The 56,220-nt window shown below is 53.0% G+C and carries 61 protein-coding genes, 3 tRNA genes and 1 other RNA gene (1 of these 65 running past the window's edge); 44 read left to right on the top strand and 21 right to left on the bottom strand.

Annotated elements, in window-relative coordinates; translation table 11 throughout:
• Window positions 1-827: 827 nt before the first annotated feature.
• The 4 genes from NDQ72_06635 to NDQ72_06620 form a co-directional block, all read right to left on the bottom strand.
• The gene (locus tag NDQ72_06635) at window positions 828-2,066 is read right to left on the bottom strand and encodes an integrase arm-type DNA-binding domain-containing protein (protein ID WKD29613.1); all 1,239 of its coding nucleotides are present in this window, start codon (window positions 2,064-2,066) and stop codon (window positions 828-830) included.
• A gap of 132 nt (window positions 2,067-2,198) precedes the next feature.
• Window positions 2,199-2,274: transfer RNA gene (locus tag NDQ72_06630), tRNA-Asn, on the bottom strand.
• Between the two features lie 39 nt (window positions 2,275-2,313).
• A tRNA-Asn gene (locus NDQ72_06625) sits at window positions 2,314-2,389 on the bottom strand.
• 78 nt (window positions 2,390-2,467) lie between these two features.
• Window positions 2,468-2,543, bottom strand: a tRNA-Asn gene (locus NDQ72_06620).
• Window positions 2,544-2,741: 198 nt separating this feature from the next.
• Between NDQ72_06620 and miaB the strand changes: the two genes are divergently transcribed.
• The 5 genes from miaB (at window position 2,742) to lnt (ending at window position 8,406) form a co-directional block, all read left to right on the top strand.
• On the top strand, window positions 2,742-4,085 hold the full coding sequence (miaB, locus tag NDQ72_06615) for a tRNA (N6-isopentenyl adenosine(37)-C2)-methylthiotransferase MiaB (protein ID WKD29612.1): 1,344 nt from the start codon (window positions 2,742-2,744) through the stop codon (window positions 4,083-4,085).
• A gap of 86 nt (window positions 4,086-4,171) precedes the next feature.
• Window positions 4,172-5,251, top strand: coding sequence for a PhoH family protein (locus NDQ72_06610; protein ID WKD29611.1), 1,080 nt, complete (start codon window positions 4,172-4,174; stop codon window positions 5,249-5,251).
• Window positions 5,248-5,709 carry an rRNA maturation RNase YbeY gene (gene ybeY, locus NDQ72_06605; GenBank protein ID WKD29610.1) on the top strand — a complete coding sequence of 154 codons (462 nt, stop codon included), beginning with the start codon at window positions 5,248-5,250 and terminating at the stop codon, window positions 5,707-5,709. Before NDQ72_06610 ends, ybeY begins: the two co-directional genes overlap by 4 nt.
• Before the next feature lie 308 nt (window positions 5,710-6,017).
• The gene (locus tag NDQ72_06600) at window positions 6,018-6,911 is read left to right on the top strand and encodes a CBS domain-containing protein (protein ID WKD29609.1); all 894 of its coding nucleotides are present in this window, start codon (window positions 6,018-6,020) and stop codon (window positions 6,909-6,911) included.
• Between the two features lie 37 nt (window positions 6,912-6,948).
• Window positions 6,949-8,406, top strand: coding sequence for an apolipoprotein N-acyltransferase (lnt, locus tag NDQ72_06595; protein WKD29608.1), 1,458 nt, complete (start codon window positions 6,949-6,951; stop codon window positions 8,404-8,406).
• 278 nt (window positions 8,407-8,684) lie between these two features.
• Here the strand turns inward: lnt and NDQ72_06590 are convergent, their stop codons facing one another.
• Window positions 8,685-10,049 (bottom strand): amidohydrolase family protein, encoded by a 1,365-nt coding sequence (locus NDQ72_06590; GenBank protein WKD29607.1) that lies wholly within the window; start codon window positions 10,047-10,049, stop codon window positions 8,685-8,687.
• Window positions 10,050-10,473: 424 nt separating this feature from the next.
• Here NDQ72_06590 and NDQ72_06585 point away from each other — a divergent pair, with 424 nt between their 5' ends.
• The 4 genes from NDQ72_06585 to NDQ72_06570 are packed head-to-tail and all read left to right on the top strand — an operon-like array spanning window position 10,474 to window position 15,248.
• Window positions 10,474-11,916 carry a TolC family protein gene (locus tag NDQ72_06585; protein ID WKD29606.1) on the top strand — a complete coding sequence of 481 codons (1,443 nt, stop codon included), beginning with the start codon at window positions 10,474-10,476 and terminating at the stop codon, window positions 11,914-11,916.
• On the top strand, window positions 11,913-12,926 hold the full coding sequence (locus tag NDQ72_06580; protein WKD29605.1) for a biotin/lipoyl-binding protein: 1,014 nt from the start codon (window positions 11,913-11,915) through the stop codon (window positions 12,924-12,926). Before NDQ72_06585 ends, NDQ72_06580 begins: the two co-directional genes overlap by 4 nt.
• Entirely contained in the window at window positions 12,913-14,058 is a 1,146-nt protein-coding gene (locus NDQ72_06575; protein WKD29604.1) for an ABC transporter permease, read from the top strand. The genes NDQ72_06580 and NDQ72_06575 overlap by 14 nt, the downstream gene beginning before the upstream one ends.
• Window positions 14,058-15,248, top strand: coding sequence for an ABC transporter permease (locus tag NDQ72_06570; protein WKD29603.1), 1,191 nt, complete (start codon window positions 14,058-14,060; stop codon window positions 15,246-15,248). Before NDQ72_06575 ends, NDQ72_06570 begins: the two co-directional genes overlap by 1 nt.
• Before the next feature lie 168 nt (window positions 15,249-15,416).
• On the opposite strand, the gene phaC is transcribed toward NDQ72_06570, so the two are convergent.
• The 5 genes from phaC to prmB all read right to left on the bottom strand — a co-directional run bounded on the left by phaC (window position 15,417) and on the right by prmB (window position 20,465).
• On the bottom strand, window positions 15,417-17,270 hold the full coding sequence (gene phaC, locus NDQ72_06565; protein ID WKD29602.1) for a class I poly(R)-hydroxyalkanoic acid synthase: 1,854 nt from the start codon (window positions 17,268-17,270) through the stop codon (window positions 15,417-15,419).
• A 93-nt stretch (window positions 17,271-17,363) separates the two neighbouring features.
• Window positions 17,364-17,774: a phasin family protein gene (locus NDQ72_06560; GenBank protein ID WKD29601.1), complete on the bottom strand. Its 411-nt coding sequence runs from the start codon at window positions 17,772-17,774 to the stop codon at window positions 17,364-17,366.
• Between the two features lie 155 nt (window positions 17,775-17,929).
• Window positions 17,930-18,340 carry a hypothetical protein gene (locus tag NDQ72_06555; protein WKD29600.1) on the bottom strand — a complete coding sequence of 137 codons (411 nt, stop codon included), beginning with the start codon at window positions 18,338-18,340 and terminating at the stop codon, window positions 17,930-17,932.
• Window positions 18,341-18,400: 60 nt separating this feature from the next.
• Window positions 18,401-19,492 carry a chorismate synthase gene (gene aroC / locus NDQ72_06550; GenBank protein WKD29599.1) on the bottom strand — a complete coding sequence of 364 codons (1,092 nt, stop codon included), beginning with the start codon at window positions 19,490-19,492 and terminating at the stop codon, window positions 18,401-18,403.
• 13 nt (window positions 19,493-19,505) lie between these two features.
• A complete protein-coding gene (gene prmB / locus NDQ72_06545) occupies window positions 19,506-20,465 on the bottom strand; it encodes a 50S ribosomal protein L3 N(5)-glutamine methyltransferase (GenBank protein ID WKD29598.1) in 960 nt (319 codons plus the stop codon).
• Between the two features lie 170 nt (window positions 20,466-20,635).
• On the opposite strand from prmB, the gene NDQ72_06540 reads away from it, so the two are divergent.
• The gene (locus NDQ72_06540) at window positions 20,636-21,202 is read left to right on the top strand and encodes a Smr/MutS family protein (GenBank protein ID WKD29597.1); all 567 of its coding nucleotides are present in this window, start codon (window positions 20,636-20,638) and stop codon (window positions 21,200-21,202) included.
• Between the two features lie 9 nt (window positions 21,203-21,211).
• Here the strand turns inward: NDQ72_06540 and NDQ72_06535 are convergent, their stop codons facing one another.
• The gene (locus NDQ72_06535) at window positions 21,212-22,255 is read right to left on the bottom strand and encodes a patatin-like phospholipase family protein (GenBank protein WKD29596.1); all 1,044 of its coding nucleotides are present in this window, start codon (window positions 22,253-22,255) and stop codon (window positions 21,212-21,214) included.
• A 34-nt stretch (window positions 22,256-22,289) separates the two neighbouring features.
• Window positions 22,290-23,168: an alpha/beta hydrolase gene (locus NDQ72_06530; protein WKD29595.1), complete on the bottom strand. Its 879-nt coding sequence runs from the start codon at window positions 23,166-23,168 to the stop codon at window positions 22,290-22,292.
• Between the two features lie 482 nt (window positions 23,169-23,650).
• Between NDQ72_06530 and umuD the strand changes: the two genes are divergently transcribed.
• Both umuD and NDQ72_06520 read left to right on the top strand, forming a co-directional pair.
• Window positions 23,651-24,076: a translesion error-prone DNA polymerase V autoproteolytic subunit gene (gene umuD / locus NDQ72_06525; protein WKD30358.1), complete on the top strand. Its 426-nt coding sequence runs from the start codon at window positions 23,651-23,653 to the stop codon at window positions 24,074-24,076.
• Window positions 24,073-25,419: a Y-family DNA polymerase gene (locus NDQ72_06520; protein WKD29594.1), complete on the top strand. Its 1,347-nt coding sequence runs from the start codon at window positions 24,073-24,075 to the stop codon at window positions 25,417-25,419. Before umuD ends, NDQ72_06520 begins: the two co-directional genes overlap by 4 nt.
• Here the strand turns inward: NDQ72_06520 and NDQ72_06515 are convergent.
• Entirely contained in the window at window positions 25,381-26,844 is a 1,464-nt protein-coding gene (locus tag NDQ72_06515; protein ID WKD29593.1) for a sodium-dependent transporter, read from the bottom strand. The genes NDQ72_06520 and NDQ72_06515 overlap by 39 nt on opposite strands.
• 157 nt (window positions 26,845-27,001) lie before the next feature.
• Between NDQ72_06515 and NDQ72_06510 the strand changes: the two genes are divergently transcribed.
• The 3 genes from NDQ72_06510 to NDQ72_06500 all read left to right on the top strand — a co-directional run bounded on the left by NDQ72_06510 (window position 27,002) and on the right by NDQ72_06500 (window position 30,030).
• Entirely contained in the window at window positions 27,002-28,300 is a 1,299-nt protein-coding gene (locus NDQ72_06510) for a M20/M25/M40 family metallo-hydrolase (protein WKD29592.1), read from the top strand.
• 405 nt (window positions 28,301-28,705) lie between these two features.
• Window positions 28,706-28,909, top strand: a complete 204-nt coding sequence (locus NDQ72_06505; protein ID WKD29591.1) for a hypothetical protein — start codon at window positions 28,706-28,708, stop codon at window positions 28,907-28,909.
• 320 nt (window positions 28,910-29,229) lie between these two features.
• Window positions 29,230-30,030 carry a MipA/OmpV family protein gene (locus NDQ72_06500; protein ID WKD29590.1) on the top strand — a complete coding sequence of 267 codons (801 nt, stop codon included), beginning with the start codon at window positions 29,230-29,232 and terminating at the stop codon, window positions 30,028-30,030.
• Window positions 30,031-30,278: 248 nt separating this feature from the next.
• Here the strand turns inward: NDQ72_06500 and NDQ72_06495 are convergent, their stop codons facing one another.
• Complete coding sequence (locus NDQ72_06495) at window positions 30,279-31,745, bottom strand: PLP-dependent aminotransferase family protein (GenBank protein ID WKD29589.1); 1,467 nt, start codon at window positions 31,743-31,745, stop codon at window positions 30,279-30,281.
• 106 nt (window positions 31,746-31,851) lie between these two features.
• Between NDQ72_06495 and NDQ72_06490 the strand changes: the two genes are divergently transcribed.
• Entirely contained in the window at window positions 31,852-32,628 is a 777-nt protein-coding gene (locus tag NDQ72_06490) for an aldolase (GenBank protein WKD29588.1), read from the top strand.
• A gap of 124 nt (window positions 32,629-32,752) precedes the next feature.
• On the opposite strand, the gene NDQ72_06485 is transcribed toward NDQ72_06490, so the two are convergent.
• On the bottom strand, window positions 32,753-33,745 hold the full coding sequence (locus NDQ72_06485; GenBank protein WKD29587.1) for an IS30 family transposase: 993 nt from the start codon (window positions 33,743-33,745) through the stop codon (window positions 32,753-32,755).
• Between the two features lie 91 nt (window positions 33,746-33,836).
• Here NDQ72_06485 and NDQ72_06480 point away from each other — a divergent pair, with 91 nt between their 5' ends.
• From NDQ72_06480 to NDQ72_06470, 3 genes are all read left to right on the top strand, one after another.
• Complete coding sequence (locus NDQ72_06480; protein WKD29586.1) at window positions 33,837-34,625, top strand: dihydrodipicolinate synthase family protein; 789 nt, start codon at window positions 33,837-33,839, stop codon at window positions 34,623-34,625.
• 660 nt (window positions 34,626-35,285) lie between these two features.
• A complete protein-coding gene (locus NDQ72_06475; protein ID WKD29585.1) occupies window positions 35,286-35,684 on the top strand; it encodes a DUF4878 domain-containing protein in 399 nt (132 codons plus the stop codon).
• Window positions 35,663-36,253 (top strand): hypothetical protein, encoded by a 591-nt coding sequence (locus NDQ72_06470; GenBank protein ID WKD29584.1) that lies wholly within the window; start codon window positions 35,663-35,665, stop codon window positions 36,251-36,253. The genes NDQ72_06475 and NDQ72_06470 overlap by 22 nt, the downstream gene beginning before the upstream one ends.
• Window positions 36,254-37,411: 1,158 nt before the next feature.
• On the opposite strand, the gene NDQ72_06465 is transcribed toward NDQ72_06470, so the two are convergent.
• Window positions 37,412-38,098: a type 1 glutamine amidotransferase domain-containing protein gene (locus tag NDQ72_06465; protein WKD29583.1), complete on the bottom strand. Its 687-nt coding sequence runs from the start codon at window positions 38,096-38,098 to the stop codon at window positions 37,412-37,414.
• Between the two features lie 108 nt (window positions 38,099-38,206).
• Window positions 38,207-38,944: a glutaredoxin gene (locus NDQ72_06460; protein WKD29582.1), complete on the bottom strand. Its 738-nt coding sequence runs from the start codon at window positions 38,942-38,944 to the stop codon at window positions 38,207-38,209.
• A 159-nt stretch (window positions 38,945-39,103) separates the two neighbouring features.
• On the opposite strand from NDQ72_06460, the gene NDQ72_06455 reads away from it, so the two are divergent.
• Window positions 39,104-39,889, top strand: a complete 786-nt coding sequence (locus tag NDQ72_06455; GenBank protein WKD29581.1) for a hypothetical protein — start codon at window positions 39,104-39,106, stop codon at window positions 39,887-39,889.
• Between the two features lie 294 nt (window positions 39,890-40,183).
• Here NDQ72_06455 and NDQ72_06450 read toward each other — a convergent pair whose 3' ends face one another.
• The 4 genes from NDQ72_06450 to NDQ72_06435 form a co-directional block, all read right to left on the bottom strand.
• Complete coding sequence (locus NDQ72_06450; GenBank protein WKD29580.1) at window positions 40,184-41,071, bottom strand: DMT family transporter; 888 nt, start codon at window positions 41,069-41,071, stop codon at window positions 40,184-40,186.
• 90 nt (window positions 41,072-41,161) lie between these two features.
• On the bottom strand, window positions 41,162-41,893 hold the full coding sequence (locus NDQ72_06445) for an AraC family transcriptional regulator (protein WKD29579.1): 732 nt from the start codon (window positions 41,891-41,893) through the stop codon (window positions 41,162-41,164).
• 192 nt (window positions 41,894-42,085) lie between these two features.
• Window positions 42,086-42,850, bottom strand: coding sequence for an SDR family oxidoreductase (locus NDQ72_06440; protein WKD29578.1), 765 nt, complete (start codon window positions 42,848-42,850; stop codon window positions 42,086-42,088).
• Window positions 42,851-43,603: 753 nt separating this feature from the next.
• A complete protein-coding gene (locus tag NDQ72_06435; GenBank protein WKD29577.1) occupies window positions 43,604-44,308 on the bottom strand; it encodes an XRE family transcriptional regulator in 705 nt (234 codons plus the stop codon).
• Between the two features lie 152 nt (window positions 44,309-44,460).
• On the opposite strand from NDQ72_06435, the gene NDQ72_06430 reads away from it, so the two are divergent.
• The 24 genes from NDQ72_06430 to NDQ72_06315 all read left to right on the top strand — a co-directional run.
• Window positions 44,461-44,799 carry a helix-turn-helix domain-containing protein gene (locus NDQ72_06430; GenBank protein WKD29576.1) on the top strand — a complete coding sequence of 113 codons (339 nt, stop codon included), beginning with the start codon at window positions 44,461-44,463 and terminating at the stop codon, window positions 44,797-44,799.
• A 2-nt stretch (window positions 44,800-44,801) separates the two neighbouring features.
• Entirely contained in the window at window positions 44,802-45,239 is a 438-nt protein-coding gene (locus NDQ72_06425) for a hypothetical protein (protein WKD29575.1), read from the top strand.
• On the top strand, window positions 45,236-47,293 hold the full coding sequence (locus NDQ72_06420) for a Mu transposase C-terminal domain-containing protein (GenBank protein WKD29574.1): 2,058 nt from the start codon (window positions 45,236-45,238) through the stop codon (window positions 47,291-47,293). The genes NDQ72_06425 and NDQ72_06420 overlap by 4 nt, the downstream gene beginning before the upstream one ends.
• Window positions 47,294-47,332: 39 nt before the next feature.
• A complete protein-coding gene (locus NDQ72_06415; GenBank protein WKD29573.1) occupies window positions 47,333-48,052 on the top strand; it encodes an ATP-binding protein in 720 nt (239 codons plus the stop codon).
• 47 nt (window positions 48,053-48,099) lie between these two features.
• Window positions 48,100-48,672, top strand: coding sequence for a hypothetical protein (locus NDQ72_06410; GenBank protein WKD29572.1), 573 nt, complete (start codon window positions 48,100-48,102; stop codon window positions 48,670-48,672).
• Entirely contained in the window at window positions 48,669-49,049 is a 381-nt protein-coding gene (locus NDQ72_06405; protein WKD29571.1) for a hypothetical protein, read from the top strand. Before NDQ72_06410 ends, NDQ72_06405 begins: the two co-directional genes overlap by 4 nt.
• Window positions 49,046-49,684 (top strand): hypothetical protein, encoded by a 639-nt coding sequence (locus NDQ72_06400; protein WKD29570.1) that lies wholly within the window; start codon window positions 49,046-49,048, stop codon window positions 49,682-49,684. Before NDQ72_06405 ends, NDQ72_06400 begins: the two co-directional genes overlap by 4 nt.
• A complete protein-coding gene (locus tag NDQ72_06395; protein ID WKD29569.1) occupies window positions 49,681-50,085 on the top strand; it encodes a hypothetical protein in 405 nt (134 codons plus the stop codon). Before NDQ72_06400 ends, NDQ72_06395 begins: the two co-directional genes overlap by 4 nt.
• Complete coding sequence (locus NDQ72_06390; protein ID WKD29568.1) at window positions 50,082-50,714, top strand: DUF3164 family protein; 633 nt, start codon at window positions 50,082-50,084, stop codon at window positions 50,712-50,714. The genes NDQ72_06395 and NDQ72_06390 overlap by 4 nt, the downstream gene beginning before the upstream one ends.
• Before the next feature lie 2 nt (window positions 50,715-50,716).
• A complete protein-coding gene (locus NDQ72_06385; GenBank protein WKD29567.1) occupies window positions 50,717-50,875 on the top strand; it encodes a hypothetical protein in 159 nt (52 codons plus the stop codon).
• Window positions 50,872-51,114 carry a hypothetical protein gene (locus NDQ72_06380; GenBank protein WKD29566.1) on the top strand — a complete coding sequence of 81 codons (243 nt, stop codon included), beginning with the start codon at window positions 50,872-50,874 and terminating at the stop codon, window positions 51,112-51,114. Before NDQ72_06385 ends, NDQ72_06380 begins: the two co-directional genes overlap by 4 nt.
• Window positions 51,111-51,311 (top strand): hypothetical protein, encoded by a 201-nt coding sequence (locus NDQ72_06375; protein ID WKD29565.1) that lies wholly within the window; start codon window positions 51,111-51,113, stop codon window positions 51,309-51,311. Before NDQ72_06380 ends, NDQ72_06375 begins: the two co-directional genes overlap by 4 nt.
• Window positions 51,310-51,372: hammerhead ribozyme type II (locus NDQ72_06370), an RNA gene on the top strand. Before NDQ72_06375 ends, NDQ72_06370 begins: the two co-directional genes overlap by 2 nt.
• A gap of 8 nt (window positions 51,373-51,380) precedes the next feature.
• The gene (locus NDQ72_06365) at window positions 51,381-52,079 is read left to right on the top strand and encodes a DUF2786 domain-containing protein (GenBank protein WKD29564.1); all 699 of its coding nucleotides are present in this window, start codon (window positions 51,381-51,383) and stop codon (window positions 52,077-52,079) included.
• The gene (locus NDQ72_06360) at window positions 52,076-52,486 is read left to right on the top strand and encodes a hypothetical protein (GenBank protein ID WKD29563.1); all 411 of its coding nucleotides are present in this window, start codon (window positions 52,076-52,078) and stop codon (window positions 52,484-52,486) included. Before NDQ72_06365 ends, NDQ72_06360 begins: the two co-directional genes overlap by 4 nt.
• The gene (locus NDQ72_06355; GenBank protein WKD29562.1) at window positions 52,483-52,905 is read left to right on the top strand and encodes a regulatory protein GemA; all 423 of its coding nucleotides are present in this window, start codon (window positions 52,483-52,485) and stop codon (window positions 52,903-52,905) included. The genes NDQ72_06360 and NDQ72_06355 overlap by 4 nt, the downstream gene beginning before the upstream one ends.
• Window positions 52,892-53,326, top strand: a complete 435-nt coding sequence (locus NDQ72_06350; protein ID WKD29561.1) for a hypothetical protein — start codon at window positions 52,892-52,894, stop codon at window positions 53,324-53,326. The genes NDQ72_06355 and NDQ72_06350 overlap by 14 nt, the downstream gene beginning before the upstream one ends.
• Before the next feature lie 30 nt (window positions 53,327-53,356).
• Complete coding sequence (locus tag NDQ72_06345) at window positions 53,357-53,686, top strand: hypothetical protein (GenBank protein WKD29560.1); 330 nt, start codon at window positions 53,357-53,359, stop codon at window positions 53,684-53,686.
• 160 nt (window positions 53,687-53,846) lie between these two features.
• On the top strand, window positions 53,847-54,203 hold the full coding sequence (locus tag NDQ72_06340; protein ID WKD29559.1) for a D-Ala-D-Ala carboxypeptidase family metallohydrolase: 357 nt from the start codon (window positions 53,847-53,849) through the stop codon (window positions 54,201-54,203).
• Window positions 54,204-54,215: 12 nt separating this feature from the next.
• Complete coding sequence (locus tag NDQ72_06335) at window positions 54,216-54,416, top strand: hypothetical protein (GenBank protein WKD29558.1); 201 nt, start codon at window positions 54,216-54,218, stop codon at window positions 54,414-54,416.
• Between the two features lie 10 nt (window positions 54,417-54,426).
• Window positions 54,427-54,771: a DUF2730 domain-containing protein gene (locus tag NDQ72_06330; GenBank protein WKD29557.1), complete on the top strand. Its 345-nt coding sequence runs from the start codon at window positions 54,427-54,429 to the stop codon at window positions 54,769-54,771.
• On the top strand, window positions 54,771-55,076 hold the full coding sequence (locus tag NDQ72_06325) for an ArsR family transcriptional regulator (GenBank protein ID WKD29556.1): 306 nt from the start codon (window positions 54,771-54,773) through the stop codon (window positions 55,074-55,076). Before NDQ72_06330 ends, NDQ72_06325 begins: the two co-directional genes overlap by 1 nt.
• A 2-nt stretch (window positions 55,077-55,078) precedes the next feature.
• Window positions 55,079-55,627, top strand: a complete 549-nt coding sequence (locus NDQ72_06320) for a DUF3486 family protein (GenBank protein WKD29555.1) — start codon at window positions 55,079-55,081, stop codon at window positions 55,625-55,627.
• Window positions 55,628-55,724: 97 nt separating this feature from the next.
• Window positions 55,725-56,220, top strand: the beginning of a protein-coding gene (locus NDQ72_06315; protein ID WKD29554.1) for a hypothetical protein. It continues 1,019 nt past the right edge of the window; 496 of the gene's 1,515 nt are visible here — the first part of the coding sequence; the start codon lies at window positions 55,725-55,727; the stop codon falls past the right edge of the window.

The raw sequence follows: 56,220 nt of genomic DNA, 5'->3' as shown, positions 1-56,220 counted from the left end.
AACCTACCACCCCCCCTTTACATTCTAATAATGATCTATTCATTATTCACAAGCGGAAAAGATAGGCTCTCACTGCTATAAGCCTATGAGGCTGTTTCTATCTTGGCGTGCATTTTATGCAAACCTACCCTCTAGCTTCTCACTTCTAGAAACTTATGAGAGCGTAGCTATTTTGACGTGCATTTGTGCAAACCTACGCCCCTAGCTTCTCACTTCTAGAAACTTATGAGAGCGTAGCTGTTTTGACGTACATTTGTGCAAACCTACGCCCCTAGCTTCTCACTTCTAGAAATTTATGAGAGCGTAGCTATTTTGACGTGCATTTGTGCAAACCTACACCCCTAGCTTCTCACTTCTAGAAACTTATGAGAGCGTAGCTATTTTGACGTGCATTTGTGCAAACCTACGCCTCTAGCTTCTCACTTCTAGAAACTTATGAGAGTGTAGCTATTTTGACGTACATTTGTGCAAACCTACGCCTCTAGCTTCTCACTTCTAGAAACTTATGAGAGTGTAGCTATTTTGACGTACATTTGTGCAAACCTACGCCCCTAGCTTCTCACTTCTAGAAACTTATGAGAGCGTAGCTATTTTGAAGTACATTTGTGCAAGCCTACGCCCCTAGCCTCTCACTTCTAGAATCTTATGAGAGCGTAAGTGACTTATACCTACGAGCCGTGTTCTCTACCGCTTGTGCCAGCTTATTTGATTACCACCCAGACAGTAACGGCCGCGACTGCACCGAATAAGTAGCAAAGGCCGTAGCAAGCTATAATCGTGATGCAGAGGCACTTAGTGAAATTGATGGACTCCCCCGTAGCCCTCTCTCATGACGCTAAACCACCGCTCCGCCTCTTGCTAAAAAGATAATCCCCCCAAAACTGCATCATGGCAGGCCGCTGATCCGGTGCCATGTGTTCAGCGCGAGTATAAATGCCCTCGATCCCCGGCAGCTTGTGTGATAGCTGAGCCTCTATCCATTCTCTAGGGTAGCCCATCTCTTTAAGGTCAGTGGCCACTACATGGCGGGTGCCATGGGGTACGTGCCGCCCCTCATAGCCCATACGTTTTAGGGCCATGTTAAAGGCCGCATCGGATAGCGGCTTACGGGGGTTATTACGACCAGGGAACAGTAGTTTGAATGGGCCGGTTAGCTTATGCAGGTAACGCAACTCTTCAACTGCCTGAGTAGGTAGAGGTACTTGGTGCACCCTGCCCATCTTCATGCGCTCGGCGGGAATCTTCCATATAGCTGCTTGTAGGTCGAACTCTGTCCACTCAGCCAAGCGCAGTTCACCAGGGCGCACAGCGGTCAGTAACAACAGCTTTAAGCCAATGCGCACCATGGGGCTTTTATCATACGCTTCAATATCACGCACAAGCGCCGGTAACTCTTGTTGAGAGACGTGATGAAAGCTGCCCTTCTTATAGGGCTTAAGCGCTGTATTTAGGTCGGCAAGGGGATTATAGCTAACCCTTCCCGTTATGATAGCGAAGCGGTAAATGTCACGGCAAAAAGCATGTAGGCGGCGTCTCTGTTCGAACTTTTCTGCATCCTCTAGCCCACGCAGTATTTCCAGCCACTCCAGAGGCAGAATACTTTCAATGGCACGATTGCCCACTTTGGGGAATACGTAGATCTCCAACACGCGCATACTATCTTTGGCGCGCTTAGAAGTCTCTTTCCAGCGCGGCACCATAGAAGCGTGCCACTCTATCGCCAGTGCTTTGAAGGTGTTCTGCGCGGCGCGCTTCTGCTGACGTTTATCACTCTGTTTTTGCTCAACGGGGTCAATACCCTGAGCTAACTGCCGCCTTATCTCCGTTCGCTTCTCGCGCGCTTCTGCAAGGCTCACTTCTGGATAACTGCCAAGGCTGGTCATGTTGCGTTTGCCGTTGGGGCGTGTGTAGCGCAAACGCCAACCACGGCTTCCATTAGGCGAGATCCTAAGCTCTAGTCCCTGGCCATCAGAAAGGCTGACAATTTTCGTACTGGGTTTAGTTGCGTTTATTTGCCGGATAGTAAGCGTCATGATGGTATACTGAGCATCTTCGAACAGAGGCATATACCGTTCTGTATACCACTTAGCATCTGGTTTTGGAAGGAATAACAAGGAACAACTAGGAGTGAAAAATCATGTCATTCAGAGTGTTACACATGATTTTTGGCTTTCTCAGGAAGTCTCAAGAATGGCCGTTGGCTCCCCGAGCAGGACTCGAACCTGCGACCCAATGATTAACAGTCATTTGCTCTACCAACTGAGCTATCGGGGAACGTTTACCGTAGGCGGTAATTAAAGCAGAACAGCAATTTGGCTCCTCGAGCAGGACTCGAACCTGCGACCCAATGATTAACAGTCATTTGCTCTACCAACTGAGCTATCGAGGAACATTACATTTTGCTGCTGTGTTTAGAGCGAAGCCACCACTGAAAGCGCTATAAAACCTGCTTTAGGCTTCAGTATGTTGGCTCCTCGAGCAGGACTCGAACCTGCGACCCAATGATTAACAGTCATTTGCTCTACCAACTGAGCTATCGAGGAACTGCTCAAACACGGTGCGTAGTATACTGATAGAAACGCTCGGGTCAAGTATCGATTATAGGTTAACGGCTAGCCCCGGGTTTCTTGTGTCCGTATAATGCCGCCATTCAATGGCTGTACGTTACACTGCCCATTACGATTGCATTCATGTTTTCATTCATCCCTCGTCCCCCGACGACTCATAGATGACAGGTACCGATGGCGAAGAAGCTCTTTATCAAAACGCACGGCTGCCAAATGAACGAGTACGACTCCTCGCGGATGGCAGATCTGCTCGGCGAATCTCACCAGCTGGAATTGACCGATAACGAAAAAGAAGCTGACGTTATCTTGTTGAACACCTGCTCTATTCGCGAAAAAGCGCAGGACAAGGTGTTTCATCAATTGGGTCGCTGGAAAAAGCTAAAAGACGCCAATCCAGACCTCGTGATTGGTGTTGGTGGCTGTGTGGCAAGCCAAGAAGGTGAAGCGCTGCGTAAGCGCGCGCCTTTTGTCGATATGATTTTTGGCCCACAAACGCTTCACCGCGTGCCAAAAATGCTGGACGCGCGTAATAACAATCAGATTGCCGCGGTCGATGTCACTTTTCCAGAAATCGAAAAGTTCGATCACCTGCCCCAGCCAAAATCTGATGGCGCAACCGCGTTTGTTTCTGTCATGGAAGGCTGCTCGAAATACTGCACATTCTGCGTCGTGCCTTATACCCGCGGTGAAGAAGTCTCCCGCCCCTTTGAATCAGTTATTGATGAAGTTATTCACTTAGCCGATCAAGGGGTGCGAGAAATTAACCTGCTTGGCCAGAACGTGAACGCTTATCGCGGTGAAAATGACGAAGGCGATGAGATCGACCTTGCCGAACTAATCGCCTGCGTTGCTGCAGTGGATGGCATTGATCGCGTGCGTTTTACGACCTCTCACCCGGTGGAATTTACGGATAGCCTGGTAGATGCGTTTGCCGACATCCCGGAACTGGTGAGCCACCTACATTTACCGGTACAGTCAGGTTCTGACCGTATTTTAAGTGCGATGAAGCGCGGCCACACCGCTGAAGAGTACATCGAGAAGATGGAGCGGATCCGCGCCAACCGTCCGGATATTAGCTTCTCTTCTGACTTTATCATCGGCTTCCCTGGCGAAACCGAAGAGGATTTCGAAGCAACGATGGACCTGATTCATCGCATCGGCTTTGATCACTCGTTCAGCTTTGTTTACTCGGCACGCCCAGGCACACCCGCCTCCGGCCTGCCGGACGAAACGCCGGAAAGTGTCAAAAAACAGCGTCTCGCCATTTTGCAGGAGCGAATTCTGCAGCAGGCAGCGCAGATCAGCCGACGCATGGTAGGCACTACCCAGCGCGTTCTGGTATCCGGTTTCTCACCGCGAGACCCGGGCCAACTCTCTGGGCGAACCGAAAATAACCGCGTGGTTAACTTCCGGGCAGCCAACCCAACAGAACTGATCGGCTACTTTGTAGACGTGGAGATTACCGAAGCGCTGCCCAACTCGTTGCGCGGCGATCTCGCCTCTCCAGAGCGTTATTAACTGCTCACTTATCCTAGGTAATTGCCCCGGCATCGCCGGGGCAGTAAGCTGAGTCTCACATACATCAACTAATGGGTTTCTTACTCTTGAGCCAGCCATCACCTCAGGCCAATCGCATTATCACCCTAAGCCTTGAACCCAATGATCCGCAGCGTCTCGCTAGCCTCTGCGGCCAACAGGACGAGCATCTAAAACTGATTGAGAGCCGCCTGGACGTGACGTTGCGCAACCGTGGCAACGTGTTTCAGCTGGCCGGCGCCGCTAACCGGATAAAAGCCGCTGCTAACGTGCTTGAGCACCTTTACCGTGAAACTGCGGCAGAAGAACTTGCAGCAGACACAGTTCACCTCTTCCTTCAGGAATCTGGCTTAGAAGCGCTAGAAGAAGAGGATGATAGCGACATCAACAGCGATGACGTGATTATGCGTACACCGCGCACCATGATTAAGCCCCGCGGCCTTAATCAGCAGCGCTACGTACAAAGCATTCGCGAGCACGATATCAATTTCGGTATTGGGCCTGCCGGTACGGGAAAAACGTACTTGGCGGTTGCCGCGGCGGTAGAAGCACTAAATCAGCAGGAAGTGCGACGCATTCTGTTAGTTCGTCCAGCGGTAGAAGCAGGCGAAAAGCTTGGCTTTCTTCCTGGCGACCTTGCCCAGAAAATCGACCCTTATCTCCGCCCGCTCTACGATGCACTGTACGAGATGATCGGCTTTGAACAGGTCGCTAAGCTCATTGAGCGCCAAGTGATCGAAATTGCCCCGCTGGCTTATATGCGTGGGCGTACGCTGAATAACTCCTACATCATCCTGGACGAAAGCCAGAACACCACGCCGGAACAGATGAAGATGTTCCTGACACGGATTGGCTTTGGCTCAACAGCAGTGATTACCGGCGACATTACCCAGGTAGACCTTCCTCGCGGACAGCGCTCTGGTCTTTCACAGGTGCTGGATGTTCTGAAGGAAACCCCCGGTATCGGCGTGACCCACTTTGCTGCGAAAGACGTTGTGCGTCACCCGCTGGTTCAGCGAATCATCGAAGCCTATGACGAGTTTGAGTCGCAGCAGGAAGTGCAAGAACGCGCTCGTCGTGAAGCTCGCCAACAGGAGCGTGAAGCCCGCATGCAAGCACTTGAGCGCGCAGGAGAGGCACCTCGATGAGTAACATCGTGATTGACCGCCAGGCGGCCATCGATGAGCCGTTGCTTCCCACCCTTGAGCAGCTCACCCACTGGGTGGGCTGTGTCTTCTCACGCCACCCCGATGATGAGCGCTTAGAGCTGACGATTCGCTTTGTGGATGAAGCAGAAAGCCAAGCACTCAATCGAGATTATCGTGGTAATGATAAATCAACCAACGTGCTCTCGTTTCCTTTTGAGAATCCTCCCGGCGTCTGTTTGCCATTACTTGGCGACCTGATTATTTGCCATGCCGTCGTTGCCCATGAGGCCCGTGAACAGCAGAAGCCTCTTGAGCATCATTACGCGCACATGGTTGTGCACGGCACGCTGCACTTAATGGGCTATGACCACATTGAAGAGCAGGAAGCGGAAGAGATGGAGCAGTTAGAGCGCGAGCTGCTTGCCACTCTCGATATTCCTGACCCGTATCACGAGTAAGCTGTTAACCTGATCGATAATTACTTTTAGGGTGGTGTATCCCCCGACTCAGTGATAAAACGACAGACTGTTTACCTGTAGCCATCTTCACATAGGGAGCCTCTGATTAATGTGATGAGCGCAGGCCAGACAAGGCAAAAATTAACGAAAAAAGAATCGGACTCACGTTCGAGGCGATTTTTAACGCAGTATGGCCAAGCGTAGTTAATCAGAGGTTTCATAGCTGTTTTTTAGTAGTGCTTTGACGTACTGTTTGCACACAACTATTTGCAAGTCACTATTTGCACGTAATAGAGAGATTAGACGCAATGAGCGAAGACCGATCGAGCAACTCAAATCAAAAATCCTGGCTCGAGAAACTCTTTGGCGCCCTTTCCGGAGACAATGACGAACCTAGCTCGCGCGATGAGCTAATGACGTTTTTACGCCACACCGCAGGGAAACTGAAACTAGATCAAGACGCTATTATGATTATTGAAGGCGCTCTTGAAATCAGCGATCAGCAAGTGCGTGAAATATTGATTCCACGCTCTCAAGTGTCGGCCATTACCCTTGATCAAACCAGCGATGGCTATTTGCCATTAATTCAAGAAACAGGGCACTCCCGCTATCCGGTCATTGGCGAGAATCTTGACGATGTAAAAGGCATCTTACTAGTTAAAGATTTGCTCCCCCTGCTCTCTCAAACGCAAGAAAGCCGTGATGCCTTCAAGCTGGAAGACGTGCTACGCCCGGCAATGTTTATTCCCGAGTCCAAACGCTTAAACAGTTTGCTGAAAGAATTCCGTGATACCCACAATCACATGGCCATTGTGGTGGATGAGTACGGCGGCACGGCGGGTATTATTACTATCGAAGATATTCTGGAGCAGATCGTTGGGGATATCGAAGATGAGCATGATACCGATGAAGAGGATGATATCCGCACGCTGGACAATGGCCACTTCGCCATTCGTGCTCTCACACCGATTGAAGACTTCAACGAACGCTTTGGCAGCGAATTTTCTGATGACGAATTCGATACCGTGGGCGGCCTTGTGATGCAACAATTTGGCCACTTACCAGGCCGTGGCGAACATACTAGCCTGGGCGGCTGGCGGTTCGTCATCCTTAATGCCGATAATCGACGCATTCGGTTGCTGGAAGCTTATCGCGACGACGCCGGTGAAAATGCTACCGACGGCGACGACAGCGACGGCTAGTCAACCGCCCACCTCAACCTGCCGATAGGATATCACCATGGGGTTGACGCCCACCTTTGCACTTCAACTGCTGGCTGCCCTCGTGGCCGGTGGTTTCACGACGCTTACCGCTTCACCGTTTGAATTATGGTGGCTAGGGCCCATCGCCATCGGCCTGCTTTATGTTGGCCTGCATACATTAAGTCCTGCTCAAGCAGCACTAAAAGGCTGGCTATACGGCGTAGCGCTCTTCGCCAGCGGCACTTCTTGGGTATATGTATCCATTCACGACTACGGCTATACCGGCGTTCCCCTGGCGGTATTTCTGACCGCTCTGTTTGTATCCGTATTAGCACTCTTTTTTGCAGGCACGTTTTGGCTTTATCGACGTTTTTGCAGCCCGCGCTGGGCATTGGCTAGCTTTGCAGGGGCATGGGTACTGGGGGAAGTACTGCGCACTTATCTGTTTACCGGCTTTCCGTGGCTACTGGTTGGCTCCAGCTATGTAGATTCACCGCTGGCCAACTGGGCACCCGTAGGCGGCGTTTATTTGCTTTCCTTACTGGTAGTGCTCACGGGCACCTTAGGCGCTGAACTGCTGCGACGCCAATGGTGGGCAGCGCTGCCATTAGCCGCTATTTGGCTCGTTCCGTTGGCACTGCCCACACTCTGGACGACACCAGCAAGCGAGCCCACGCGCGTTGCGCTACTCCAGGGCAATCTGCCCCAGCTATTAAAGTGGACCCCCGAAGGCCAGCGCGTAGCGGCAAATACCTATAGCGATTTAACCCGCCGTGTCGCGGATGATGCCGATCTCATCCTGTGGCCCGAGACCGCCCTGCCAATGATCGATAATCAAGCTCGCCCGGTGTTAGAGCGCGTACAAGCCAACTTACCGCCAAGCACCGCGCTATTAACCGGCATTGTCCAACTCGACGAGGACAACCGTTATTTCAATAGCGTGATTGGTGTTGGCAACGTAGAGGGCAATTACCAAAAAGAGCACCTCGTGCCGTTTGGCGAATACTTGCCGCTTGAAAGTGTGTTACGGGGTGCTATCGACTTCTTTGATCTACCAATGTCGAGTTTTTCTAAAGGCGCCTCCGAACAAACACCCATGCAGGCCGCCGGCGTGACCATTGGCAACGCTATTTGCTATGAAATTATCTACCCACAATTGGTGGCACGCCGTGCAGCAGACAGCGACGTGATTGTAACGGTATCTAATGACACTTGGTTTGGCGCTTCCATTGGCCCACACCAACACTTACAAATGGCCCGCCTGCGCGCGCTAGAGAATGGTCGCTATGTCGTGCGCGCTACTAGCAACGGCATTACCGCGATTATTAATCCCCGTGGCGAGCTGGTAGATAGCGCAGCGCAATTTGAAACTACCTACCTTATTGGCGAATTTTACGCCATGGAAGGGGCAACTCCGTTTACCCGCACAGGTAGTTGGCCTGCATGGCTATTCGCTGGCCTGCTACTGTTACCTGGCTTGATGCGCAAGCGTTAAAACCAAGAAGGCCGTTTCCAGTGGGCAAGGGCGGTGTAGCCGCCCTTGCTAAGCCATGCAAATCAGTTGAATCATCGTCGAAGTGTCGAACCAGAGCTAAAGCTCCCTCCCACAACATCCGAGTAGCCAAGTGCTTATGCATACGCTGCAAGAATGTAGATACTATCGAGCCCGTGGTTACCTATGATCAGTGCCCGCTTAATGTTATTCAGGCACTTATCACCAAGTAATAAAATATCGCTTTAACAGAAAACTTTTAAAATTATATTCAGCGTTTTTTATAGCTGCTCTTTATAAATTCGCCCACCTTTCATAATCATTCGCAGATTGCTCTCTGGATCGTTTAGAAAATCTAGATCGCGACTTGGATCGCCATCTACGACTAATAGATCGGCTAGAGCACCCGGCTCAATTCGCCCAAGTACACCAGGATAGGGATTGCGAGGACCTGAAAGTGACAACAAATCACCGTTATGCCCCGTTGCCATTGCCAACACTGTTAGCGGATCATAAAAGCGCGTTAATTTTGCCAAATGCCGCAGTTGATTCGGAGTGTTTTTAGGGCTAAAGAGAATGTCTGTCCCCCAGGCAGTTTTCACATTAAACCGCTGTGCCATTTCATAAGCGCGAACGGTGCCTTCAGCCACTTGGCGCTGAGACTCTCGGCGCGCGGCATCAGGATAAACGTTGGCATCTTCATCTTGCAGGAAAGGCTGAAGGCTCCACCACGCCCCCTCTCCAGCCATCATTCTTACCGATTCTTCATCGGCTAATTGGCCATGCTCAATCGACTTAACACCAGCCCGCAGAGCGCGCTGTATGCCGCGGGGCGTATAGACATGCACCATCACATAGGTGCCCCAATCATCGGCAGCCTCAACCGCTGCGCGTAGCTCTCGTTCCATAAACTGGGTGCTATCTAACGGGTCATAAAGCGAGGCTACTCCACCGCCTGCCATCAACTTGATCTGAGAAGCCCCTAGCATCAGTTGCTCACGCGTGCGTCGAAGCACTTCAGCCTCACCATCCGCAATTACTGCAACGCCCTGACGCTCTGCTTCACTTAGCGGTGTTGTGCTGCCACGAGGTATGTCATGGCGCATTCTAAAATCACCGTGGCCCGATGTTTGAGAAATCATCGCCCCTGCGGGAAATATCCTAGGACCATTCACAATACCTTCATCAATAGCACGCTTTAATGCAAACGATGGCCCCCCCACATCCCTAACTGAAGTCACACCACGCATTAAGGTTCGCTCTGCTTCTCTGGCTGCCACCAAATGCACATAGCCAATATCAGCAGTCATGGCTTCCATCTGGGAGATGGCCGCTAAGGTGGTGTGCCAGTGGGCATCAATCAAACCGGGCATCAATACACGACCGCCGCAATCAATGACATCAATACCTTCCACCTCTCCACTACCGTCCAGAATAGCGCCGATACGGCCATCTTCTACCCTGATTGACACGCCATCACGCAGTGGGCCTCCGTTCCCATCAAACAGCTTAAAATTGGTTAACAGCAGTGGCCCAACATGGGCCTTTGGTTGCTGCCCAACGGCAAACGGCACATGTAAACCTGCGAAGAGCGCCATCACCGCCGCTGTTCCCCCAAGCATTTGGCGACGGGTTATCTCTGCCATCACCCGTTCATGAAAGCGTTGCAATATCGGCGACCCACAACAGCATGCCCCGTGGCTATGATGAACGTGGGCATCTGTTAACACTGGCGAAAATAAAGAACGGGCACTCGGGGGCATGGCTAGAGCCTCGATTAGCAGTAAGAAGTACAAGCAACTTTTCAAGACTTAAATCCAGAAGACCAAGTCAAATTTATTCAAATTAACACTACTTAATATATCTCAAATTACCCAACAGGCAATTTCATAACAGTCGCTTTATTGAAAACTTGCAATGAATGCTAGCCAGCTAACATAGATCACTAACGCTTTTGGCGATGATCAACGAAAAACCAACGAATTTCCGATAAACTTTTTTCATTTATTGTGCTTAACACCTACATTGTGGTTTAACATTTTTAATAAACAACAAATGAGGTGATGAGTTGTGAAAAGCTCGGGCATTTTTTTATGGGCATTACTACTTGTGATAGCCACAGCGTCACCCAGCCAATCTGCTCAAGCACAACCACTCGCACTAGAAGACGCTTGGCAACAACTGCGCAGCCAAGACGATGATGTTGCAGCAGGCCAAGCCGCCCAACAACGCGCCGCTGCACTGCTTTCCACCCGCGATAATTTACTGCTGCCTCAAATAGACCTGTTAGGCTCTTATACCCATCTCGATAACCCAATTGAAGTAGACGCACTTGCGCTTAATCCGCTTAATCCGCTTAGCAGCGTAGCTGACTCTTTGCCTGGCCAACTGTTAGTTGACCTTATTGGTGGTCCCAATGCATTTCGTACACCAGTCACTAACCGCAATGTTGCCAGAAGCTCGTTAGCGATGTTTTGGCCGCTCTATACGGGGGGCAAAATCAGCTCTGCGCGGGAACTATTAACTCTGGAAGAGCGGGAAGCCTCCCTGCTACTTGAAGAGGTCTACCGCGTCCGTTTCATGGATCTAGTAACCGCTTATTACGGACTAGTCATGGCAGAGCGGGCGCTGGCGACTCAACAGCAAGCTGAAGACACCCTTGCTCAGCATTACCGCTCTGCTCGTGCACTTGAAGACCAGTATCAAATTGCCCGGGTAGAACGCTTAGCCGCCGAAGCAGCCTATGACCGTTCACGCATCACTACCCGCGCTATTCGCGAACAGCGTGATAGCGCCCAGCAAGCATTAGCGTCGTTGGTGCACCATGCACCTTCTGGATCTAGCTTAGGAGGTCACTCATCGGGCCCAACGCCTACGTCTCCCCTGTTTACGCTTGCGTCGCTGCCGCCGATTGGGCATTTTCAACCAGGGCTATCCGACCATCCTGCTCTCAGGCTATTAGCTAATACCCAGGCACAGGCTGAAAGCGTGGTTGAGGCAAGCCGTGGACTTTATCATCCCAATGTTTTCATGTTTGGCAGCTACAACCTTTATGAAGACGACTCTTTAGCAAGCGATCTCACACCAGACTGGCTAGTTGGCGTTGGCGTCAGCATGCCACTGGTAGACCGTAGCGGACGGAGTGGCAAAGTACAGGCAGCGGTGAGCACTGTTTCGGAATTACGCTATCGCCAGCAGGCCGCTTCCCGCAAGCTGGAATTGCTGCTTGACCAACACTACCGTGAAGCGAACCAAGCGCTTGAAGAGTATAACGACCTCGCAAGTACAGTGGCGTTGGCAGAAGAGAGCCTGCGCCTGCAAACACTGGCTTTCTCAGAAGGGGTTGGTCGAGCGCTCGATGTGATTGATGCCCAAACCTTTCTATCCACGACCCACACGCGCCGTGATGCTGCCGCCTTCCGGTTCGTCATGTCACTTACCCAGTTACTCAGTATTACAGGTCAACAAGAAGCACTGTTTGCTTACCTTAGCGAGGGGGATCCAATTCCGTGACCACGCGCAGATTTCTTATCCTGGCCATATTGGCAGGGATCGCCATCGCCGTATCCGTTGTTTTTTGGCACACCTATAGCACACCCCCTCTTCGCTTACAGGGTCAGATAGAAGCTCGACAGTATATGGTGTCTTCAAAAGTCCCTGGTCGGCTTGCAGAGATTGACGTACGGCGCGGAGATAGCGTCAATGTCGGTGACCGGGTATTCCGTATTGATAGTCCTGAACTTGAGGCAAAACTCACTCAGGTCGATGCCCTCGATACGATCAGCCGCTCGCTGGCACAAGCGGTGGAAGGCGGAACTCGGGAAGAAAAAATTGCGGCTGCTCGCAGTGAGTTTCAGAAAGCCCAGGCTGCAGAAACCATGGCACGAACAACCTATGAACGTACTCGCGTACTAGCAGAGCAAGGCGTTGTGGCACGCCAACGACTAGATGAAGCCTTTACACTGCTACGGGTAGCGGAACAGACGCGGGTAACCGCAGCGGAAGTGCTTAGATTAGCAGAGGCTGGCCCTCGCGAAGAAGCACGCACCGCTAGCCGTGCTGGCGAAGAGATGACCACCAGCCTGCGCGACGAGATCAACGAACTGCTTGAAGACTCAATGGCGTTTGCCCATCATCAAGGCATCATCAGCAATGTCTTACTAAATACAGGTGAACTGGTACCCCAGGGTTTCCCAGTGGTCATGATTACTGATTTAGATGAGGCATGGGCACTCTTTAATGTGCGCGAAGACCTGCTACAGCATTTTTCGCAAGGAACCGAGTTCGATCTGGATATTCCCTCTCTTGGCCAACAGGCACGCTTTCGAGTCAGCCACATCGCAGCGTTGGGCGACTTTGCTACTTGGCGTGCCACGGTGCCCGGGCGCGGCTTTGATATGCGCACGTTTGAAGTGGAAATGCACCCGGTCGAGCCAGTACCTGGCCTAAGGGCAGGCATGAGTGTATTGCTTGATTTACCGTCTGAGGATGCGCGGTCAGGTAGCCAACATGGAACCGACTAGGCTGAATGGCTGGCAGGCGCTGCGCAATCAGCCTTGGCTGCTAGCCTTGGCAGGATGGCTGCCCCCATTAATGACGCTGTTATTTATTGCCGTATTTGAAATGGGCACCCCTCAATCGCTGCCCGTGGGCGTAGTCGATTTAGACCATACCGCTGAATCCCGTTCGCTACAGCGTTATTTAGATGCCAGCCCAGCGTTAGATATGCTTAACCCTTACCCTTCGGCGAGCGAAGGGGCCGAAGCGCTACAGCATGGTGACGTCTTAGCACTCTTGATCATTCCACGTGACTTTGGCCGCGACTTACGTCTCTCTCTCAGCCCTGAAGTCGTCGCGTTCTACAATAGCCAATACCTGCTGGCCGGAAAATTCATTTCCTCCGCGTTAACTCAATCAGGTATGACTTTCGCCGCCGAAGCAGGTGTCGCATTGCGGCTTGGTCAAGGTTATGCGTTACCACAAGCAGTAGCCGCAGCGGCTCCCGTGCGGCCACAAATCACCTCCCTTTATAACTCTGGCATGAGCTATGCCCGCTTTTTAGTCACCACGATCACGCCCGCACTTTGGCAAATTGTGATTGTTGTCGCCACGCTGCTTACGCTTTGCTGGCGGCTCGAAAAAGCCCCTTTACCAGCCACTTTCTCCGCTAGAAGTACCGCACTTTGGCAACTACTGACGCCTATTTCGTTGCTGCTTTGGCTTCAGGGAGTATTAATGCTGGGCCTGTATAGTTACTTTCTCGGTTGGTCGTCAGAGGACAGTCTTGCTTGGTTAGTGGCCGGAATGGCACTGATGGTACTGGCCGTACAAAGTATGGCTACGCTGATTCTCTCCGCGGTTGCCAACAAAGTACGCGCACTAAGCCTTTGCGCCGCCTATCTAGCGCCAGCCTTTGCCTTTATGGGAATTACCTTCCCAAGAGGCGACATGAATATGCTGGCACGGGTCTGGGGTAACTTAATGCCATCCACACACTATATTGAACTCCAGGTAGCAGTGGCTGACCACGGAGCACCGCTGGCTACTCTGCTACCGCCCTTATTGATATTGCTGCTGTTTCTGCTGCCACTCCCCTTAGCCATTCATGCCTTACCAAGACAGTTAAACATCAACCCTGCCGAGCAGGTGTCCTAATGAGTGCCTGGCAACGGTGTTGGCAAGCGTGGCAGGTAGAGATTGCGAATATATTTGCTGACCGGGCCGTACTGCTCGTTATTGTTGGCGGCTTACTGTTTTATGCCGTTCTTTACCCTCTTCCCTATCATAAGAGTGTGCCGGGAGAGCAAGCGGTGGCGGTGGTGAATCATGACCACACTCATCTAGCGCGGCAACTTATCCGCATGGCAGATGCGGCTCCCCAAATTAGAGTCGCCGCCCAGCCTTCCAGCATGGCGGAAGCAGAAGCCTTACTGGCCAATGATGAGGTTCATGGGCTCCTGATTATTCCGTCTGGCTTCGAGCGCGATGTTTATTTAGGCCGCCCTACCAGCCTGTCTTTCGCTGGGGACGCCAGTTACTTTCTAATTTACGGCAATGTTGTCGAGGGCTTGCTGACTGCCGCGACGACGCTCAGTGTACAAACACAAATTGTTGGTAGCTTAATGAAAGGGGAAAACCCTGCTCAGATTCCCGGTCAAATCATGCCTATGCGAATCACTACCAAACCCGTATTCAACCCCACCTCTGGCTACATCAATTACATTGTGCCTGCTGTCTTCGTATTAATTCTGCACCAGACGCTGCTAATTGCCGCGGGCAGCGTAACCATCAAAGATCGTGCACGCAGGCGCCTGGGGCAAACCGCGCCATCGCTTGCATTAGCACTGCCGCTTCGACTTGTCACTTTTATGCTTATCTACCTATTATTTGCCATGCTCTATTTTGGCTTTTTCTTTCAGCTTTATGGTGTCCCCCATGTTGCAGCACCTAGTGAATTACTGGTCTTCAGCGTGCTATTTTTCATGAGCGCCACGCTGTTCGCCATTTGGCTTGGCTACCTGCTTCCGCGACCAGAGCTTCCCACTGTCCTGGTGCTCCTCTCGTCACTACCGATCGTCTTCACCGCTGGGTTTGCTTGGCCCGCAGAGAGCTTGCCCAAGTGGTTAGATACCCTAACCCTGCTGATTCCTGTAAAACCTGGCATACAAGGTTTTTTGGCGATTAACCAAATGGGGGCTCCACTGCTCAGCATCGGGCGGGAAGTTAGCGTACTGGTTGGATTATGCGTTCTGTATGGCGGATGGCTTTGGTGGCTCGCTTGGCAGCAACGCCAGCCAAGCCCACGACAAGCTCATTGCAGTGACATTGCTGAAAGGGACGAATAAAGGCTACTAACAGAAGGAGTACTAATAGTAGAGACGCAAATGGCGGTGATGCCTCGATCGGTCAACTCCAACGAGACACACCGCCATTTTCTACCACTCTAAACGTTGCCGTTAGTGTAAAGATAAACGTAACGGTTTTTCATCAACCCGTCATTCCGTGGAGGAGAATCATTCCGTGGTAGGGAGTTCGCCCAGCACTTCGGGAATCGTCATTTTCACATAGCGACCAGGAGCGCTTTCAATAACATTTAGCCCACCTTCTCCAGGCTGACGCGCGGGCACCATTTTTTCCGGATCAGGATCTGCATAGCCGTTCTCCGTTACCCAGGCCTGCCAATGCGGCCACCAGGAACCTTCATTAAAGGTCGAGCCTTCTTGCCACGCATCATGCGTTTCGGGCAGCGCATCGTTGGTCCAATAGCCGTATTTATTCTTATGAGGAGGGTTCACAATGCCCGCAATATGGCCAGAACCACCCAACACAAACGTCACCGGCCCTTTGGGCAACAGCGCACCATAATACGTACTGTTCCACTTCGCGATGTGATCTTCTTTCGTCGATACGAAATAGCAGGGGGCCGATATTTTACGAAGGTCAATCTTCACCTCGTCCAACTCAATGCCACCCGGCTCGACCAAGCGATTTTCCAAGTACATATGGCGCAGATACCACGCATGCGTACCTGCTGCCAGGTTTGTGCCATCGGTATTCCAATACAACAGGTCAAACGCTGCGGGCGTTTCGCCTTTCAGATAATTATTGATGTAGAACGACCAGAAGAGATCATTCTCACGCAATAAATTAAAGGTATAGGCCATTGAACGGCCATCCAAATACCCCTTCACTGCTAGCGTGTTTTCGATTCCCTCAACCACGCGCTCGTTAAGGAATACGCCAATATCACCGGGATCGCGGAAATCTTGCAACGTCGCCATGTAGGTAACGGACTTCACCTTGCGACCACGCCGCGTACTTGTCAGATAAGCGACCGTTGAAGCGGTTAGTGTCCCGCCCACACAGTAGCTCAACAGGTTGACCGACTTCTCGCCACAGGCTTGCTCAATGGCCTCCATCGCGCTAATGGGGCCCATTTGCATGTAATCAGCCCAGGTGATGTCACGCTGTTCTGGTCCAGGGTTACGCCAGGAGATTAAAAATACGCTATGCCCTTGATCCACCATCCACTTAACCAGCGAATTGTCTTCTCGCAGGTCGAGAATGTAATACTTATTGATCCATGGGGGCACGATCAGCAGTGGCGTTTTAAAGGTTTTTTCCGTAGTGGGGGCGTATTGAATCAGCTGAATCAGCTCATTTTCATACACTACAGCACCCGGGGTAACCGCAATGTTATCGCCAATACCAAAGGCACTTCGATCGGTCATGCGTACATTGATACCTTCGGCTGAGTTCGCCAGGTCTTCTCGCAGACGCGTCAAACCATCCACCAAGTTCTGCCCGCGAGTTTCCAACGTACAGCGCATCACTTCGGGATTAGTCGACACGAAGTTAGTCGGCGACATGGCGTTTACCAACTGCCGAGCATAAAACGCCAGATTGCGCTTTTGCGTTGGGTCTAGGCCATCCAGGTCTTCTATGAGTTCCTCTACCATCTGCGAAAACAGCAGATACTGCTGCATAATCGCCAAGTAGTAAGGCTCTTGCGTCCAGGCTTCATCTTTAAAGCGGCGATCGCCTTTAGCAGGTGTGATCAATGGCGTCACCTGCTCACCAGACATAGCGCGCACACCCTGTTGCCAAAGCAGCCACTGATCTTGCATAAGGCGCGATTGGGTTTGCCACAACAGGTTAGGGTTACTCATGAGCGATTGCGCGGCGGCTTCAAAGCTTTCGCGCATATCACTGTAGACGGAGTCAGCAGCTTCGCTGGGGGCTATCCGTGACAGTAAATCCTCAAGCAGGCCTTTGTACTGTTCACCGACATCGCTTAGCTGCACTTTCCATGCTTCAAGCTCTTCTTGAGAAACACCTTGAGACGGCATTTTCCACCCTGACAGCATACTCACTCTCCCCTCACCTGCTTGGCATTCTCTGCCCAGGCACATCATCCAAAAGAACGCGGCGCCTTGAAGGCGCCGCGAACATAGTTGCGTTTAGCTTTTACGTGAAGACTGGCTAGTCGCTTTCGCAGGCTGTTCGCTTTTCGTGGCAGAGGTGGCTTGCTCGCTCATTTTCTGCCCAGCTTCGCTGAACAGCTTTTCCATTTCGGATTTGAATTGCAAGCTCATCTCACCCATGACACGGGCATCTTCCTGCATTTGCTGAGAAAGCTCGTTCATCATTTCGGCTTGTTTGGTGCCAAAATCACGCAGGCTCTCTGCATCGTCAATTTCCGTCGCGCTACGAATGCGCTCGGTGCCCATCTGGCTGTAGCGTTTCATTGCTTCCAGCTGATACTGGGTCATTTTTTCCATGTTGTTGAGCATCAGCGAGTTCATCTTACGCATTGGCTCAAACATTTGGCGGGTTTGGGTACTAAAGGCGTCCATCATTTTATCTTGCATAGTGTCTGCTCCTGTCTCTCGTTCCTTGGCATGAGCCTGGAGTGGCTCATCACATGGCAAAATTGCTGCACTGCAAAAAGAGTAAACGCTGCAATGCTGCTTTGCAACATTCTTAGCAGCTCGCTCAACAACGCTACACATTTCACATGACAGTTCTACCCTTTAGTGCGAGAACGCGAAGAAGCCGTCGCTTTCGCTTTGGAGCTTCTCGCACTTGATGCGCTTCTACCTGACGCTGCTGGCTTAGCAGCCTCTTGAGACTCGCCTTGATCTGTGCCGTCATCCTGTTCGGCACCGCTGCCGGAGGAACCCGCTTTGCGCAACATGTCCAACATCATCTGTTGATACGTGCCAAAGTTAGCTAACCCTTGGGAGAGACCTTGTTGCATCATCGGCTGCTGCAGGAAAGGACGCATTAGATTCATAGGGTCATAGCCATCCTCCCCTGACTCCATTTGCCGCTGAATATTTTCCAGCAGGCTTTGCTGAAACGCCTCAACGTCCGGCAGCCCTAGTGATTGGCGAAACTCATCCGGCGTCAGGTCAAATTCAACATTGATCTTCATAGGCGACTCCTTAACCATCTTCCTAGAGTGTAGCAGCGTTACGCGAGGCGCACCGTGCTGTTATTGTTGTTCTAAACGTGGCGTGTCAACGCTAACATCTCCATTTTGTCCACGATGACGTAGCCAATGATCTAGCAGTGTGATTGCCATCATCGCCTCAGCGATAGGCGTCGCACGGATACCGACACACGGGTCATGGCGGCCTTTCGTTATTACCTCAACTGGCTGACCATGTATATCAATTGATCGCCCAGGCGTGGTAATACTTGACGTTGGCTTCAACGCTAATCGCGCGACGATCGGTTGGCCACTGGAGATTCCGCCCAACACCCCGCCCGCGTGATTAGATAGAAACCCTTCGGGCGTCATCTCGTCACGGTGCTCGCTGCCACGCTGAGCAATGCAACCAAATCCGGCGCCGATTTCTATCCCTTTTACCGCATTGATGCTCATCAAACCATGCGCCAGATCAGCATCTAAACGGTCGAAGACTGGCTCGCCTAACCCGACCGGCACACCGTCGGCAATCACGGTTATTTCAGCGCCTACGGAATCTTGATCCCGGCGCAGCTGGTCCATATAGGCTTCAAGTTCGGCCACTTTGTCCGAGTCAGGACAGAAAAAGGCATTTTCGCCTACCGCATCCCAGGTTTTGAATTCGATTTTAATGGGCCCCAACTGGCTCATATAACCGCGAATCTGAATCCCTTGCGCGGCCAGTACCTGCTTGGCAATAGCGCCAGCAGCAACACGCATTGCTGTTTCTCGCGCGCTAGAACGACCGCCGCCCCGATAATCGCGGTGGCCATACTTATGATGATAAGTATAGTCAGCGTGGGCAGGACGGAATTGATCTTTGATTTTAGAGTAGTCTTTGGAGCGCTGGTCGGTGTTCTCGATCAATAAACCAATCGACGTGCCCGTGGTTTTGCCTTCAAACACGCCAGAAAGAATCCGCACCTGATCCGGCTCTTTACGCTGAGTGGTGTGTCGAGAGCTACCTGGACGGCGGCGATCTAGATCAAGCTGCAAGTCTGCTTCACTGATCGGTATGCCAGGTGGGCAACCATCAACAATAGCGCCTAAAGCAGGGCCGTGGCTCTCACCAAACGTGGTAACGGTAAATAGCTTGCCAAAGGTATTGCCAGACATGGGCGTTAGTTCCTCACGCAAAAGACGCCGCATGGGCGTCGAGTTCAGCGGCGCTCAAGGCAAAAACACCCTGGCCGCCACGCTCGAATTCAAGCCAGATAAAGGGCACTTCAGGGAAAGCAGCCTCCACATGGCGGTCGGAATTGCCAACTTCAACAATCAGCCAGCCCTCGTCGGTTAAGTGCTGGTGTGCTTCACGCAGAATGCGTCGCACAATATCCAACCCGTCGTTACCAGCGCCTAACGCCAGAGCAGGTTCATGGCGGAACTCGGCAGGCATGGTGGCCAGATCACGCGCATCCACATAAGGTGGGTTAGACACGATCAGGTCAAAACGCTGCCCTTCCAGGCCATCAAACACATCGGATTCGACAGCCCGCACGCGATCACCAACGTCGTGACGCGTAATGTTTTGACGAGCGACCGCTAAGGCATCCTGGCTAATATCCGCCAACGCCACCTCGCAGGTAGGCAATACCAATGCAGTGGCAATGCCGATACAGCCAGAACCGGTACATAAGTCCAATACTCGGGCAGGCGGCTCTTCCGGGAACCATGCAGCAAAGCCGTCTTCAATCAGCTCGGCAATGGGCGAGCGCGGAATTAACACGCGTTCGTCAACGCTGAACGGGAATCCTGCAAAAAAAGCTTCGCCCAGTAAGTAAGGCAGCGGGCGACGAGTCGTCACCCGCTCTCGCGCTAACCGGATAATGCGTTCGCGCTCTATTGGCAGCAAGCGGGCATCCAGCACAGCTGGGTCGACGTTCCATGGCAGATGCAGTGCGCCTAAGCAAAGCGCAACGGCTTCGTCCCAGGGCGATTCCGTGCCATGCCCATAGTGCAGCCCCGCCAGATAAAACTCGCTGGACACCCAGCGTAAGTAATCGCGCAGTGTAAAAAGCTCGCTCATCAATGCCGATTCCGGCAACGAAAGCATTGAATGGGAGGTCTCATCATTGAGATGCGTGGTCACAGCGACTCCTGGCGTGTAAAAAGTTCATGGAAGGATTGTACCTTTGACGCCGTCTGGTTCACAGCGCGTGGTTCACGGTGAACGGTTCACAGCAACGACAAGCTCGCTATACTGTGCGCTTCTCAATTATGCTTATTTGTTAACACTTCATTTCTCTATTTGAGCCGACCATGACGCGACACCTGCCCAACGACGACGATATCAGTGTCTTTCGCCAAGCGCTGCAGGCAGCAGGCGTGCGCCGTATTGCCAGTAACCAAGCTGATCCCGGCAAGCCTAAGCGCAACGACGAAGCTGCCCAGCAAGCACGTCGACAAGCGGCGGTAGAGAGCAACACGCTGCAAACCAGCGGTCGCACGACCGACGGTCGAGTAGAGGCGGTACGCCCCTCAGAGTATCTGGAATTCAGCGTGCCCGACCTGCCCTGGCGCACCTTTAGCCAGTTAAAACGTGGCCAAACTGCGTGGCAAGCGGGGTTGGATTTACACGGTTATACCCTAGAAGAAGCGAGGATTGAGCTTGAAAGTTTTTTGCGCGACGCCGCTGCACAAGGCATGCGCTGCGTTCTAGTCGTGCATGGTAAGGCCTGGGGCACTACCTCCGACTTTCCGGTGCTTAAAAGCCATACCAATGCGTGGTTAAGAGAGTGGCCCGGTGTCTTGGCGTTCTGTTCCGCCACCGATATCGATGGCGGAACAGGCGCGGTGTATATTCTGCTGCGCAAGCGCGGGCAGTAGGCGGCTATGTCACTCGGTCGCATCCGAAGCAATGCTAGGCATGCGGCGCTCTAACGCTTCATCAGCAAGATGCCGACCCAGCCGAATTAATTCGTTAGCGCGGTGAAACTCATAAGTGCTGCAAACAGTTTTGGGAATCTCGATCAATACATCCGGCGGATAGCCTGCGATTTTATACTTCGCCAGCGCCGCCTGGGTGATATCAAACGACTCTAGAATCATATCGAGCTTACCCCATTCGCGCCGACCACGCAGGTCAACGGTTTCATCAACATCGCTCTCTTCGCCATTGCTGCCCCCCAGCCCATCCCACAGGCGGCGCGTGGTGGCACGCACATCGTCCATCCAACCGCCAATATTAGCATCACGGTCGCGCTCTAACGCGGTGCGGCTGTCACTTGTATCTTCGCTGGGTAACAACTCTGCTAAGGTGATCGGTTGTGGGCTGTGCGCCGTCACGTTAACCGCCACGACAAAATCCGCTTCGTGGGTGGCTAATATCGGCATGATCGGCAGTGGGTTCAGCAAGCCGCCATCAACGAGTACCTGGCCACCCACATGTACTGGGGTAATGACACCCGGCACGGCAATAGAGGCACGGATTGCCTGGAGTAAAGGGCCATTTTGAAACCACACCTCACGTTGACGAATCAGATCCGTCGCGACGGTCGTCACCGGAATAGGCAGGTCTTCGATCAGCATATCGCCGACCAGCTCTTCTAGCTTGCTCATGACCTTATTCGCTCGCATGGCGCCCATCGGGCTCCAGGTCACATCGACCAGTTTGAGCACGTCTAAATAGTCCAGGTTACACACCCACTCCCGGTATTCAGGCAGCTTTCCAGCGGCATAAATACCAGCAATTAGCGCGCCCATAGAGCAACCGGCAATCGAAATTATCTCGAAGCCGCGCGCTTCCAATGCTTCGATAACACCGATATGGGCATAGCCCCTGGCCCCTCCGCTCCCTAATACCAGCGCAACCTTATTACCGCCATTCAAGCAGCTGCTTGCCACAGGTGTTTTAACAACATGCGCTACTTTTTTCTTCATCTTCATCTTCCTAACGCGAGCAATCAGGTACCCGCTACGCTTGCTGACTGATTGTACTGGCCACGCGATGAACCGATTGAGGCTCAAGATGCAGATGATGGCCACCCGCTAGTACATGGCGCGTTAACTGTGGTACCGCTTGGCGCGCTTTTTCTGCCCAGTCCCGCTCGCCTAAAATGCCCCGTTCCCCTTCTATCAATAGCACCGGGGCTTGAATCTCCGCCAGTAGTGCCAACACTTGCTGGGGCGTAAAACGCACCAAGGAAGGCTTTAATAAACGGCTATCAGTGCGCATTTGCACATGCCCATCGGCAGTGGCCTGGGTGTTGCGCTCGACAAGTGGCGTGGCGGTGATACTGTCCAGCGGCGTGACACCTCCGGCTACCCGCGCGGCAACTGCACTCTCAACATCGGGATAACGAGGAGGACGGGAAAGCGGCCGCCTATAGGCCACTAGCCCTTTGCGTAGTTGGCTGGCCGTCTCTTCAGCGGGTGTGTTTAGCGCTCCTAAGCCATCTAACAGAATTAGCTTATCTACCTTCTCAGGCAGCGCTGCTGAGACTAGGCAAGCCACGGCTGCCCCCATCGAGTGGGCAAGTAGCGTCGCCTTTTCGATTTCTAATGATTCCATGGTATCCAGCACGTCGTGGGTATAGTCCCATAGTGCATAGTCGCTTCCTGCAGGCGCATGAGCTGAGTGCCCGTGACCACGGAAGTCGATCGCTACAATGCGTATATCCAGTGCTTTCACCAACAGCGGCGCCAGCCGGCTGAAGCTCGCCGCGTTGTCTAGCCAACCATGCAGTGCCACCCAAGTAGGCGCAGTGCTACGCCCCCAGCTAAGCGCCGCCAGCCGACCATTCGCCAGGGAAAGCGGCTGCGCAGCGGTACCGACGTGAGTCGATTCATTCATAAGCAGGATCTCTTAAAAGCCGGATAACCAAGCAATGTCATATACGTCAGATGACGCTCTAGGGCGTAAACGTTACCATGCTAAGCGCAGCGCATCTGCCGCTTTATGCGGATAACGCTTGCGTGCTGCGACTACTTCGAAATGCTCTTAACGATGATGACCAACAGGAAAATGACTATGAAACCACGTCGTGACACCCGTGCTCGCAACCTTGTGTTCTTGATTACCGTGATCAGTGCGTTGGTGGTTGGCCTGTGGCTTGCTCGCTAAGCCAATAGCCCCCGCCGAGCCAGTAGTCCTCAGGCTCTCAACGTTGAGCGTCGCTTGCAATTTCTCCTTCATGAATAAATACTGCCTATAAATACTGTATATAAACACACTATTTATTCATGAGGATGCCGACGATGCCGTCCCAACCCGTCGCGTTAAAAACAGCCACGTTTGCAACAAGTACGTTAACAACGAGTACATTTCCAACAACGATGGTTGCGACAGCCCTGCCGTTAACCTCTCAGCCGTTGCCATTTCCAACGCTATACGGCCGTGCTGGGTTTAGCGGCTTCCCCTCACCTGCTCAAGATTACGAACCACGCACGTTGGATCTCAATGAGCGGTTGATTAAACACCCCAACCATACGTTTTATCTCACCGCCGCGGGCGACAGCATGGAAGGCTGGGGGATATTTGAAGGTGACTTACTGGTGGTAGACCGCAGCATACCGCCCCGCTTAGGGCATATCCTGGTCGCTATGTTTGAAGAGGAAGTACTGATAAAGCGTTATGCGCTCTATCAAGGCACGCCACACCTCTGCTCGGCACATCCTCACTATCCACCGCTGCCGTTAGAAGAGACAAACTGCCAGCTATGGGGGGTGGTGCGCGCTGTGGTGCATGAGTATTTGCCATGATTGGCCTTGTTGATGCCAATAATTTTTATGTTTCCTGCGAGCTCGTTTTTAACCCCACGCTTGAAGGCAAACCCGTGGGCGTGATGTCGAATAACGATGGCTGTGTGATCGCCCGTTCGGCCGAAATGAAGGCCTTGGAAATTCCCATGGGCACTCCCTCTTTTCAGTTGGAAGGTTTGCGCCGACGGGGAGAGATTCACTTATTGTCATCTAACTATGAACTCTATGGCGACATGTCCGCACGACTCGCCCAGCTACTGCGGGATGCTTGTCCAGACGTCGCGCCTTACTCTATTGATGAAATGTTTATCTATCTGGATGGCTTCAGCGACGCTCAATGCCAAGCGCTTGGGGAAGTTGTCCGCCGCCGTGTTCGCCGCTATTTAGGGCTGCCCGTATGCGTAGGGCTGGCACCTACCCATACGCTAGCCAAACTCGCTAATCACGTTGCCAAACAGCAGCCTCACTACCAAGGCGTCTGCCTACTCACTGCCAACAGCCCGACCACTACGGCGCTGCTTAAACAGCTGTCGGTGAATGACGTATGGGGCGTCGGCAGACGCCTAGCAGAACGGCTTGCGGTGAGTGGTATTCGCACGGCGTGGCAGTTGCGGGAGTGTGACCCAAAGCAACTTCGCAAACGATTTTCAGTGGTGCTTGCGCGTACAGCGCTAGAGCTACGCGGTACCTCCTGCTTGGAAATGAACGCACTAGAAGCGCCGCGTCAGCGTATTATGACATCACGCTCTTTTGGCCAAGCAACCGGTGTAAAAGCGGAATTGCACGCAGCGCTGCGCCGCCATGCTCAGCGCAGTGCCGAAAAACTGCGCCAGCAGAAAAGCCTTACCCGCGCCATATTGCTATTTCTAAATACCAACCGCCATCGTAAAGACCAGCCTCAGCTTTCACCTAGCGCGATGATTCCCCTGGCATCGCCAAGCGACGATACCCGCATCATTTTAGAAGCCGTCCGCGAAGGGTTGGAACAGATGTATCGGCCGGGTTTTCAGTTTATGAAAGCCGGTGTCATGCTATTGGACTTAGTCGATGCACAGCAGTATCAGCTTTCGCTGTTGCAGCCTTCACATAAAGCACACCCGCACTTGATGAACACCGTTGACGCGATTAACCAACGCATGGGGCAAGGCACGATTCGTTTTGGAATGACAGAGGCGGAAGCACCGTGGCAGTTGCGCTGTGCACACCGCTCTAACCGTTACACCACCTGCTGGGACGAACTCATGGAGGCAGGCACTCACCCTGGTGCCATTGCAGCTGCCAGGGTGAAGCGTGAACAACAGCGGCTAGCGCGAGCGCAGCGCTTGGCGCAGCCGCGGGCTTAGAGTCTCCCCCACTGCGACCATGACCAGCAAAACCGCTAGCAGCCACGGCCAATGCACCGCGAACGAAACTTGGTAAAGCCCCAAGGCATCAGCAAAGATAACCAAAATACCCAACGGACTAACGTAGCGCACCATGGTCAACCATAGCGCATAAGGCAACGGTGCAAGGCCTAGTTCATCGCGGAATGTCTCACTTTTCAGCACAAACCCCGCCAACACGACCGTACCCAAGCCACCCAGCGGCATCATCCAGCGCGAGGTCAAATAATCCAGCCAGTCAAAGAAGTTTTTACCCGCCAGTGTCCAATCAGCGCCCAGGTTAAACGATAGCATCGCCAGCGTGCTGATCAGCCATAGCACGATGCCCGTCGCCCAAGAGGCCGATTTACGGGTCATGCCTTTGTTATCGCATAACCACGACACCGTGGCTTCCACCATCGAAATAGACGAGGTCAGCGCCGCCATCGAGAGCATCAAGAAAAACAGAATGCCAAATAACGTGCCCATTGGCATCGCCTGGAAGGCCAGCGGCAAGCTCATAAAGATAAGCCCCGGCCCTTCACCAGGATTCATCCCGTTAGCAAAAATAACCGGGAAGATCGCCAGCCCCGCCATTAGCGCAACCACGGTATCAGCAATGGCCACGCTTATCGTGGTACGCCCAATGGATGCACCTTTGGGCAAGTAGCTACCGTAAGTCAGAATCGCACCGGATGCCAACGACAAGGTGAAAAAGGCGTGGCCCAACGCCGCCAGCATGCCTTCACTGGAGAGGCTGCCCGCGTTGAACGAGAACAAGAAACTCACTGCCTCGCCAAACCCACCGGAAAACACCCCAAAAATAATCAGCAGAATGAGCATGAGCACCAGCCCAGGCATCATCCAACTGACGTTTTTCTCGATACCTTCCTGAACGCCTTTGCCCACAATCACCATGGTCAGCACTGCCACCAGGGTGCTCCAACCGCCCAGAATGAACGGGTTGGCATTATTGGCTCCAAAGACCGCCGCCATGTCATCAACGCTACTGCCTGCAAGGCCACCGGTGAGCATTTTCCATAAATAGGAGAACGACCAACCTGCGACCACGACATAAAACGACAGAATCATAAAGCCGCAAAGCATCGCCATCCAACCAATCAGCGACCAGGCAGAAGAGCGGCCAGACTCATTGACAACGCGCCGTATCGCATCAATCGGGCTGCCGCGCCCACGCCGACCAAAGGCAATTTCGGTCATCATCACTGGAACGCCAACGGCTAAAATGCACGCCAGATACACCAGCACAAAGGCCCCACCACCATACTCCCCGGTGATATAGGGGAATTTCCAAATATTGCCCAGCCCCACCGCCGAACCGGTGGCTGCCAGCATAAAGCCCCAGCGGCCCAGCCACTGAGTGCGAGGTTGCCCAGAAGACGCCATGACCTTCCACCTTGTCAGAAAAAAGCGCCTATCCTAGAGGATTTTATAACCAAAGCCCAAAATTCTTGTCTCTCTAGGCGAACCAGCCATGCGCATCTGAAGCAAGAATCTGGCAGACTAGTTAGCGATGAACACCACCCAACGGAGAGTGCTTAACATGAGCGACAGCGCCAAACCCTGGACGCAACCCATGCCCGACGCGCAGTTCAACATCATGCGCGATATTCTTGCCGCCCCTAGCCCGGTAGGCCTGGAAGGCGCCATGACCTACGGCGTACTGAAGCCCTACTTTGAAAGCTTCGCACCCAGCGGCTGGCATCTGCATCAGTTTAAAGGCAATGCTGGCGTAGTGCTGGACACCCACCCTGGTCGCGATGACATGTTCAAAGTGATGATCATCGGCCATGCAGACAAAATCCGCATGCAGGTTCGCTCGATTGGCGAAGACGGCAAGATCTGGATCAACACTGACTCCTTCTTGCCTACCGTACTTATCGGCCATGAAGTGAAGCTATTCAGCGAAGATCCTGACGCCCCCGGCAGCTATCGCTGCATCCAAGGCGGTACAGTAGAAGCCCTGGGCGCGATTCACTTTTCTGATCCTGCACAGCGCGATGGCAGCAAAGGTATCAAAAAAGAGCAGATCTACCTGGACCTGCAAATCCATGGCGAAAATAAAAAGCAGCAAGTGCTGAATTTAGGCGTTCGCCCGGGTGATTCGATTATTTTCGACCGCCCCATTCGCCCTGGTTTTAGCCCGAACACCTTCTACGGCGCTTACCTGGATAATGGCTTGGGCTGCTTTGTTACCGCAGAAGTGGCGAAGTTAATCGCAGAAGCCGGTGGTACTGAAAACGTACGCGTGCTGTTTGCCATTGCCAGCTACGAAGAAATTGGCCGTTTCGGCAGCCGCGTATTGGCTGGCGAACTAAAGCCAGACGCACTGATTGGCGTAGACGTTAACCACGACTACGTAGCCGCCCCCGGCATTGGCGACAAGCGCATGCAGCCGCTGGAAATGGGCAAAGGCTTCACGATGTCCGTAGGCTCCATTGCCAGCGAACAGCTCAACCGCATTATCGCCAGCGTCGCCAAAGAGCAGGATATTCCCCTGCAGCGGGACATCGTGGGCGTGGATACGGGTACTGACGGCATGGCAGGCGTGCTGGCCTCTATTGATAGCGCAGCTACCTCAATCGGTTTCCCGATCCGCAACATGCATACTATTTCCGAAACCGGCAACACCCAGGATGTACTCGCGGCAGTTCACGCGCTGACCCACACCTTAAAAGCACTGGACGCCCTACCTGACCTGCAGCGGGAATTCCTGGACAACCACCCACGGCTCGATCAGGCCAGCACGCTTAGCCATCAGGGTAGCGACAAGCCTGATAGCGACAAGTCTGATACTGATGAAGACAAAAAAACTTCAAAGCCCAAAAAAGCAAAGAAGTAGTGAAGAGATAGTGAAGAACGAGTGTAGCCAAGCACTAGCGTAAAAAACCCCGGCCATTCCTGGCCGGGGTAGTAGTATTTCCTCCGTAATCCTTCTTCACGAACATCCTGTTCGTGCATCCCTGGTTTAACAAGCCTTCCTGCTTGGTCGTCCCTAACACCTTTCCCTGTGTTTACCTACCTTGAACCTCATATATGTCAAAAACATTAACCTGGGATATCAAAACATGAGTTTTTTAAATTTTTTACTACCCGTTTATAAATAGCTAGCTGCTTATATAAATGGCGAACTAGCCGTTTGCTGTTTATACTTTTTAAGCATCGTCACGGATGCATCCCTACACGGACGTTACCACGACTGAACCCATTAACTCCCTTGCGTTAGGAGGTCAGCGTGAGACATATCATGATTAGCCCGACAGTCTACGGCGTGGATATTATTTGCCGTCATTGCGGCAACGCGGAATCCTCGACAACGTCGTACCTAAAACGATTTCGCCTTGAGGGCACCGGCAAAGACAGCGCTACGCTGCGCTGTATGAATTGCCAAACGGCGGTATCCACGCCAATGAGCAAACTCAGCGCACTGTTTTATCATCACGCTTGTTAGTCAGCAGTGCCGTTTGCCCATAAAAAAACCCCGACCATCGCACTGGCCGGGGTTTTATCAGGTCCTCCTTGATCTTTCTTCACGAACCTCCTGTTCATGCGTCCTTGTGCACCACAAGCACTCCCTGCTTGCACTTCCCTGTAGCGCTCTCCCTGCGCTATGTGTGCACAGTGCGCCCTATAGCCGTTGAGTTATCTAACCTAAGCTATGAAACAGAAAATAGTTTCAACTCATGGGCCATACAGGTCTCTAGAGTGCTTGCAGTAGTTTGAAACAAAAACATACAATCTCGCAGGTTTGAACAATTTAAAGGACACCCCGTGACGACTCTCGTTTCTCGCGCGACTCAAAGCACTTCTAACTATAAGTGCTTCACCCCCTGGTTAGCAGCGGCTTTCATTAGCATCGCATTCGCTGCCCCCGCCTTGGGGGACAGCTGGGAAGGCAGTATAGGCGCAGGCGTAACCTACTCACCTGACTACCTGGGCAGCGACGACTATGAAACACAAGCGTGGCCTGTTCTTAACCTGACGTACGGCGACCAGCTCTCAATCAATGTGCGCGACGGTATTGAGTGGCACGCGATCCGTAGCGGAAACTGGACCGCCTCTCCGTTCATTGGCTACACCTTTGGGCGAGACAATAAGGGCGATATCAGCCGGTTTGAAAAAGTCGATGGCGGGGCCACATTAGGTTTGCGGGTTAGCTATCAGCAAGGGTTCTGGCGCTATAGCGTTGCAGGCAGTACGCCGGTAAGCGGCGACGTTGAAGGCGCGAAATTTTCCGCCAATGCTGTTCTGCGTATGCCCGTTAGTGAACGGACATTTTTCACGCTATCGCCCAGCGTTACCTATTCAAACGAGAAGTGGACCGAGTCGCTGTTTGGCGTATCAATGCAAGACAGCGCACGTAGTGGCGTGGCTGCTTATAACCCAGATAGCGGTTACTGGCGAATGGGGGTGAATGCTAGCCTTAGCTATTTCCTAACGCCTGAATGGACAGCTACCGGTTTCGTCGGCGCAACCCATCTGACTGGCAGCGCGGCCGACAGCCCAATCGTTGATGAGCTAGGTAGCGATTGGCAAGCCCTCACCGGAGTATCGCTAAGCTATCGTTTTTAAAATCGGTCGTTTTTATAATCGATCGTTTTTAACATAGGCAGTTGGCCATGCCTTAATAAGGCTAGCTTTTGGGGCATACGGATTTAATGGTTGATGGGGCACTTTAGCCCTATCAACCTGATACCGCCCTCAGATGGTTGACAGAATCCCCCCGTAGCCGAGCTCCTCTGCCCTGTGGTGTGTCGACATAACAAAGCAGAAACTAAACACTCATGCGCTAGCCCTGCTTGTCGCCTGTCGACTCCTACTCATTCTGATACAAGCAGGGCCTTTGAAAGCTGTTCTACTGACTGCGTAATCTCAGCTTTACTCAATGCTCCGAACCCAAACCTTAGATGGGTCGGTATAATCTGATCATCGTTGTAAACGGTGCTTAAAGTTGAGTCTTTGCCGGGAAGCTGTTCCAACACCTTCCCATTAACAAGCTTTGAAATATTTACCCATATAGCCATTCCTCCTGTAGGCAGCTTAAAAGAAACCTTATCACCAAAAAAACGGACGAATTCTTCTGCAGCGAAATTACGCCTTGCCTCATACTCCTTTCGCGTTTTTCTGATATGACGCCTGACTTCACCTGATTCCATCAGATTTGAAAGCACAAGTTCAGATACCGCATTACCCTGCCTGTCAATCAAGACGATTTCCTGTGCGGCACGCTCAATAAACTGAGCATCGGCCGCCATATATCCAAGTCTTAGACCAGGAGCAAAGACCTTCGACATCGAACCTATATGAACAACATTCTCAGAATTCGGCAGGCTTGCGAGCGGAGGAATTGGGTTCGTTTCATAGTGAAACTCATGATCATAGTCATCTTCCAGAACCGCAAACTTGTATGTTTTGGAGAGTTCCAGAAGTACCAGCCGCCTGCTCATGTGCATACAGACAGTTGTAGGATATTGATGGTGGGGGGTGACATAAATGGCTGCAACTGAATGTTCAGCCAGTATCTCTCTCAAGTGTTCTATATCTAGCCCTTTATCATCAAGCCTGCATTTCAAGACTTTAAAGCCATTTGACTCAAACGCAGCTCTAGCGGGCAAATAACAAAGGTCCTCCATGACGATGGCACCTTTTCCCGGATCCAAAATTCGAGAAGCAAGATAAATCCCCATTTGGCTCCCTCTGACAACACAAACCTGCTCTGCAGAACAGTTCATAAAACGGTCACCGGATAGCATTTTCGCGATCGATTTCCGTAATTCAATGCTCCCTTTAGGGTCGCCATAACCCAGCTTTGATTGACGGCTAAGGTCTATACACACCCGTCGATAGGTTCGCGCGAGCAGCTCATAAGGGATAAGACGAGAGTCCGGAGTACCATCATTCATTATCGGTATGTCGTTATAAGAGCCGCGTGCCCCCTGGTAGAGTATTTCAACCAGCTCCGAGGCCGATTTTGTCCTGTCGGTACTGTTGACCAAGTAGTGGTCTGACGTGGACAGCCCTTGCTCGGGAAGGGTTTCAGAAACAAACGTACCCGACCTAGAGCGTGTAACCAGCCACCCCTGAGCTTCCAGCTCTTCGTATACCTGCTGTACGGTTTTCCGATTAACGCCTAGTTGCTCGGCTAAAACGCGGGACCCCGGCAACATGCTGCCGGGCGTCAGCCGCCCTTCCTTAATATCCGCCGTTAACGTGTTCAACAGTTTTGAATGCAAGGTTTTACCAGAGCTGTCTTCCAGCCACAGCTGAGTTTGCCAAGGCCTTAACATGTCACCCCCTCCTCTGGACCACTTAAATTAAAAAAACTGGCCCTTATTAAGGGTCCAAAACGGCGATATTGTACAACCATTATCAAAGCCATCTGAGGAAAAAAACATGAAGACCGCCACTAAAGCAAAACAGGAACTAATGCAGATCGCAGAAAGCAATATGCAAGAGCGTATACAAGACATAGAGCTGACTGTTCGTGAAAAACTCGCGCTGACATGCCGAATTCTGTTCGACAAAGGTCACGATTCAGGCTTGGCAGGCCAGATTACCTGCCGTAGTGAGCAGCCCAATACTTTTCTAACTCAACGATTGGGCTTGGGGTTTGATGAAATCACAGCCGAAAACTTGTTAATCGTGGATCATGACCTGGAACTATTGGCTGGCAAAGGTATGCCTAATCCAGCCAACCGTTTCCATACTTGGATCTATAAAGAGCATCCAGAAGTTAATTGCATCATTCATACCCACCCTACCCATGTGGCCGCATTGTCGATGCTAGAAGTACCACTGATCATTTCCCAAATGGACACTGCCGCTTTGTACAACGATTGCTCGTTCGTTGCTGAATGGCCAGGCGTCCCTGTTGGAAATGAAGAAGGCGTATTAATTTCAAAGGCGCTGGGTAATAACCGAGCTGTATTTCTTGCCCACCACGGACAACTTGTAACCGGCAAAACGATTGAAGAGGCCTGTAACTTAGCCATCCTGATCGAGCGAGCGGCAAAACTGCAGCTTTTAGCAATGTCTGCTGGTCAAATTAAGCCCCTACCTCATGACCTGGCCCAGGAAGCACATGACTGGGTATCGTCCGACAAACGAAACAAAGTGAATTTTGCTTACTACGCAAGACAGGCTCTAAAAAATCACCAAAACTGCATTTAAGGGGTAAATCATGAACTTATCAGGCATCATTGGCTATCCGGTAACTCCCTTTAGCCAAAATAATAAACAGGTAGATCTCAACAAACTCGGTAGCGTGATAGATGTGCTACTTGAAGCCCTGAATTCAAGCAATAAGTGCAGCACCTGCTGTGTCCAGGGCTCCTGAGTACTCCCCCAGAAACACCTGTGCCGGTGTCCGGTAACCGAGTCGCTTTCGAGGGCGGTCGTTTAGTTTCTCGACCACCTTGCGCAGCTCGGCATCGGTGACCTGGCGGAAGTCTGTTCCCTTGGGGAAGTACTGCCGTATCAAGCCATTGGTATTCTCGTTGCTCCCACGCTGGCCAGAGCAGTAGGGATCGCAAAAGTAGGTCTTTGCGGTCACCGCCTTGCCTACGGCTATGTGGCCGGCGAACTCCGAGCCGTTGTCTAGGGTGATGGTCTTCACAGCACCCCGGCGAGGCTTCAACAGCCGGATCATGGCCGCTTGCGTCAGCTCCGCTGAGACCCTGGGCAACCTCGCCGCCAGCAGATAGCCGCTACGGCGCTCTACCAGCGTCACCAGCCCCGATTGCTTATGCCCCTGAATGACGGTGTCGCCTTCCCAGTGCCCGATGACGAGCCTGGCATCGACCTCTGCCGGGCGATGCTCAATGCCCACGCGGCTGGGGATCTTGCCAAGCCCAGCGCTCTTGGCCTGAGCCCGATGCTTGCTGCGACGCTTCGGTTGGCGGAGGTGCCGCCATAGATCGCCACCTTGCGCTCTGTCATCCCAGATCAAGGAGTAGATCCACTGGTGACTGACGCCTATGCCGGCCAACGGTGCCATGAAGCCGCTGATCTGCTCCGGACTCCACTCCTCTCGCAGCCGGTCGGCAACGGCGGTGATCAGGCTGGGCAAGCGCTTCGTCCACTTCCAGGCGGTGCGGCGGCGGTGATCACTGAGGGACTGGGCCTGCTCGGGGTCGTAGCCACCAGAAGTGGCGTTACGACGCAGCTCACGGCTGACCGTGCTGCTGTGGATTCCTAGCTCTCTGCCGATTTGACGCTGGCTCACGCCCAAGTCATAGCGGGCGTGGATCTGGTATCGTTGGGTCTGGGTCAGCTGTCGGTATCCCATGCTCTGCTTCACTTTGGTCGGTGAGCCGAGAAGGGTACCGGCGCTGACCCTCCTGCCTCCACCGTGGTGTCCAAAGTGCTGCGGTTATTCTATGAATCCAGGAGCCAAAGTAGATGCTATTGCTGCATTAGGCAGTGCCGGTGAGGCCGCCTATTTGAGTGAAGAGGAGTGGAAGCAGGTCGCTGAATACACTGTGAAGTATGTTGCAGGTAGGGTACCTGTGGTCATTGGTATCGCAGAGCTTACCACCGAGCAAGCCGTTAAATACGCGCAGCATGCTCATAACATCGGGGCCGATGTCATTATGCTCTCTCCATTTTCGTATTATAAATTGAGCGAGGCTGAAATCTTCCAGCACTACGAAGCAGTCTCAAGCGCAAGCCCGCTGCCCATAATGGTTTATAACAACCCCGCTACCTGTGGCGTGGATATGAGTCCCGAATTCATGCTTAAAATGGTCGACAGCATACAGAATGCAAGCATGATCAAGGAAAGTACTGGCGACATACAACGCATGCACAAGATCTACACATTATCGGATGGCAAAGTGCCCTTCTTTAATGGCTGTAACCATATGGCGTTAGAGGCTCTCAATGCAGGTGCCAGCGGTTGGTGTACAGCAGCTCCTTGCCTGATAGGCGATAAACCGAAACAACTGTTCGATGCAGTCAAGAGCGGTGACAACGAGAAAGCTAAAGCACTGTTTTATCAGCAATACGAGTTTCTTGAATTTATCGTTTCATTCGGCCTAGCAGCAGCAGTTAAATCAGGGCTTACACTTCAAGGAAAAGAAGCGGGCAACCCAAGAAAACCGCTTCTTCCTTTAAATAAGACAGCGCAGCAGCGACTTCAAAGTATGTTGGACAATCTTAATCAATAGAAAATAAGAATAGTGATATACGATGATTTTCAACCCAACTGTCCAAATGGCTGCTCTTAAGCAGCCGTTTATTACGCTCGATTTCGTGCACTTTGTCAGGGCTGATCGACAACGGGCCGGTTACCTTACAGTTTCGAGCGTTGTCTGACTGCTGCAAACTCTTGGATAGCTAGTCTTAACCTTTAGAGCCTACCACTCAACGACTACTCATGTCTTTCACCGGTAAGTTCCTTCCCCTTCAAAACCATTCCATTAACCCCTTCCTTTTGGCTCTTTGAGGTTTATTCCTTTGCCTCATTGCAGAAGTTCGGTGACTTAGAAACGAAGAAACCGGCACGGTGGCCGGTTTCTTCATCCCGACTGTCAGCGAATTGAATCACTGCGTACGGGGTTGAGTCGTGACTAAAAGCCTTACGCATATTGACGGCTCCCTCAAGTATCCTGGAGGCGGTCGCATAAGATGACTACCAAAGTTCGTGTGATAGATGATGCGGAACGATTGCCGAGTGAGCCAGCCCACACTCCTTTAATATGGTAGTAATTACCTGAAAAATATTAGTATTCATTCGGCCTATACCCATTTTTCCCAAAACGCATAAAAAACCTCATAAAACTTTGATACCATCACCTAACGGGGAATTATTTATCAAAGGGACTAACATGAAAAACCACTTACTTTATCCGTTACTACTGCTTTTGGCTGTATTCACACTCACCGCTTGCTCTGGTGGAAAACCAGAAGATACTGTTGAGACGTTCTTTAAGGCTGCCGCACAAGGTGACACTGATAAAGCTATTGACCAAATATCATTCGCAAGTGTCAGTGCAAACGAAATGGTTCAGGCTAGAGGCAAAGTGCAAATGATTGTCGGTGAAGTTCAGAATCGCATAAATGCTAACGACGGTTTCGACTCTGTGGAAACCCTCAATTCTGTTATCTCAGACGATGGTAATCAGGCTACGATCCAGAGCCAAATCAACTATGGAAATGGCAAAAGCACTACTGAAAATACACGGCTAGTCAAAATTGATGGCGATTGGAAGATAAGCTTAGATTGATGACCAAGTTCTCCTGGGTACGCACTACAATAGCCTTGATCTCGCTGTTTACTCTCGCTCCCCTATCAACAGCAGATGAATTGGACGAAGCCCGCCCGGGAGATCTTATTTTTCGGGAAGGCACTGAGTTCGTAAGTAATGCAGTATTAGCAATTGACAATGGAAGTTTCAGCCATGTCGGTATGCTTGCGAAGCAGGATGAGCAATGGGTTGTGATCCACTCTTCTCCTGCTGAAATCCCAGGTCGTATCGATGGCGTGGTTATCGACCCACTGAGCTTCTTTATCGCGCCAGAACAGTCTCGTTACTTTTCAGTCTATCAAGTTGATGCCACCGATTCTGAAAGGCAAAGCGCAGTAGAATGGGCGATAGCAAAGGAAGGAGCGCCATTCAGAGTATTTGGCGTTGATGCAATTTATTGCACGACTTTGGTTTGGAAAGCTTGGCAAATGGCAGGAGTCAACTTAGAGCCAACGTTCTCCAGGTTGGCAATACCACTAGCAGAGGGCGAATACCTATTACCGAGCGGTCTTCTATCGTCTCCAAAACTAACACGATTACCGCAATAAACACTCACATCAAAGTAGATCAACTGGAAAACTCAACTGCTCGTAGCGCTCAATCACGCCTCCTACATGATGCCAACCAGTCATCAAGTAGGCCGCTTCGTACCCGAGTAATTGATGCATAGATGTGTACTTTAAGGGCTTTGGCAACTTGATTCTCACGGCGGGACTTACACCAACCTCCACACATGAGTATAACGACACCAGTTGTGACCGCCCACCCCCACTCAGCCATGCGTCATGGGTGCTCAAAATATAAGCTAGAAGGCATTGTGAGGTATACGACTAATGTGGCTGCGACCAGCGCGAGAATGAATAAAATACCAGTGATGCGTACCATACACAGTCGCTGTTGCAGCACCTTCGGTGAAGTACTTTCGTGTGTCTGGCCAGTTGCGCGATTCACAAGCGAGCACATCCAACCACGTTCACGATCCCGGCGCAGGGCACAAACCAACGTGACTCGTTGACCGGGGCGCAATGGTATATTGGTATCTTCGAGCTGGATGGCACGTTTAAGGCCATTACCCTCGCGGATACAGAAATCTTGGTGTACCGTTTGGTTCGACCGTACGGGGGGAGTATTGGCATAGCCTCCCCACCATGGACATGATTTTTACTGTACCGGCCAGTGTCCACGTAACAAGCATTATAAAGGCTTCGCTGCAACTCGTTCCCATAACTTTTGAAAATTCAACCTAAGAAATATTTAATCTATTGCGATCTTTTTTACATCAGCGACGTCGTAGCATGTAATGCGCGCCGCCTTATTTTGCCTTGATGCATCTCAACAGCTTCATCAAGAGATGCTTTAAGCTCATTAAAAACACTCATAATAAAACTTCTCTTTTAAGTAATTTGATAAGCTTTTTAAGCTCGGATCTTCCTACCCTTGTTAAACTATCCTTCGTAGACGTTGGGTAAGCCAACACCAGATAAATGAAATCTACTAAAGCCAAAAAACAAATAACCCTAGCACTACCGCTTCAGATGAGTTATCCCAAAATCACGATTACCAATGGTAGGCACATCACAATGGCCAAGACCAGGATGTCTGCACTGCTGGAAATGACTGCTTGAGCATGGATTTTCATAGTTGCATATGAAAACGGCGGGCACACTACCCGCCGTCATAGTTTCTAACGCTAAAAAAAGAACTGCTTAACGGGCCAGCCATGCCATTAGTGCTTCGGCGGTAGCCGCCGAAGAAGGCGGGTTTTGGCCGGTAATCAATTGGCCGTCTTCCCGCACGTAAACCGTAAAATCGTCGGCTTTGCTGTAAATACCGCCGCACTGCTGCAACGCATCTTCCACCAAGTGCGGCACGATATCCGTTAGGCCAACCGCCTGTTCTTCACCGTTAGTAAAGCCTGTGACTTGGCGCCCTTTTACCAGTGGTTCACCAAGGCTATTTTTTGCATTAATCAACACGATAGGCGCATGGCATACCGACGCCACTGGTTTGCCCTGGGCAATAAAATTTTCGATCAGCTTGATGGAATCTTGATCGTTCACTAGGTCCCACAGCGGGCCATGACCGCCGGGATAAAACACTGCATCGAAATCGCCCGCGTACATATTATTTAGGCGATGCGTTGCCGCTAGCGCCGCCTTCGCTTCATCATCTTGCTTAAAGCGCCGAGTTTCATCGGTTTGGCTATCGTCTGCATCACTTTTCGGGTCAAGTGGCGGCTGCCCTCCGTTTGGCGAGGCCAGTGTTACGTCTGCACCTGCATCTTTAAAGACATAGTACGGCGCTGCTAGCTCTTCTAACCAAAAGCCAGTTTTTTCGCCGGTGTCTCCTAACTGATCATGGGAGGTCAGCACCACCAATATACGCTTGCTCATCTAATGACTCCTAAGTGTGAAGCGTGCGATAGCATCTTGTGTTACTTACTCTACCTTGGGGCGTGTTTTCTGGGTTGCAAGGCGGGTGATTTCCGCTATTCCGTTGCGTTACAGCAGATTTTTCAGCGGCATCCATAGCCCCATGGCGATCATGACAAGGTTTTCCGTCAGTGAAATAAAGCCCAGTGGCACATTACTATTACCGCCCGCACAGGCGCATTTCAGTTCCCGCTTATCGATATACACCGCCTTAGTCACCGACACAGCGCCCACCGTACCAATGAACAGGGCCAGTGGTGCTGCCAGCCATATCAATGCCCCCGCCAGCATCAAGACACCCGCAAAGGTTTCCGCATAGGGGTAAACATACCCATAGGGCACATAGCGCTTGGCCAGCAAATCGTAATTCAGAAACATGGTGCTGAAGCTTTCCACGTCTTGAAGCTTCTGCAATCCAAGCAACACCATAGCGCTAGCCACTGCATATTCAGGTAATCGCGCCGTCAATAGCGCCCCATGGGCCAGCCAGCTAATCGCCAAACCAATCAACAGCGCCGTAGCAAAAATAGCGATCACTGGCCGATAGGATGTTTCCTGAGCACCCGGCACGTTTAAGCCCAAATACTCGCGCACCTCTTCATAGCCACCAATGCGCTTATCATCAATATAGGTTTGCGGCGTCGTATCGACCTGCTCTTTCGCTTTAAATGCATCGGTTTCGTCACGGGATGTTAACGGGTGGTCATGCACCTCATAGCCCTTACGCTGCAGCAATGAAACGGTTTTCAAACCAAAGGGGCACTGGTGCGCATCCGTTTTCATGCGATAAACATGTGCCGTTGCCATACGCCCTCCCTGTTGTGCAACAAAGTGCAGCCCATCATTCGCTGCCTAGGTATAAGGGTAGACACATTAGGCAAGCTTGCCGAACAGCCTTTGGCGCTGACTCGTTACCTTCGATAAGATAACGCGGTGAACTTCTTTTTTTAGGTTAGCGAGCACGCCGTGAGCATTGAAGCGCGAGAGTTTTATCGCCAAGGGCCAATGCACCGCCCAGAGCGTGCCAGCAGCTTTGCGCTGATCCGTCGCCAGTTCGATTTTCGCTCAATTGAAATAGGCCGCTGGGTGACCACCGCCGAGCGCGACCGCGCCGCCGAGCTTTTTCACGATGCGCTGTGCGATTTAATGCTGATCCTGCACGGTAATGAAGCACTGATTTCGCTGCGTAGCTCGTTAGCCCTACAGTACGGCTGCGGCGGTAGGCCCGGCGTTTCTGCCCATTACGCTCCCAGCCAGCGCAGCTTTTCGCTCGCCAAGAATGCAGGGCCTGGCAGCATTGCCCACGAATGGTTTCACGCCTTCGATCACTACATTGCCCAGAAGTGTTTTTACAACGTGCCCGCTAGCGCCTTCGCCTCGGCGGCATGGCTAGCAGATGCAGCCCCGATTAATCACCCGCTCAACCAGCGCCTACTCGACTGCTTCCACGCTATTCTGCTTCACCCCGACGGCCAACAGCCCAGCGCGCTTTTCAACCACTCCGCCGCCATGGACAAAGCACACGGCCAGCTCTATTACAGCAAACCAGAAGAGCTATGCGCCCGAGCCTTTGAAGCCTTCGTGCAAGACGCCAGCATCAAAAACCACTTCCTGGTGAAAGGCACCAAAACCTCCCCTGAGGCAGAACACGGCCTATACCCACAAGGCGAACAGCGCGAACGCATCAACGCGCTATTCAGCGCCTATTTTGCCAGCTTGGGGAAAGCACTCAGCAAAGAGAGCCGTTCATAAAACGTGAGTTGTGCGAAACACGCCAATGACGACTACGCTTCAATGACACTCATTTCTCAAAGGAAGAGAAAAATGCCCTCTACTACAACCATTGTGGTTATCGTTGTTGTGATCGTCGCCGTCACAGGGATAGGTTTCAGCGGCCTACTTCCCTTTTAAGGGGAAGTGATACACACCTCATCGCCGAGAGTGTAGTGAGCGGTGGGTAGGCAAGGGCTTTAAACATGATCTTAGCCTCGCAGTACCACTGCGTCTCACGGCTGGAGGTGATGCCTAACCGCCACCAGTCAGCCATCAATTCCGACGCGGCGCCTCTCGGGGTTTAGCCCAACCGGCAATCAAGGAACCCAGTACGATGAGCACGCTGGCGCTCAATACGGCTATCGTGGCCTCGCCGTATCCCGCCAGAATCAGGAGCACCACGGAGATCAGTGGCGCGCTATAGGCTAGGGTGCCAAGTAGCTGAATGTTCCCGTGCTTGACGCCATAATCCCAGGTAAAGAAGGCAATACCCACTGGCCCGAGCCCTAACCCCAATACGCCCACCCATTGCCTCCAGCCATTCGGCCATACCGTCTCCTCCCACAACAGGTGGCAGCCTAATGCCATTAGCGCTGTCACGCCGCAGAACCAACCCACGGCATCGGTAGGCACGGAACGCACCCACCGGCTGAGTACGGAGTAAGAAGACCATATCAAGGCACACGCCAACGCGACCAGATAGCCAGGCAAGTTCTCCCACGCAAACCCGCCGGCTTGTCGGCTGATCAACAGCCAGCAACCCAGCAGTGCCAGCAATGCACCAACGATAGACGGAGTGCGCAACCGCTCGCCCGGCAACAGCGCAGACAGTAGCACGATCAGTAACGGCCAGAGGTAAGCCAACAGGCTAATATCCACCGCTGGAGCCAGGGTCATCGCCTTGAAATAGGCAAAGTGATAACCGAACAACCCGCCAATGCCGATACACCAGGCCGCCGGAGGTTGACGTATATACCGAATGCCCGTATGACCAGCTAGCCCCCAGCGCCCAATCATCAATATAAACGCAATGCCGAAGGTCATGGCCATGAGCTGGAACTCAGGAATGTCGCCGCCGGATAGCTTGGTCAATAACGCCAGAGTGCCCCAAAGCAGCACGGAAATGGACCCGACCCAGGTAGCCGTATTCACGGTTGGCATGTAGCGCTCTCCCCCGACATTCTTGTGTATTAGCAGTGTCAGAAGAGCGTAACGCAGGGATTTAGCAGGTGCTTTCGCATTCTGGCGACATTATGTCGAGAGACGGCGAAAGTGGCTAGGCGGTTTGCCAAAGTGACGCCTGAAGCGGTCGCTGAAGGCCGATAACGACGCATAGCCCACCGCATCTGCCACCCGCTGAACGCTGAGGTCTGACTGTTCCAGCAACCGCCATGCCTCTTTCATCCGCAGCTCTATGAGGTATTGATGCGGCGTCACACCTACCTGATGGCGAAAAAGATCGTTCAACTGGCGAATGCTCAGATGGGCCACGCTGGCCACCTCGGCCATGGAAACCGACCGATGAAAGTGGTCATGCAGAAACTGTTGCGCTGCGTGGACCCTGCAGTCCAGTTGCCGTCGACTCCCATGTCGCTCCTGCAGCAGCTGTAGCAGTAATAGCAGCATGGGGTGCTGGCTAGTAGTCGCCCCAGCGTCACCCAGGGCCTGGGCATGCAGGAACTGCACGTAGTGGCGTAATGCCGAATCCAGCTCCACGAAACGCGGCAGCCTATCCAGGGAGGGAGCCAGCCGATCAGGCAGATCGATCACCAAAAACCGATTGTCTGCGGTGGCCGCAAACCCATGACTGCTGCCTGACGGAATGATGGCCGCACGCTGCTGCACCACCTCCCCCTCCCTAGCATCGACCGAGAGAAACAGCGTACCGGCCAAAGGGAGTACCAACTGATGATAGTCGTGGGCATGACGCGTCACTTCATCATCGTAGGTACGTATGTGCAGGCCCATATTAGGGTGTTTCATGACCTTACTCAGCAATGGTGGCCCCCCAGATCTTTAAAAAGCGCTTCGGCATAGCACCTACCCACCAACAAAAACAGTTCTTGAAAGTGATACGAACTCAAATGCATGTGGGCGGCTATCTCTTCAAGCCTAAGCTAATCAATTGCCCGATCAACCAAATGATTCGGTCATAGCCTGATATGGCGCAGCCTCTCAGACACGATTTATGGATACACCGCCATCTACCAGCATCGCAGAACCTGTTGTGAAACTGGAGGCATCAGATGCTAAGTACAATGCGGATTGAGCAATTTCCTCTGGTGTCGCCATACGCTTGAGAGCATGCAGGTTATGCACAAACGCCAATGCTTCCGGCGTATTGGCAAATTCACGTCCCGCTGGTGTATCAGTACCACCGGGCAGAAGGGCATTGACCCGGATATTCTGAGGCCCATGCTCTGACGCCAACACTTGAGTCAACCCAATAAGGCCCGCCTTGCTGGCTGCGTAGGCAGCCATACCAGGCATACCTGCGGTGTAACCAACGAAGGTAGAGGTGAAAATTAATGAACCTCCTTTTCGGGCAGCCATGGCGGGCAGTTGATACTTGGCGCCCAAAAATGCGCTGGTTAAGTTGGTCGCAATAACCTGATTCCAGTCCGTATGCGACATCTCCGGGACAGGACCCATAGCCCCCAGGATAGCTGCATTGTTAAAAGCGATATCCAATCCGCCAAAATGACTTACCGCCTTATCTACCAACGCTTTGGCAAAAGCTTCCTCGCCAACGTCGCCCGCTAGTGCCAGTACCTGCCCGCCTTCCGCGTTGATTGCGTCCGCAAGGTCATCAAGCTCCTTTTGTCGCCTTGCGGCCACCACGACGGCAGCTCCTTCTTTCGCAAAAAGCTTCGCGGCTGCGTAACCAATTCCGGTGCTGGCACCGGTCACAATAGCGACTTTATTGGCAAGCATAGTCATCGTTATTCCTCTAGGATCTGCTTACTATAAAAGGGCATATGCCCGAACAGATGCCATATTAGGAGACCGAACGACTACTGCCGACCCGAATCTTGCTGTACTTCAATTACGCTATAACAGTTTATTAGTGCGCATACGCGTAAACATTATCGTCAGCCTTTGAAAATTGCGTATAAAAACAAACACAAAAACCATAAATCATTGTTTTATTTATATTTATGAGCAACTTTGTCACCTTTCATGGGCAAAAACAGGACTAACTGTGGGTTAGCAGGAGATATGGCACAGCGGCCTAATGTGGGACTATAAACAACAAATAGGGATAACCTGGGATGCAGCGGCGAGATTTAGCGGCTTAAATTCAAACAGTTACGAACATAGAGCGATTATACAGCGCCAGCAAATTAGACGCCATTTGTGCCAAATACCCCACAAATAAGAAAACGCCGTTTCCTAACAGAAGCGGCGTTTTTTTGCGCATCTTTTGGCACTGCCTAGCTGGGCTTAGAAAGTGTTCTGAAGGCGCTGGCAGCGGGGCTTCAAGCTCGATTTGAGGTTCGAATTGGGGCTCAACTTCAACATCCGAAAACGAACCCAACTTGAAAGTTGTCCAAAAAACGCAAGAGCTTGATTTAAAGAAGAAATATAAAGCTTTAAACAAATCCAACTTTTGCGTGAATCGGAACTCATTGAGCGCAAAATTTCGTGTTTTTTATACCTCACTTGTTATGGATGAAGACAGGTTAGCGAAACTCACAACCACCCAGCAGACCAAACAGCCCGCCCGATGATCTCAAGCTCATGCAGCCGGTCACGCGGTACCACTACTTCGCGGTATTCCTTGTTTGTGCTGATGACACTTACCCCATCAAGGTTACGCTGCAGGCGCTTAGCATAGAGGTGATCCTCCAACCGGATGATGTAGATACCCTCGCCCTCGATAGTCGTGCGGGTGTGATCGATCAGCACCGTATCGCCATTGGATATATCGGGGTACATGCTATCGCCATCATTGCGAACAGCTGACAGGTGCTCAGGCGTTAGCCCCTGCTTGCGCAGTGAGTAACGCGTAAAACAAATGTGTGTCAGTACCCGGCAGTTCTCATTCCAGGCACCAGGCCCAGCGCTGCACTGCGCGTCGTACAGCGGCACAAAGGCGTAATCCTCCATTCCTGGTGCGGGAGCCTTCTCATCTTGTATTACGCCAAATGCGAGCCACTGAGGATCAACTTGGGAAGCTTCAGCAATTTGCATTAACCGGTCTAAGGTTGGATAAGTGGCACCTGACAGATAACTACGCAGCGTTGCCTCAGAAAGCCCACACATCTTTGAAAATCCTCGCAGACTATGTGCAGCCATTGCTGTTTTAAGCCTTTCTTTAAAGCATCCGATTCCTTGAGCGGGAATAGGATGCTCTTGATTTTTTTCATCTCTAGCATCCGATTCGTCGTAACTCATTGAATTTCCTTAGATAAGAATAAATATTCGCGCAATCGCGAGGAAAAACCAATCGGATGCGATTATTTCCTCTTGATGTGCGTTTTTATTCGCGCTATGTTTATGGGGAAAGACAGGTTAGACAGTCCAAAAAACGCCACCGAGGTGACGCCATGAACAACGAAATTCCTATCAATCCAATCCAGCGCTGGGAGTGGCTGAAATACCAACTCCGCAGCCAGGGTTCTAGCTTGCGCAAGTTAAGCGATGAGCTAGGCGTCACCGGTAACGCGGTACAGCTTGTGAAGTACACGCCTTACCCTCGCATGGAACGCGCTATCGCCAAAAAGCTTGGCTTCAAACCCCAAGCTATTTGGCCAGAGCGGTGGAACCATGACGGCACCCCGTGCCGAGAACGGCCTAACCGCGCTGAGAAGCGAAATAACACAATGCGTGTAAAGGATAGCGTTTCTAACGTTAGAGCGCATCGTCAAATGGCGCAGGGAGCATAGCCATGAAGCGCGTCAAAGATGACTTAACGCTAGACATCTTCGAAGTGCCGGTGCCAGTTGTTCCCATGCCGGGTAGCGGGAACTATGCCGCCCAGGTCAGCGAGCTAGTCGGCACTGTGCTGAAGGACTGCCCCGTTGACCGCTATGAAGTGGCCGCACAGATGAGCCGCCTATCCGGTGACGACGTTTCAAAGCACATGCTCGACGCCTGGAGTTCACCAGCACGTAGCGATCACAACATCCCTTTCTACCGTATTCCGCTTTTAGAAGAAGTGTGCCAAAGCCACGCCTTTACCGACTGGCTAGTGCATTTGAGGGGTGGCCGAGTGGCGTATGGGCGTGAGGCTTTGGCAGCCGAATACGGAAAGCTCTCGCGTGTTCAAGAACGCGTCAATGCGGATCTACGTCGACTTAAAAAGCTGATGGGAGAAGATAAATGAACTGGTACTCCGCCAAAGAACTGGCCGGGCTACCAGGGCTCCCCGGCACAGAACGTAATGTGCGTGAATATGCCAAGCGCCATGGCTGGGAAGGCCAGCAACGCCTGGGCAGTAAAGCGATTGAATACGCTTTCTCGGTTCTACCCACCGAAACCCAGAACGCCTTGCTGTTGGCCCAGACCGATAACGCCGCGCCCACGCCTGCCAGCACCGTAGCGTCGCAGCAAGAAGAACAGCGCCTAGGCCAGCAGCAACTCACCGATGCCCAGCGCCAGGTAATGGGTGCGCGGGTCGCGTTCGTCCGTGAGATTGAGCGCATGAGCAAGATGGTCAGCCAACAGCGTGCTATCGAAACGTTAGTCGCCCACGCCAAAGGGGACGATCTAAAGCTGTACCTGAAAGAACGCGTGGTGTTGGCCAACGACCGTAAAACCGAAACCCGCACCCTCAGCGAGCGCACCTTAAAGCGCTGGATCAGCGATTTTAAAAAGCATGGCGAACGCGGCTTGGCACCCAAACGCCGCCAAGCGGATATGGGCATGCCCGCCTGGGCCGGTGATTTTCTCAAGCGCTACCAGAAGCCCCAGAAGCCTAGCGTTGAAGCTGCTTACCAATTGCTGGTCGAACAGACGACGCCGCCGCACCCCTCTATACACCAGGTGCGCCGCTGGCTGGCGAAGCTGTCGCCGGAAGCGCGTGAGCGTGGCCGCATGGGTGCCCATGAGCTGAAAGCGCTACAGCCCTTTAAACGCCGTAAAACAGATGACCTATGGCCCAACGATGTGTGGGTAGCGGATGGCCACACCTTTGATGCCGAAGTGATCAACCCGCTCACCGGCCAAGCCTTCCGGCCAGAGATCACGCTGATCATCGACTGGGCAACCCGCCGGATCGTTGGCTTTGCCCTAAACCTTGCCGAATCCACCGTGGCAACGCTGGACGCACTGCGCGATGCCGTCAGCCGCGTGGGCATGTTCAACCTGTTTTACGTCGATAACGGCAGCGGCTTTGACAACGCCATTGTTTATGAAGTGGTCGACCGTTTAGGCGGCACCATTACCCACTCGCTGCCTTATAACTCACAGGCACGCGGTGTGATTGAACGCCCACACAAAACCATCCTAGTGCGGTTGGCTAAAACCATGGACAGCTATATCGGCGCTGACATGGATAAAGAAGCTTCCACTAAAGCGCACAAGTTAAGCCGACGCGATATTAAGCAGGGGTTAAAGCCCGCGCTAATACCCACCTTTCAGGAGTTCTTCGATCGCTTAAACGATGCGTTAGATGTTTATAACCACCGCTCTCATAAAGGGCTGCCCAAAGTTCGCGATTTAGACAGCGGCAAGTTACGCCACCAAAGCCCGATGGAAGCTTGGAAGAGTGCCGAGGCCGAAGGTTTTAACGCGCTGACCGCACCTTCTGATGTCGTCGCCTCGCTGATGCGCCCCCAAGAAGTGCGCAAAACCAACCGTGGCGAAGTGCGCATTAATGGCGGCGTCTACTTCCTGGATGCCCTGCGCGATTTCCACAGTGAAGAGATCCGCGTCGCCTGGGATTACCGCGACACCGGCAGCGTTGGCATCTTCACCTTAGAAGGCGAACACATCGGCGACGCCCTTTTGGATGGCAACGCCACCCCCGCCATGCCTGCCACGATGATTCAGCGCGCTGCCGAAAAACGCGAAAAAGGCCAGCTCAACCGCCTAGTGCAGAAAGCCAGGGTGGTCACCGGTAGTGATGTTGAGATCCGGGCAATTACACCTGCCGCCAGTTATTCAGACGAAAAGCAGGCAGCCGCAGGCCGCGCCTACGCCCAACAACTGGCGGATCAAGGCACACGCTTTCAAATACCCCACAACAAGATGGAGCGCTACCGGCTTTGGAAAAAGCTGGATGGACAGTTACTGCAAGGAGAGGAAGTGCCGGAAGCCGCTCGCGACTGGCACGAACGATACAAGAATCACAGTGATTTAAAAGCCATCGCCAAGGTGATGGATGCAGAAATGGATGCAGGTGGGCGGCAACCCACCCGCACCCGACGGGCCGTCTAGACCACGGCCCATGACACCCGCAGCAATTAAGGAACTGATATGAGCGTCAACACCATTGTACCACTCACGAACGTCGGGCTACTGGCGGCAGCTGTCGAAAGTGCTGCGAACCGCCCGCCAGAACTGCCTGGCCTAGTGGTCATGTACGGCCCCAGCGGCTACGGCAAAAGCCTAGCAGCGGCCTATGCCGCCAATATGCACCGTGCTTATTACGTCGAGTGCCGCGAAAGCTGGACTAAGAAAGCGTTCGTGGTCGCCATTCTGCGTGAGATGGGCATCATCCCCATGAAAACCCTGAGCGAGATGGTCGACCAGATCGCCGAGCAACTCAGCCGCTCGGGCCGACCATTGATTATTGATGACGTCCAGTACGTGATCGACAAAGCCGCCGCCAACGTATTAACCGACATCTATAACGCCAGCCAAGGCACCTTGATTTTAATCGGTGAAGAGCGCGTGCCTGCCAGCATGGCACGGCTAGAACGTTTGCATAACCGCGTATTGGAATGGGTACCCGCCCAAGCCGCCAGCCTAGATGACGTCCGCGCCCTAGCTGATAAAAGCTATCCCGATATAGAGATCGACGACGACCTGTTGGAAGCCGTGAATGATCGCGTGAAAGGCTGCCTGCGGCGAGTTGCCGTCAACCTCTACCAGATCCACTCAGAAGCCAGCGTACAAGGCTGGACGATGGTCGGCCTGCGGGAATGGGGCGAGCGCGAGATCCACACCGGCCAGCCGCCGGCACGGAGGGGTTAAGGATGGCAAAACTCACTGCACAAGGTTTGAAGGGTGACCGACAAGCGATGTGGGAGGCAATCCGCAGCTTCCATACTCAAGATCGCTCTTTCTGTATCACAGACATCTGGGAGCATATTGCTGTTGAAGCCTCGCAGAATCGCGTCCGCGACTACTTTAAAGGCCTCAGGAAGGCTGGCTTTATCGAATGCACACATTTCCCGAAAGGAGGGTCTCGATATTACACCCTGATTAACGACATCGGTGTCGAGGCCCCTCGTGTGCGGCGTGACGGTACGCGCCCCCCTCCCCTTGGTCGGGAACAGATGTGGCGGACTCTCAAAATCATTGGTGAATGCACCGCAGCGGAACTGGCTGATGCAGCCAGCACCCCTGACGTATCTGTCAGTCATGAGACAGCCATTGAGTACCTTCGCTTTCTCACCTACGCCAACTACGTGACGATCACCAGACCCGCTACAGCAGGCACAGGAGCCGTCAATGCGCGCTACCGGTTCAACGTCAGCCGTTGGACTGGCCCTATTGCCCCGCAAATTCGGCGCACACAGCAACTCTTCGACCCTAACACAGGCGAAGTCGTCTACTCGCGAGTGACCAAGACCGAAGGGGGTGAACCATGAGCGCCATTCGCCGCACTCGCGCCGTGGATATATCCAACTGGGGAGCAGAGCCGCCGCGCTGGATCACTCTGCTCGCTACAGAGGTACGCGCCACAAATCGCAAGATGGCCGGTGAACGCATCGGCGTCTCCAGATCAGCGGTCTCTTTGGCACTGGCGAACCGCTACCCCAGCCCCTCTACCGATAGCATCGAAAAGAAGGTGCTGGCAGCGCTAGACGGTCTTCAGTGCCCAGCACAGCAACGCACCATCAGTGTTGATCAATGCCGCGACTACCGTGATCGCCCAGCGCCCACTCATAACCCGCCCGCCATGCGGTTATGGCGACACTGCCAAACCTGCCCGCATAACCCAGATCGCCAGGGAGACGACCAATGACCCTTAAAGCCACCTGCCCCGAATGCGGTATGAGCGGCGATATGACCGCCTTCGTCACCCAGGGCGAACACAACCAGGCGCTAGCGGCAGCGTTGGAAATGCCCTCGCTACTGAGCAGCCGCATCGTGCGCTACCTCGGCATGTTCCGGCCTGCTAGCCGTGCCTTGGCCAGCGCCAAAAGTGCCCGCCTGCTTACCGAGCTGAAAGAAACCATCACCAGCGGCGTAATTGAACGCAAAGGCATCACGCGGGAAGCGCCTTTAAAGGTGTGGGTCATGGCGCTTGATCAACTGCTGGAACGCCCACCCAGCAACCTACCGCTAAGCGGCCACGGCTACTTATATGAAGTGGTGGCCAACTGCGCTGATCGCCACGCAGGTGAAGTGGAAAAGCAGCGCGAAGAGCAGGCACGTAGTGGTGCCAAACAGCCCGCAAACCGTACCGCCGCCGCCCCACTGCGCGAGCGTTCTACCGATGACGTGCTTGCTGAACATAAACGCATGGCCGCCCGCCAGGCGCATGTGGCCAGCAACGGCAAAAAACAACAACACAATAAAACCGCAGAGAAAGCCAACGCGCCTAAGCGCCTATCGGAGCTGCTGAAAGCGGTCGACAGCCAAGGGGATCAATCATGAACACCTACACCGACGCTTACTTGGAGTACTACGCCGACCGCTACGTCGCGCTTTACCTGAAAGGCCACGGCATCACTTTGCAGCAGTACCTCGCCGCGCCTGACCGCTACGAGCACCTGGCGTTTGCACCGCTGCCGCTGTTGCCTGCCCAAAACAACGTCGTACTGCGCCTATGGCATGCCTGGGATACCGGCTTAGCACCGACCACCAGCGAACCAACCGTTGAAGAGCCGTGTGAGCTACCGGGGGTCTATGCAGTTTGGGAAGAATTTCTGTTGGCACTAGGCAACAACAAAGCCATTCGTCAGCGCAACGGTGCGTTTATAGAACCGCTACGCCATCACCGCCATAACGCCCGTAACCGCAGCGCCAACTTCGCCCGTAAAGGAGCCGGAATATGAACACCCCAGCTATCAACACCCAGCAAGTCCCCGAAGGCTTCCGCATGGATGCTAAGGGCCGCCTAATTCCCGAAGAGCAGATCAAAGAGATCGACAAGCTGCGCGATGAGCTAGTGCTCTCGATTGTTGACCGCGCCTGTGAGCTTCGCGACCAGCTCCGTGACTTTAAGAGCGATGTATTTAGCGAGATTGCCGCGCTGGTTGAGACCTCCGCCCAGGAGTACGACGTTCAGATCGGCGGTAAGAAAGGCAACGTGCAGCTAGTCAGCTTCTGCGGCAAGTACAAGGTGCAGCGCGCCATCTCCGAAACCATCACCTTTGATGAGCGCTTACAGGCTGCCAAAGGCCTGATTGAAGACTGCCTGCGCGACTGGACAACCGACGCTCGCCCAGAGGTGGCCACTATCGTTCAAGACGCCTTCCGCGTCGATACAGCGGGCAACATCCGCACCGGCCAAGTGCTAGGCCTTCGCCGCCTGAACATCCAGGACAAGCGCTGGCTGAAGGCCATGGACGCTATCAGCGATGCGGTTCAGGTCACGGGCTCGAAATCGTACATCCGCATCTATGAGCGTATTGGCAGCACCGACCAATACAAGCCAATCAGCCTAGATATCGCGGGAGTTTAACCATGCCCAGCAAGTGCGCCTATTTCTACCAACTCCAAGAGCGTGGCATCAGTGCCGCGCAAGCCAAGCAGTGGCTAAAGCAGAACCCGCCGCCGCGCGGCTGGAAGCACAGCGCTTGGCGTTGGGCTAGCGAGAACATGGTCGATGAGGTGACCCAATGAGCACCGTACTGAATGCGTCTTCCATCAGCGTTAGCCCCGCGATCGGTGGCTTTGTCGGCACGTTGCGCGGCCAGCGTGCCACGGGTACCACCCACCGTGCCGCAGCCCTAAACGTAGCGCGCAAGGTGTACGGCCCAAAGGTCAACGTAGTGAACGACTACCTGCGTGACTCTGACACAGCGGCAGGCATCCAGTACCGCTGCCACATCACCCACCGCGCTAACCGAGGTGCTGCATGAATATGGAAGTCAAAAGCGTGATAAGGCTGGGCCTTGATGAAAACGGCATCCCCACGGTTTGCACCACCAGTCTTAACTCCGATGAGGGCAGCACTGACCAAGCAAAACTGTTTCACCACCTCGCAATTGTTGCAATGGAAGCCATACGTAAAGAACTGGAGCGGCTAGATCAAGCCACTCCAAAAACCATTCACTAAGCGAAACGCCCTTCGGGGCGTCTGCTGGGCGTGGTGGCCCTGCACTGATGAGCAGCCAAGGGGAGAGAAATGGACAGCAAAGCGTTAGACAAAATCAAAAAGTGCCTACGGCTTGCCAAGTCGAGCAATGCCAATGAAGCCGCCGCCGCATTGCGCCAGGCGCAGAAGCTGATGGCCATTCACGGGGTCACCACTGACGACGTGGCCATGAGCGATGTGAGCAGCCACACCGCTAAAGCAGGTGCGGTAAAAACGCCCCCAGCATACATCACAATGCTGGGCGCTATGGTCGCCAGTGCCTTCGGCGCTGAGACGGTTTACCAACAGGTTTACGACGGTGAGCGATGGGCGCTTAACGTTGAGTTCTATGGCTTAAATGGCGCTGCCGAAGTCGCGGGCTACGCCTTTGAAGTGCTGGGCCGACAGCTAAAGCGCGACCGCACGGCCTTCTTGGCCACACTCAATAAGCGACTAAAGCGGAACACCAAGGTGCGCCGTGGCGACTTATACGCACAGGCCTGGATCAACGCAGTGGCTAAGCAGGTAACACGCCATCAGCTCACCGAGGCCGAAAACGCCATCGTGGAAGCCTACAAAGCCAAGCGTTGGAATGACCTGGAAACCATGAAGACCCGCGATAACACCAAGGGCATGCGCAGCCATGACTATGGTGCCATTCACCAGGGCTACCAAGATGGCAAAAAAGTTAGCTTCCACCAGGGCGTGAACGGCAGCCGCCACGCCCAGATCGGTGAGGTGGTGTCATGAATAAATGGAAGCAACTAGAAGAACAACTCTCGGGCGTCTTTGGCCGTGCCACGATCAACGCTGACGGCTATGAAGTGGACTTTCAGAAGCGACTTGGCAAGGGTGAACGGCTGGTCATTGAGACCTACGTGAACGGCTATATCAAAGGAGAATGGTTTTCAACGGGTGAGAACGGCGCACCTAAGCACCCCGAAGCGCGTTTCTTCCGTCCTCACACAAGTCGCCTCTACAAGCTGAAAGATTATCCGAAGCTCAAACGAGTATTTGGCAAGAAACAGGCCGACAAGATGGTGGAGCTTATAACAGTGGCATACGGCCCAACGTGGAACAGCCCGCGCACGCTGATCAGCCACCTGAAAAAGAACTTCCCAGACATGGAACTGGTGAGTAGCGAGGTAGCGTCATGATCAGCAAAGGCAAGCTGGCACAGATCCATATCGCCAAGGCGCAACTTGGCCTAAGCGATGAGGATTACCGCGCCATTCTCGCCCGCACGGCGGGCGTGAGCAGTGCCAAAGAACTCACCAACCGCACCGTGGGCGGTGTGATGCACGAGTTCCGGCGGTTAGGTTTTCAGCCCAAGCCCGCCAAAAAGGCAGGTCGTAAAGCACCCCGCCCGCCGCGCTCACGCCAGAACGTGATGAGCAAGATCGAAGCGATGCTCACCCACGCACAGCGCCCATGGGCTTACGCCGACAGCATGGCGAAACGCATGTTCAGCGTTGAACGGGTGGACTGGCTGGACGATGACCAGCTACACCGCCTGATGACAGGGCTGATCATCGACGCCAAACGGCAAGGACGGTACCCCGATGACCTCGCATAAGCATAAGGTAGACAACCTAGATCTAGGCTTCGGCATCCCCACCGATGCCCTGGACTACCTCGACCCCGAGATCCTAAAGAAGTGGCCACAGGGTTTATCAGACATGCTAACCGTGGTTGAGAACGCTCACATTCGCGCCGGTGATGAGCCGAAAGTAGCCCGCAGCCGCGCCTTTGCCGCAGTGCGTGCGATTAGCTCGTTCGCCGGTGGCCGTAGCCTTTACGTGCCCCAGGGACGACAGCTTGACCGCGCCCTACGAGACCGTGAAATATGGGAGCGCCACACCGGCGATAACATCCCTCAGTTAGTCGAAGACTACGACCTGACCGAAGCGCAGATCTATAGCATCCTCGGCGAGCAGCGAAAGCTGGCACGCGCCCGGATGCAGTCAGATCTTTTCGGCGACAGCGCAAACGGCTAAGCTAGCCTCAACTAAGTTAGGGGAACAAACATGAAAGCATTGGCAGGGATGGTAGTACTAACCGCTACGCTGCTGGCAGGATGCGAATCAGGGGATATTAAGAAGGCAAAAGCGGACGTTTCAAACGAGCTTCGCGACCCTAGCTCTGCAGAGTTTCGCAACATAAACGAAATAAAAAAAACGAGTGTGCTCGAGCTTGAAGTAGTGACGGTATGCGGCGAAGTAAATGGAAAAAATGCCTATGGCGGATATGTCGGCTTTCAGCGCTTCGTCAGCCAGCCTAAGTCTGATCGTGTGTATTTGGAGAATTCTTGGAATACTTTCGATAGCCTATGGAGCCGCCACTGCTCTGATGCCTAGTTGGCAAACGCTCCGTCCAACAAACCCGCCACGGCGGGTTGTTTTCTTTCTGGCCTTTCAAAACTCCTAAACCGCTTGATTCCCGCCGCATAGCCAATCCCCTCTAGCCTGAACCTCACTGCTCTGTGCTTACGCTCACCCGCAATGAGGCTCTCTCGCCATGCCCCGTGACGACCTTTCTACTCATTTCAGCCGCCGTGAATTTGCCTGCAAATGTGGCTGCGGCTTCGACACCGTCGACCTTGAAACCCTGATGCTGCTGGAGGACATCCGCACCCACTTCGACGCCCCTGTTGTTATCAATAGCGGCTGTCGCTGTGCTAACCATAACCGCCGAGTTGGCGGTGCGCCGAATAGCCAGCATGTGTTTGGCCGTGCGGCAGATATTCGCGTGCAGGGTATTTCACCTGCCGTGGTTGCCGACTACGTCGAGGCACACCACCCCACCGCCAGTGTTGGCCGCTACAACACCTTCACCCACGTAGACACCCGCACAAGCGGCCCTGCCCGCTTTTAAGGAGTAAGCGCCATGAGATTGATTGACGATGCCCGTAATTGGCACCGCATGTGGTCAGTACGGCTGAGCCTTGTTGCCACCGTGTTCGGCACCCTGGAAGCGGTTCTACCGCTATGGGAAGTCGCACTTCCCCAGGGAGTGTTTGCACTACTGGCGGCAGGCACTGCCACAGGTGCAGGTATTGCACGCGCTATCAAGCAGAACCTGCCATAAGGGGAATGCAGTGGATGTCATCAACTGGGCAGCCGCCAAGCTGCTATTCGATATTTCGCAGGCGCTGTTTATGGGAGCGATGGCGATCTACATCTATTGGCTGAACAAGCACCGTGCCAGCCAAACCGCTATTAAAGGCACCCAAGAACGCATTGATGGCGTCGAGAAGAAAGTGGTGAACCTGGAGCACAAAATGGAGCGTCTGCCGAGTCACGAAGACCTGTCCAAGTTGCAAGAGCAAATGTCTCAAACCAACGTGTTACTGGCTGAAATTAGCGCCAACCAGCGGGCAACGTCAGTACAGGTTAATCGCATCAATGACTATCTGATGAACCAGCCTCGCGGGGGTCACTAATGAACCAAAACTTTAACGACTTTGAAACCGAAGGCCGTCGCCTCGGTATTCTGCGCATCCTGTTACGCCGTGCGCAGTTCACCACGAACGAGTACAGCCTCAATGATGAGCTTCAAGGTGCATACGCCCACCACATCAGCCGCGACAAGCTGCATGGCGATATTGCTTGGTTAGAAGAACAAGGGTTGGTAATTGCTCAACAGCCACGCGCTGGTTGGATCGTGACACTCACCTCACGCGGTTCTGACTGTGCCAATGGCCTTGCCAATGTTCCGGGTGTCGCCAAGCCACGCCCAGGGATTTAATTATGCCGCCACGCAATAAGGTCTTTGACCTACCCCAAGAGGTGCGCGAAGAGCTAAACGAAAAGCTTGTTAGCAGTGGCTTTCAGGGCTACGAAGCGTTAGCTGGCTGGCTAAGCGAGCGCGGTTATAACGTTTCGAAAAGCTCCGTGCACCGCTATGGCCAGGACTTGCAGGAAGAGTTCGAAGAGGCCATGGGCGATGTGCGTAAAACCACCGAGCTAGCCCGCGCCATGGCGAGTGAAGGCGAAGACGAAAGCGGCCACTTGATCGACGCCACTGCACGGATCGTGCAAGACCAGCTGCTGCGTATCTCCATCGCGATGCGTAAAGCCGAGCATGAACCTGACGTGGCAGCCAAGCACCTTAGCAGCGTGACCAAAGCCCTGGCCGATATTGGCCGTGTCTCGCTTAGCCAGAAGAAGTGGGCAAAAGAGCTGCGCGTGGAAGTGGCGAAAGAAGCGGCCGAGAAGGCGGAAAGCAGCATGGCCACCCAAGGCATGAGTCGTGAAGCCATTGATTCTATCAAGCGCGACATACTGGGGATTGCTTAATGGATGAACTCGTCATTGCCCTAGCCATCTTTAATGCATTCGCTACGTATTGCTGGGCCATTGTCATCGGAGTATTCATTCGAGGGTTATTGAACAAATGAGCGCCCTCCCTGAATCCGTACTGCTGCCTTACCAGAAGGCTTGGATCGAAGACGAATCGGACCTCAAGATTGCCGAGAAAAGTCGCCGTACCGGTTTGACCTGGGGCGAAGCGGCGGATGCAGTGCTGTCGGCCAGTAGCGCCAAAGCCGCCGGAGGCACCAACCACTTCTACGTGGGAAGCAACAAAGACATGGCCATCGAGTTTATCGATGCCTGCGCCATGTGGGCCAAAGCGTTTAACCGCGCCGCTTCGCATATCCAGGAGGAGCTGTACCAGGATGAGGATAAAGACATCCTCACCTTCAATATCCACTTCGCCAGTGGCTTCAAGATCCAGGCGCTTAGCTCGCGCCCCAGCAACATGCGTGGCAGGCAAGGTAACGTCACCATCGACGAAGCCGCCTTCCACGATCAGCTCGCTGAAGTGCTTAAGGCTGCGCTAGCCCTCACCATGTGGGGCGCAAAGGTGCGTCTGATCAGCACCCACAACG

It is taken from the genome of Halomonas sp. KG2, assembly GCA_030440445.1.
GTDB lineage: Bacteria > Pseudomonadota > Gammaproteobacteria > Pseudomonadales > Halomonadaceae > Vreelandella.
This window is presented reverse-complemented; position numbering and strand designations above follow the sequence as displayed.

Coding starts and splice junctions, on each gene's coding strand:
- NDQ72_06515 (WKD29593.1), bottom strand. CDS start 26,844: ATGGCGTCTTCTGGGCAACCTCGCACTCAGTGGCTGGGCCGCTGGGGC.
- NDQ72_06600 (WKD29609.1), top strand. CDS start 6,018: ATGAGCGAAGACCGATCGAGCAACTCAAATCAAAAATCCTGGCTCGAG.
- NDQ72_06380 (WKD29566.1), top strand. CDS start 50,872: ATGAGCACCGTACTGAATGCGTCTTCCATCAGCGTTAGCCCCGCGATC.
- NDQ72_06450 (WKD29580.1), bottom strand. CDS start 41,071: ATGCCAACCGTGAATACGGCTACCTGGGTCGGGTCCATTTCCGTGCTG.
- NDQ72_06490 (WKD29588.1), top strand. CDS start 31,852: ATGAAGACCGCCACTAAAGCAAAACAGGAACTAATGCAGATCGCAGAA.
- NDQ72_06530 (WKD29595.1), bottom strand. CDS start 23,168: ATGAATGAATCGACTCACGTCGGTACCGCTGCGCAGCCGCTTTCCCTG.
- NDQ72_06325 (WKD29556.1), top strand. CDS start 54,771: ATGAACCAAAACTTTAACGACTTTGAAACCGAAGGCCGTCGCCTCGGT.
- NDQ72_06350 (WKD29561.1), top strand. CDS start 52,892: ATGACCTCGCATAAGCATAAGGTAGACAACCTAGATCTAGGCTTCGGC.
- NDQ72_06480 (WKD29586.1), top strand. CDS start 33,837: ATGAATCCAGGAGCCAAAGTAGATGCTATTGCTGCATTAGGCAGTGCC.
- NDQ72_06510 (WKD29592.1), top strand. CDS start 27,002: ATGAGCGACAGCGCCAAACCCTGGACGCAACCCATGCCCGACGCGCAG.
- NDQ72_06400 (WKD29570.1), top strand. CDS start 49,046: ATGACCCTTAAAGCCACCTGCCCCGAATGCGGTATGAGCGGCGATATG.
- umuD (WKD30358.1), top strand. CDS start 23,651: ATGGTTGCGACAGCCCTGCCGTTAACCTCTCAGCCGTTGCCATTTCCA.
- NDQ72_06435 (WKD29577.1), bottom strand. CDS start 44,308: ATGAGTTACGACGAATCGGATGCTAGAGATGAAAAAAATCAAGAGCAT.
- NDQ72_06465 (WKD29583.1), bottom strand. CDS start 38,098: ATGAGCAAGCGTATATTGGTGGTGCTGACCTCCCATGATCAGTTAGGA.
- NDQ72_06405 (WKD29571.1), top strand. CDS start 48,669: ATGAGCGCCATTCGCCGCACTCGCGCCGTGGATATATCCAACTGGGGA.
- NDQ72_06390 (WKD29568.1), top strand. CDS start 50,082: ATGAACACCCCAGCTATCAACACCCAGCAAGTCCCCGAAGGCTTCCGC.
- NDQ72_06415 (WKD29573.1), top strand. CDS start 47,333: ATGAGCGTCAACACCATTGTACCACTCACGAACGTCGGGCTACTGGCG.
- NDQ72_06445 (WKD29579.1), bottom strand. CDS start 41,893: ATGAAACACCCTAATATGGGCCTGCACATACGTACCTACGATGATGAA.
- NDQ72_06520 (WKD29594.1), top strand. CDS start 24,073: ATGATTGGCCTTGTTGATGCCAATAATTTTTATGTTTCCTGCGAGCTC.
- NDQ72_06320 (WKD29555.1), top strand. CDS start 55,079: ATGCCGCCACGCAATAAGGTCTTTGACCTACCCCAAGAGGTGCGCGAA.
- NDQ72_06485 (WKD29587.1), bottom strand. CDS start 33,745: ATGGGATACCGACAGCTGACCCAGACCCAACGATACCAGATCCACGCC.
- NDQ72_06475 (WKD29585.1), top strand. CDS start 35,286: ATGAAAAACCACTTACTTTATCCGTTACTACTGCTTTTGGCTGTATTC.
- NDQ72_06570 (WKD29603.1), top strand. CDS start 14,058: ATGAGTGCCTGGCAACGGTGTTGGCAAGCGTGGCAGGTAGAGATTGCG.
- NDQ72_06505 (WKD29591.1), top strand. CDS start 28,706: ATGATTAGCCCGACAGTCTACGGCGTGGATATTATTTGCCGTCATTGC.
- NDQ72_06555 (WKD29600.1), bottom strand. CDS start 18,340: ATGAAGATCAATGTTGAATTTGACCTGACGCCGGATGAGTTTCGCCAA.
- NDQ72_06575 (WKD29604.1), top strand. CDS start 12,913: ATGGAACCGACTAGGCTGAATGGCTGGCAGGCGCTGCGCAATCAGCCT.
- NDQ72_06495 (WKD29589.1), bottom strand. CDS start 31,745: ATGTTAAGGCCTTGGCAAACTCAGCTGTGGCTGGAAGACAGCTCTGGT.
- NDQ72_06345 (WKD29560.1), top strand. CDS start 53,357: ATGAAAGCATTGGCAGGGATGGTAGTACTAACCGCTACGCTGCTGGCA.
- NDQ72_06375 (WKD29565.1), top strand. CDS start 51,111: ATGAATATGGAAGTCAAAAGCGTGATAAGGCTGGGCCTTGATGAAAAC.
- NDQ72_06420 (WKD29574.1), top strand. CDS start 45,236: ATGAACTGGTACTCCGCCAAAGAACTGGCCGGGCTACCAGGGCTCCCC.
- NDQ72_06635 (WKD29613.1), bottom strand. CDS start 2,066: ATGCCTCTGTTCGAAGATGCTCAGTATACCATCATGACGCTTACTATC.
- NDQ72_06590 (WKD29607.1), bottom strand. CDS start 10,049: ATGGCAGAGATAACCCGTCGCCAAATGCTTGGGGGAACAGCGGCGGTG.
- NDQ72_06535 (WKD29596.1), bottom strand. CDS start 22,255: ATGAAGAAAAAAGTAGCGCATGTTGTTAAAACACCTGTGGCAAGCAGC.
- NDQ72_06365 (WKD29564.1), top strand. CDS start 51,381: ATGGACAGCAAAGCGTTAGACAAAATCAAAAAGTGCCTACGGCTTGCC.
- NDQ72_06410 (WKD29572.1), top strand. CDS start 48,100: ATGTGGGAGGCAATCCGCAGCTTCCATACTCAAGATCGCTCTTTCTGT.
- NDQ72_06395 (WKD29569.1), top strand. CDS start 49,681: ATGAACACCTACACCGACGCTTACTTGGAGTACTACGCCGACCGCTAC.
- aroC (WKD29599.1), bottom strand. CDS start 19,492: ATGTCTGGCAATACCTTTGGCAAGCTATTTACCGTTACCACGTTTGGT.
- NDQ72_06335 (WKD29558.1), top strand. CDS start 54,216: ATGAGATTGATTGACGATGCCCGTAATTGGCACCGCATGTGGTCAGTA.
- lnt (WKD29608.1), top strand. CDS start 6,949: ATGGGGTTGACGCCCACCTTTGCACTTCAACTGCTGGCTGCCCTCGTG.
- NDQ72_06340 (WKD29559.1), top strand. CDS start 53,847: ATGCCCCGTGACGACCTTTCTACTCATTTCAGCCGCCGTGAATTTGCC.
- phaC (WKD29602.1), bottom strand. CDS start 17,270: ATGCTGTCAGGGTGGAAAATGCCGTCTCAAGGTGTTTCTCAAGAAGAG.
- miaB (WKD29612.1), top strand. CDS start 2,742: ATGGCGAAGAAGCTCTTTATCAAAACGCACGGCTGCCAAATGAACGAG.
- NDQ72_06360 (WKD29563.1), top strand. CDS start 52,076: ATGAATAAATGGAAGCAACTAGAAGAACAACTCTCGGGCGTCTTTGGC.
- NDQ72_06385 (WKD29567.1), top strand. CDS start 50,717: ATGCCCAGCAAGTGCGCCTATTTCTACCAACTCCAAGAGCGTGGCATC.
- ybeY (WKD29610.1), top strand. CDS start 5,248: ATGAGTAACATCGTGATTGACCGCCAGGCGGCCATCGATGAGCCGTTG.
- NDQ72_06355 (WKD29562.1), top strand. CDS start 52,483: ATGATCAGCAAAGGCAAGCTGGCACAGATCCATATCGCCAAGGCGCAA.
- NDQ72_06425 (WKD29575.1), top strand. CDS start 44,802: ATGAAGCGCGTCAAAGATGACTTAACGCTAGACATCTTCGAAGTGCCG.
- NDQ72_06460 (WKD29582.1), bottom strand. CDS start 38,944: ATGGCAACGGCACATGTTTATCGCATGAAAACGGATGCGCACCAGTGC.
- NDQ72_06560 (WKD29601.1), bottom strand. CDS start 17,774: ATGCAAGATAAAATGATGGACGCCTTTAGTACCCAAACCCGCCAAATG.
- NDQ72_06430 (WKD29576.1), top strand. CDS start 44,461: ATGAACAACGAAATTCCTATCAATCCAATCCAGCGCTGGGAGTGGCTG.
- NDQ72_06540 (WKD29597.1), top strand. CDS start 20,636: ATGACGCGACACCTGCCCAACGACGACGATATCAGTGTCTTTCGCCAA.
- NDQ72_06440 (WKD29578.1), bottom strand. CDS start 42,850: ATGACTATGCTTGCCAATAAAGTCGCTATTGTGACCGGTGCCAGCACC.